48 protein-coding genes, 1 tRNA gene and 1 other RNA gene (1 of these 50 running past the window's edge) are annotated in these 55982 nt (G+C 63.4%); 17 read left to right on the plus strand and 33 right to left on the minus strand.

The annotated features are described in order from the left end of the window. On the minus strand, positions 1-254 hold a 254-nt coding region (locus BLS55_RS04925; protein WP_143339520.1), incomplete at its 3' end, for a transposase. Between the two features lie 151 nt (positions 255-405). On the opposite strand from BLS55_RS04925, the gene BLS55_RS04930 reads away from it, so the two are divergent. Further along, complete coding sequence (locus tag BLS55_RS04930; protein ID WP_092153256.1) at positions 406-1143, plus strand: DUF2207 family protein; 738 nt, start codon at positions 406-408, stop codon at positions 1141-1143. Between the two features lie 60 nt (positions 1144-1203). Beyond that, positions 1204-1965 (plus strand): hypothetical protein, encoded by a 762-nt coding sequence (locus BLS55_RS11865; protein ID WP_143339521.1) that lies wholly within the window; start codon positions 1204-1206, stop codon positions 1963-1965. A 96-nt stretch (positions 1966-2061) separates the two neighbouring features. On the opposite strand, the gene BLS55_RS04940 is transcribed toward BLS55_RS11865, so the two are convergent. Continuing rightward, positions 2062-2715: a hypothetical protein gene (locus BLS55_RS04940; RefSeq protein WP_143339522.1), complete on the minus strand. Its 654-nt coding sequence runs from the start codon at positions 2713-2715 to the stop codon at positions 2062-2064. Between the two features lie 97 nt (positions 2716-2812). On the opposite strand from BLS55_RS04940, the gene BLS55_RS04945 reads away from it, so the two are divergent. Both BLS55_RS04945 and BLS55_RS04950 read left to right on the plus strand, forming a co-directional pair. Then, a complete protein-coding gene (locus BLS55_RS04945) occupies positions 2813-3136 on the plus strand; it encodes a hypothetical protein (RefSeq protein ID WP_092153259.1) in 324 nt (107 codons plus the stop codon). Positions 3137-3156: 20 nt separating this feature from the next. Beyond that, on the plus strand, positions 3157-4146 hold the full coding sequence (locus tag BLS55_RS04950) for a hypothetical protein (RefSeq protein ID WP_092153260.1): 990 nt from the start codon (positions 3157-3159) through the stop codon (positions 4144-4146). Between the two features lie 789 nt (positions 4147-4935). On the opposite strand, the gene BLS55_RS04955 is transcribed toward BLS55_RS04950, so the two are convergent. Then, a tRNA-Lys gene (locus BLS55_RS04955) sits at positions 4936-5011 on the minus strand. Positions 5012-5074: 63 nt separating this feature from the next. On the opposite strand from BLS55_RS04955, the gene BLS55_RS04960 reads away from it, so the two are divergent. The 3 genes from BLS55_RS04960 (at position 5075) to BLS55_RS04970 (ending at position 8689) form a co-directional block, all read left to right on the plus strand. After that, positions 5075-7012: a protein-disulfide reductase DsbD family protein gene (locus BLS55_RS04960; RefSeq protein ID WP_257243135.1), complete on the plus strand. Its 1938-nt coding sequence runs from the start codon at positions 5075-5077 to the stop codon at positions 7010-7012. A 194-nt stretch (positions 7013-7206) separates the two neighbouring features. Beyond that, the gene (locus BLS55_RS04965) at positions 7207-7683 is read left to right on the plus strand and encodes a chemotaxis protein CheW (protein WP_092153262.1); all 477 of its coding nucleotides are present in this window, start codon (positions 7207-7209) and stop codon (positions 7681-7683) included. Positions 7684-7888: 205 nt separating this feature from the next. Beyond that, positions 7889-8689: an SDR family NAD(P)-dependent oxidoreductase gene (locus tag BLS55_RS04970; RefSeq protein WP_092153263.1), complete on the plus strand. Its 801-nt coding sequence runs from the start codon at positions 7889-7891 to the stop codon at positions 8687-8689. A 291-nt stretch (positions 8690-8980) separates the two neighbouring features. On the opposite strand, the gene BLS55_RS04975 is transcribed toward BLS55_RS04970, so the two are convergent. The 4 genes from BLS55_RS04975 to BLS55_RS04990 form a co-directional block, all read right to left on the minus strand. Continuing rightward, positions 8981-9211: a hypothetical protein gene (locus BLS55_RS04975; protein ID WP_092153264.1), complete on the minus strand. Its 231-nt coding sequence runs from the start codon at positions 9209-9211 to the stop codon at positions 8981-8983. 2 nt (positions 9212-9213) lie between these two features. Beyond that, on the minus strand, positions 9214-9834 hold the full coding sequence (locus BLS55_RS04980; protein WP_092153265.1) for a GDSL-type esterase/lipase family protein: 621 nt from the start codon (positions 9832-9834) through the stop codon (positions 9214-9216). 7 nt (positions 9835-9841) lie between these two features. Then, positions 9842-12631 carry a TIGR03960 family B12-binding radical SAM protein gene (locus tag BLS55_RS04985; protein ID WP_092153266.1) on the minus strand — a complete coding sequence of 930 codons (2790 nt, stop codon included), beginning with the start codon at positions 12629-12631 and terminating at the stop codon, positions 9842-9844. Positions 12632-12841: 210 nt separating this feature from the next. Further along, positions 12842-13192, minus strand: coding sequence for a hypothetical protein (locus BLS55_RS04990; RefSeq protein WP_092153267.1), 351 nt, complete (start codon positions 13190-13192; stop codon positions 12842-12844). Positions 13193-13293: 101 nt separating this feature from the next. Between BLS55_RS04990 and rnc the strand changes: the two genes are divergently transcribed. Beyond that, positions 13294-14013, plus strand: coding sequence for a ribonuclease III (rnc, locus tag BLS55_RS04995; protein ID WP_092153268.1), 720 nt, complete (start codon positions 13294-13296; stop codon positions 14011-14013). A gap of 207 nt (positions 14014-14220) precedes the next feature. Here rnc and BLS55_RS05000 read toward each other — a convergent pair whose 3' ends face one another. The 14 genes from BLS55_RS05000 to BLS55_RS05065 all read right to left on the minus strand — a co-directional run bounded on the left by BLS55_RS05000 (position 14221) and on the right by BLS55_RS05065 (position 31493). Beyond that, positions 14221-15114 (minus strand): flagellin N-terminal helical domain-containing protein, encoded by an 894-nt coding sequence (locus BLS55_RS05000; protein WP_092153269.1) that lies wholly within the window; start codon positions 15112-15114, stop codon positions 14221-14223. 404 nt (positions 15115-15518) lie between these two features. Then, complete coding sequence (locus tag BLS55_RS05005) at positions 15519-17333, minus strand: flagellar hook protein FlgE (RefSeq protein ID WP_092153270.1); 1815 nt, start codon at positions 17331-17333, stop codon at positions 15519-15521. Positions 17334-17425: 92 nt separating this feature from the next. Continuing rightward, entirely contained in the window at positions 17426-18175 is a 750-nt protein-coding gene (locus BLS55_RS05010) for a flagellar hook assembly protein FlgD (protein ID WP_092153271.1), read from the minus strand. Between the two features lie 17 nt (positions 18176-18192). Continuing rightward, positions 18193-20013 (minus strand): flagellar hook-length control protein FliK, encoded by a 1821-nt coding sequence (locus tag BLS55_RS05015; protein WP_092153272.1) that lies wholly within the window; start codon positions 20011-20013, stop codon positions 18193-18195. A gap of 128 nt (positions 20014-20141) precedes the next feature. Then, positions 20142-21548 carry a glycosyltransferase family 9 protein gene (locus tag BLS55_RS05020; RefSeq protein WP_092153273.1) on the minus strand — a complete coding sequence of 469 codons (1407 nt, stop codon included), beginning with the start codon at positions 21546-21548 and terminating at the stop codon, positions 20142-20144. Between the two features lies 1 nt (position 21549). Further along, positions 21550-23370 carry a CgeB family protein gene (locus BLS55_RS05025; protein ID WP_092153274.1) on the minus strand — a complete coding sequence of 607 codons (1821 nt, stop codon included), beginning with the start codon at positions 23368-23370 and terminating at the stop codon, positions 21550-21552. Continuing rightward, positions 23367-24500 (minus strand): FapA family protein, encoded by a 1134-nt coding sequence (locus tag BLS55_RS05030; RefSeq protein ID WP_092153275.1) that lies wholly within the window; start codon positions 24498-24500, stop codon positions 23367-23369. The genes BLS55_RS05025 and BLS55_RS05030 overlap by 4 nt, the downstream gene beginning before the upstream one ends. 86 nt (positions 24501-24586) lie before the next feature. After that, a complete protein-coding gene (locus BLS55_RS05035) occupies positions 24587-24940 on the minus strand; it encodes an STAS domain-containing protein (protein ID WP_092153276.1) in 354 nt (117 codons plus the stop codon). A gap of 186 nt (positions 24941-25126) precedes the next feature. After that, positions 25127-26890 (minus strand): long-chain-fatty-acid--CoA ligase, encoded by a 1764-nt coding sequence (locus BLS55_RS05040; RefSeq protein ID WP_092153277.1) that lies wholly within the window; start codon positions 26888-26890, stop codon positions 25127-25129. Further along, entirely contained in the window at positions 26887-28155 is a 1269-nt protein-coding gene (ispD, locus tag BLS55_RS05045; RefSeq protein WP_092153368.1) for a 2-C-methyl-D-erythritol 4-phosphate cytidylyltransferase, read from the minus strand. Before ispD ends, BLS55_RS05040 begins: the two co-directional genes overlap by 4 nt. A 23-nt stretch (positions 28156-28178) precedes the next feature. Further along, an RNA gene (gene rnpB / locus BLS55_RS05050) (RNase P RNA component class A) lies at positions 28179-28539 on the minus strand. Positions 28540-28716: 177 nt separating this feature from the next. Next, positions 28717-29502 (minus strand): zinc ribbon domain-containing protein, encoded by a 786-nt coding sequence (locus BLS55_RS05055; RefSeq protein WP_092153278.1) that lies wholly within the window; start codon positions 29500-29502, stop codon positions 28717-28719. 21 nt (positions 29503-29523) lie between these two features. Then, a complete protein-coding gene (locus BLS55_RS05060) occupies positions 29524-30318 on the minus strand; it encodes a Nif3-like dinuclear metal center hexameric protein (protein ID WP_092153279.1) in 795 nt (264 codons plus the stop codon). Between the two features lie 365 nt (positions 30319-30683). After that, complete coding sequence (locus BLS55_RS05065; protein WP_092153280.1) at positions 30684-31493, minus strand: phosphoribosylformylglycinamidine synthase subunit PurQ; 810 nt, start codon at positions 31491-31493, stop codon at positions 30684-30686. A 256-nt stretch (positions 31494-31749) separates the two neighbouring features. On the opposite strand from BLS55_RS05065, the gene BLS55_RS05070 reads away from it, so the two are divergent. The 7 genes from BLS55_RS05070 to BLS55_RS05100 all read left to right on the plus strand — a co-directional run bounded on the left by BLS55_RS05070 (position 31750) and on the right by BLS55_RS05100 (position 38416). Continuing rightward, the gene (locus tag BLS55_RS05070) at positions 31750-33405 is read left to right on the plus strand and encodes a CTP synthase (RefSeq protein WP_092153281.1); all 1656 of its coding nucleotides are present in this window, start codon (positions 31750-31752) and stop codon (positions 33403-33405) included. A gap of 289 nt (positions 33406-33694) precedes the next feature. Continuing rightward, complete coding sequence (rpoN, locus tag BLS55_RS05075) at positions 33695-35122, plus strand: RNA polymerase factor sigma-54 (protein WP_092153282.1); 1428 nt, start codon at positions 33695-33697, stop codon at positions 35120-35122. Between the two features lie 54 nt (positions 35123-35176). Next, positions 35177-35716 (plus strand): ribosome hibernation-promoting factor, HPF/YfiA family, encoded by a 540-nt coding sequence (hpf, locus tag BLS55_RS05080; RefSeq protein ID WP_092153283.1) that lies wholly within the window; start codon positions 35177-35179, stop codon positions 35714-35716. Positions 35717-35840: 124 nt separating this feature from the next. Then, a complete protein-coding gene (gene rapZ / locus BLS55_RS05085) occupies positions 35841-36761 on the plus strand; it encodes an RNase adapter RapZ (protein ID WP_092153284.1) in 921 nt (306 codons plus the stop codon). Between the two features lie 34 nt (positions 36762-36795). Then, positions 36796-37260 (plus strand): PTS sugar transporter subunit IIA, encoded by a 465-nt coding sequence (locus BLS55_RS05090; protein WP_092153285.1) that lies wholly within the window; start codon positions 36796-36798, stop codon positions 37258-37260. A 1-nt stretch (position 37261) separates the two neighbouring features. Further along, positions 37262-37720, plus strand: coding sequence for a PTS sugar transporter subunit IIB (locus tag BLS55_RS05095; RefSeq protein WP_092153286.1), 459 nt, complete (start codon positions 37262-37264; stop codon positions 37718-37720). Positions 37721-37879: 159 nt separating this feature from the next. Next, complete coding sequence (locus BLS55_RS05100; RefSeq protein ID WP_257243136.1) at positions 37880-38416, plus strand: hypothetical protein; 537 nt, start codon at positions 37880-37882, stop codon at positions 38414-38416. A gap of 301 nt (positions 38417-38717) precedes the next feature. Here BLS55_RS05100 and BLS55_RS05105 read toward each other — a convergent pair whose 3' ends face one another. The 4 genes from BLS55_RS05105 to BLS55_RS05120 all read right to left on the minus strand — a co-directional run bounded on the left by BLS55_RS05105 (position 38718) and on the right by BLS55_RS05120 (position 44887). Then, positions 38718-40091: an aryl-sulfate sulfotransferase gene (locus tag BLS55_RS05105; RefSeq protein WP_092153287.1), complete on the minus strand. Its 1374-nt coding sequence runs from the start codon at positions 40089-40091 to the stop codon at positions 38718-38720. 257 nt (positions 40092-40348) lie between these two features. Further along, the gene (locus BLS55_RS05110; RefSeq protein ID WP_092153288.1) at positions 40349-41935 is read right to left on the minus strand and encodes an outer membrane homotrimeric porin; all 1587 of its coding nucleotides are present in this window, start codon (positions 41933-41935) and stop codon (positions 40349-40351) included. Positions 41936-41965: 30 nt separating this feature from the next. Next, positions 41966-43366, minus strand: coding sequence for an SLC13 family permease (locus BLS55_RS05115; RefSeq protein WP_092153289.1), 1401 nt, complete (start codon positions 43364-43366; stop codon positions 41966-41968). A gap of 72 nt (positions 43367-43438) precedes the next feature. Then, positions 43439-44887 carry an aryl-sulfate sulfotransferase gene (locus tag BLS55_RS05120; RefSeq protein WP_092153290.1) on the minus strand — a complete coding sequence of 483 codons (1449 nt, stop codon included), beginning with the start codon at positions 44885-44887 and terminating at the stop codon, positions 43439-43441. Positions 44888-45097: 210 nt separating this feature from the next. Between BLS55_RS05120 and BLS55_RS05125 the strand changes: the two genes are divergently transcribed. Then, entirely contained in the window at positions 45098-45772 is a 675-nt protein-coding gene (locus BLS55_RS05125) for a Crp/Fnr family transcriptional regulator (protein ID WP_092153291.1), read from the plus strand. A gap of 62 nt (positions 45773-45834) precedes the next feature. On the opposite strand, the gene BLS55_RS05130 is transcribed toward BLS55_RS05125, so the two are convergent. The 5 genes from BLS55_RS05130 to BLS55_RS05150 are packed head-to-tail and all read right to left on the minus strand — an operon-like array spanning position 45835 to position 50457. Further along, the gene (locus tag BLS55_RS05130; protein ID WP_092153292.1) at positions 45835-46905 is read right to left on the minus strand and encodes an HD domain-containing phosphohydrolase; all 1071 of its coding nucleotides are present in this window, start codon (positions 46903-46905) and stop codon (positions 45835-45837) included. Further along, a complete protein-coding gene (locus tag BLS55_RS05135) occupies positions 46905-47513 on the minus strand; it encodes a PqiC family protein (RefSeq protein WP_092153293.1) in 609 nt (202 codons plus the stop codon). Before BLS55_RS05135 ends, BLS55_RS05130 begins: the two co-directional genes overlap by 1 nt. Continuing rightward, positions 47513-48481: an MlaD family protein gene (locus tag BLS55_RS05140; RefSeq protein WP_092153294.1), complete on the minus strand. Its 969-nt coding sequence runs from the start codon at positions 48479-48481 to the stop codon at positions 47513-47515. The genes BLS55_RS05135 and BLS55_RS05140 overlap by 1 nt, the downstream gene beginning before the upstream one ends. Beyond that, positions 48478-49326 (minus strand): ABC transporter ATP-binding protein, encoded by an 849-nt coding sequence (locus BLS55_RS05145; RefSeq protein ID WP_092153295.1) that lies wholly within the window; start codon positions 49324-49326, stop codon positions 48478-48480. The genes BLS55_RS05140 and BLS55_RS05145 overlap by 4 nt, the downstream gene beginning before the upstream one ends. Before the next feature lie 3 nt (positions 49327-49329). Further along, positions 49330-50457 (minus strand): MlaE family ABC transporter permease, encoded by a 1128-nt coding sequence (locus BLS55_RS05150; RefSeq protein ID WP_092153296.1) that lies wholly within the window; start codon positions 50455-50457, stop codon positions 49330-49332. 89 nt (positions 50458-50546) lie between these two features. Between BLS55_RS05150 and polA the strand changes: the two genes are divergently transcribed. Next, a complete protein-coding gene (gene polA / locus BLS55_RS05155; protein WP_092153297.1) occupies positions 50547-53318 on the plus strand; it encodes a DNA polymerase I in 2772 nt (923 codons plus the stop codon). Between the two features lie 269 nt (positions 53319-53587). Here polA and BLS55_RS05160 read toward each other — a convergent pair whose 3' ends face one another. The 3 genes from BLS55_RS05160 to rfbD form a co-directional block, all read right to left on the minus strand. Next, positions 53588-54298 carry an EF-hand domain-containing protein gene (locus tag BLS55_RS05160; RefSeq protein ID WP_092153298.1) on the minus strand — a complete coding sequence of 237 codons (711 nt, stop codon included), beginning with the start codon at positions 54296-54298 and terminating at the stop codon, positions 53588-53590. A gap of 307 nt (positions 54299-54605) precedes the next feature. Next, complete coding sequence (locus BLS55_RS05165) at positions 54606-55754, minus strand: DUF3179 domain-containing protein (protein WP_257243138.1); 1149 nt, start codon at positions 55752-55754, stop codon at positions 54606-54608. After that, positions 55751-55982, minus strand: the final stretch of a protein-coding gene (gene rfbD / locus BLS55_RS05170; RefSeq protein WP_092153299.1) for a dTDP-4-dehydrorhamnose reductase. The gene runs 674 nt beyond the window's last position; only the last 232 of its 906 coding nucleotides appear in the window; its start codon lies off the right edge, out of view; its stop codon occupies positions 55751-55753. The genes BLS55_RS05165 and rfbD overlap by 4 nt, the downstream gene beginning before the upstream one ends.

Here is a 55982-nt window from a genome sequence, read left to right on the forward strand (position 1 = left end):
GTGAGGGCTTCCTGGATAACTTCATATTTGAGTTGCGTTTCGGCATACATCTTTTTCAGGCGGGCATTTTCCTTCTCCAGCTCTTTCATCCGAGCCATGAGCGAAACATCCATGCCGCCATATTTTGCCCGCCATTTATAAAACGTGGCGCTGCTTATGCCGTGTTCGCGGCAAAGCTCGGTCACGGGGATCCCATTCTCGGCCTGCCTCAAAATTCCCAAAATCTGGCTGTCGGAAAATCTGGACGCTTTCATGTAAAATCTCCGTTCGGGTCAGTATCGGAAATTCTACCCATAAACGCTACTTCTTTTTGGGAGGATTACCCTGCGCGATATCTTCACCTCCGCCGCATCTAACCTGCGGAGTAATTACGGGCGTGCATGGTCACAGAACAGTCTTGTTGTCATGCTGGGCTGGTTTGTTGTGCTGCCTCTGGCCCTGTCCATCAGCTTTGCCAGCAGGGACGCCAGTTCTTTCTTTACGGAGTACCCTGACCTGCCATCCTGGCTCATGCTTTTTATTGCCTGCGAACTCTTCTGCGCCCTGGCAGCATTGCCGCAAATTATGCTCCGGTTGACAGGCAGCTGGTTTGCCTGTGCCGCAGGTGTGATTTTCCCCCTGTCACTGGTGGCCGTTGCGTATTCAGAGGATTTTTTTGACGCCCCGGACTGGATACTCCCGACCATAATGCTGATATTGGCCTATGTTTTTAGCCTGATTATGAAAGCGCCTTCCAGACCATGCCGCCAGGCGCTCGACGAAATAGAAGGCTTGGCCCTGTACATGCGCACGGCGGAAAAAGATCGCCTTGAAATATTTAATAAAGAAGACAACTGTCCCCAGGATACCCCAGAGGTTTTCAAACGGCTTCTGCCCTACGCTCTTGTATTGGGACTTGAAAAAACATGGTGCAACCGCTTTGCCAGCCAGATTGCCGCAGGGCTTCTGAGAGACTGCGGCATTGATGAAGAGCTTGTTTCTACTAGCGCTGGATGGAACCTGTTTGCTCAAGGGTTGGCCAGTGCTGCTGTGGCTTCTGCCGCGCAACAGGCAAGCTCATCTTCGTCCACCAGTGCTTTCGGCGATGGAGGCGGCGGCGGTTCTGGAAGCGGCAGTGGCGGCGGAGGTGGTGGCGGGCTCTAGCTCACAAAAACTTTCTTTAATATCTTATTGTTGATAATGCATAAGCTATATGGTGAACAAATGAAAAAAATAGCATTGTTTTTTACTGTCGGAATGGTTTTCATTATGTCTGGTTTTCAGAAGCTACAGGCAGCAACAGACGATGCGGCCAAATATTCAATTAAGGATGGCATGTATCTGGTTCAGGAGGGCGTTACGCAGCCAGAAATAGAAATTTATGAACTTGATTCTACACTGGTATCCCCTGAAACTTCTATAGCTTACTGGGCCGTTATAAAGCAGGACGCAGATGAAGGAAACTTGAAGATTATTTTCTTTTCGAAAGATAAAAAATCTGTGGCATCACTATTGCTGAAGGATGAATTCTATTGCTCAAGCATATTGCCAAGCCCTGATGGGAAAAAAGTATTACTGGATACTGGGAACCCCAGGTGGGCAGAGCGGAATTTTACATTGCTTGATCTTGATACTGGAAAATCAGAAATGTCATTTGCCACCCTGCGCGGCATGGATCCCAGATGGGTTGATGTGCATCGTTTTGTGTACACGCTTGTAGATGTTGCTGAGAATCGTGATTTCATTGCAGGAAAAAATTTTGGCTATACTTTTTCTATTGGGTTTTATGATTCGCTGTCCTCTGGAAATACTATTCTTAAAGCCTCTGATGATACGCATGATTATTCTTTTGAAAGAATAACGGATGACGGCGGCGGAGCCATCATCACTGAAACCTGGGTTGAAAACGTCGCTGACTGGAAATCTGAAGACGAAAATAAAATCAAGAAGCGTGAAGTTGTAATAGAATTTCCGGCAGCAGGATAATTAAACCCCCGGCTTTGCCGGGGGGATTGCCGGCACGGCGAGGTGGGGCGGCTTTCTGTTTTCAATCCCACCCCGCCTGTGCAGCGCGTCAGGGGATTACAGGTCGCCCAATGTTTTCAGTGTGGCGTACACAATCACCAACATGTCATCTTTCTTGTTTATCTGCATTGTGTAAATGATTTCGTCAGACGCTGTGGCCATTGCCGCGTCGGCATCCTTGGTCTTTTTGTATTCGCTGGTCATTGTTTCAAAGTTGTCCTGACCGCAAAACATGATCTGTATGCTGCCCGCATCCTGCCCGGCATATGTGTCCAGTTCGTCAGTTGTTATGTCGTCAAGCGCGCTTTTGTCCTTGCCCGCGGCAGCCTCCTTGGCCAGAAACATTTCGGAAGACTTGGAGCCGTCACTGCGAACGATGACGAAAGGCGCGTACAATCTTTCGTCCATTTCTTTCAAAAACGCAGCAACAAGGGGAATTGTGAGGTCTTTTGTGGTCATGGCCACAGTGACCACCTCGTTATCCTTGAAGGTGAGCAGCGTATTCCACCGGGCATCTTCCCATTTGAACTGGGCAAGCATTTCATTTTTGCCAGTAGGTTTTGCGCCCATTTTTTTGGCATCTGCCGGGCTCATGCCCATGGTAAAGAAATCAAGGCCGCTCTGCTGGTCGCCAGGGTCGCCCTGAGCCAGAGCCACAGAAGCGCCGAGGCAGAGGCAAAGAGCTAAAAATCCGCATAGCAACAGTCTCATGCTTCGCTCCGTTGTAGTTGATTGTTTTGCGAGTACATTCTTCTTCATTCAAGCATGGAACATGCCATAAAGAAGTGCTCCCCCCAATTGGGACGGTATGACAGCTACTCATTCAACAAAGGAGAGCGCCTATGTCCAAGAGAAAAAGCATGCCCCGGCGTTCAAGGCCAGGGTGGCTTTGAACGCCCTTTCCGGCGAGAAAACCGTTGCCAAACGCAGCGCCGGGTTCGGCGTCCATCAGACGCTGATCCATAAGTGGGTGAAGCAGCTCAAGGAGTCGGCAGCGGGCATCTTTGCCGGTGAAATCAAGGCCGAAGAGGCCAGGAGGAAAACCAACTCCAGGTACTTCATGTCCAAGTCGGCCAGCTTACTGTGGAACACGATTTTTCAGGGCATTGCAACTTTGAAATGTTTTAATTAAAGACTGTTATGGAGTAAAAAGTGAAAAAATATTGTGATGTTCGTCTAAAGCCCTGGCTGGCGGCTTTTGTATTTTTTTGTCTGGCGGTGTCGCATACTTCTTTTGCCTGTGCAGAAAAGCAGAGTTTTTATTCTTTCAGCGCCGACGTGCCCAAGGGTTGGAAGGTTGCGGAAGAAGGCAGGCTGGTCATGTTCAGCGATGCCAGGGAGCAATGCACTTTTTCCGTGCTGGAAGTGCCACTGTTCAACGGCGATCTGGCTTTTCTTATGGCAGAGCAGGCCCGGACAACGAATGTTGCTGCAATGAAAGCTGTGGACAAAAATCTGGGAATGATTTTCGCCAGTGAGCAATCCAGAAGTTGGGGCATTGTGCCTGGGGACGTTTTTGTGTTTATTGATGTTGCCAAGGCTTGCAGCAACCTTGAGGCGCAGCTCAAAAGCCTGCACGCCGAGCAAGGCGGGCAGAACCCAAGGGCTCTTGCCAAGGCTTTTGAAGCGCTGGCCCGCCCGGAAGTTATGGGCTGGCTTGCGAAAGGGCGGCTTCCTGCCGGAGCCCTTGCTGTGCCCGTGCCGCCTGACCCGGAAACCATTGGAGCGCCGTTACCCGCCCTTCAAGACCTCGGCGGTGCGGAGCCTCCCTTTATGGCTGTTGAAGCCAAAGGCGCACTGCCGGAAGGATGGTCAAAGTCTGAACAAGGCTTGTGGACCGTATTCAGCCGTGATGGCGGCAAACAGTGGCTGGCAGTGCGCATATACGCTTTTGACAGCAACAAGGTGTCGGACGAAAACATGAAGGCGTATGATGATTTTGCCGTCAGTATAGCCAGGAGCCTGGGCGGCATCAACATCATGACCGGGGGCGGCATGACCTCGTTCGCCTCCGCCAGGGGCTACACAGGCAGTGCGGAACTGGGCGAAAACTGCGTTACTGTGCGGCTTTCCTCCGTAACAGACCCCGACGCCTTCTCTGACCTTGTAACCAGCGTATTTCAGGGGAAGCTGGAAGAATAAACTGGCTTGCATCTGGTGCCGACAAACAGGGCATGCCGCCGCAGAGGTGGTTTCGGAAAACTGGACCGGGGGGTAAGGTCAGTGGTGATTATGGATTGGCACAGCCGGGCAGTACTCGCCTGGCGTTTTGTCAAACGCCATGATGCGGATTTCTGAGTAGCCACCCTGGAGGAGGCAATGGACCGCTACGGCGTGCCGGAGATATGCAACGCTGACCAAGACGCAGTTTACGAGCTATGAGGTTACACGAGCGCTCAGAGAGGCCGGAGTACGCATTTCAACGGATGGTCAGGCCGCTGGGTAGCCAATGTGATGATCGAACGTCTTTGGCGTTCGCTGAAGTACGAATGCGTGTATTTGCAGGAGATCGGGACAGGGGGGAGCTTCGCCGGATATTGTCCTGATGGTTTGAGTTTTACAACAAGCGGCGCCCGCACAAGGCCTTTGACGGCAGAAAGCCGATGGAGATATATCAAACAGGGCAGGTCAGAGGTACCCCCCTCTGGCTTGCCCCAGAACGGCAGCGTAGACCACGGAACTGTCCACCTTAATTTTGCCGCAATTTTGCCGCAATTTTGCCGCTGACTGGTCCGAAGAAGTGAACCCATCTCTGTAATGGACATGGCGCGAGGCAACGGCTATGGTGCGGGGTGCCCGATCAGGGAGGACGTTTGCGCTTCCTGGTGGCCGCGAGGGGAGGGCAAACCCGGAAGACTGGAACCCGATCGTTCTGGTGGTAGCCAACAGAAAAAGCCCTCACAGTGTTTAACCGTAAGGGCTTGATTTCTTTGGTGGGCCATCAGGGACTCGAACCCCGAACCAACTGATTAAGAGTCAGCTGCTCTACCAATTGAGCTAATGACCCGTGCAACGTGAAAAGGGATTTACTCGCATGGGCTGTCTCTGTCAAGCGAAAAGGAAAAAAAATTTGTTGCAACGGTCTGCTGTGCGGCCGTGCGGGCCGGGTTTCACGGCCCGCACGGCGGTCCCCTTTGCGGGGCATGGAAGGGTATGGGCCGCGTGCTGGCTGGCCGCGGCCGTGGTGGCGCTCTGCGTTCTCTGCTGGCCGGGTGCGGCCCGCGCCGCCGCTTTGCGGCATCATCTGGAGGCGGCCCGCGACGGCAGCAATCTGGTGCTGGCCCTGCGCCTGAGCATTCCAGAGGGCTTCCACGCCTACAGCCATGAGCCGGGCGACGCCGGGCGGCCCACGGTGCTGGCGCTGGAACCCGAAGGTGGGCCCGCCGCGCCGGTCTGGTATCCTGCTGGCGCTGTGCAGCGCGATTATTACGACCCCTCGGTCACGGTTTCCGTTTATGAAGGAGAGACCTTCCTTTTTGCGCGGCTGCCGGTGGAGGCGGCGGGCAAGCCCTATTCGGGCAGCCTGAGCATGCTGCTGTGCTCCCCGCGTCAGTGCCTGCCTGTGGACGAAACCCTGCAGGGCGCGCTGCCTGCGGATCCGCCCCTCCTGGAAGCCCAACCCTGGGCCGGCGCGTGGCGGCAAATCAGCGCCCAACCGCCGGAGCCGCAGGGCGCGCCCGGCGAAGCGGCGCACGAGGGCGACGCGGTTTCAGGGCCTGGCGTTGGCGGCGAGAGCGGCGCGGCCGCAGAGGCGGCCCTGCCGCCGCCTGAGGGTTTTGATCTGAGCCTTACGCCGCGCTACCTGGACGCCAGCCTGGAAATTTCAGGCCTGGGCAAGGCCCTGCTCTTCGGCCTGCTGGCGGGGCTGTTGCTCAACATTATGCCCTGCGTGCTGCCCGTGCTGACCTTCAAGGTGAGCGGGCTGCTGCTCATGGGCGGCGGCGGGAAGGAGGGGCTGCGCCGTTTTCGGCAGCACAACATCTGCTTTGCGGCCGGGGTGCTGACCCTGTTCAGCGCGCTGGCCCTGGTGCTGGGGCTGGCGGATCTCATGTGGGGGCAGCTCTACCAGAATCAGACCGTGCTCATGGTCATGCTGCTGCTGGTATTTCTCATGGGGCTTTCCATGCTGGGGGTCTTTACCTTGCCGGTCATCGACCTCAAGGCCGGGGCGCAGGCCAAAAATCCCTGCCTCCAGGCCTATGCCAGCGGGCTGGTCTCCACCTTTCTGGCCACGCCCTGCAGCGGCCCCTTGCTGGGCGGCGTGCTGGGCTGGGCCTTTACCCAGCCGCTCATGGTGGTTGTGGTGGTTTTCTGGTCCGTGGGGCTGGGCATGGCCCTGCCGTATGTACTGTTCAGCATCTGGCCGAATCTGGCCCGCATTCTGCCCAAGCCGGGGGCCTGGATGCGGGTTTTTGAGCGCATGGTGGGCTTTCTGCTGCTGGGCACGGCTCTCTATCTGCTGTCCATCCTGCCGGTGGAGCGGCACATGCAGGTCTTGAGCATGCTCCTGCTGGTGGCGCTCTGCGCCTGGTTGTGGGGGCAGTTTTGCGGCATGGAGGCGCCGCCCCTGCGGCGGCGGCTGGTGGGCGCGTTGGGCGGGGTTTTGTTGGCGACGGCCGTGGTGCTGGTGCTGCGCCCCGTGGCCCCGCTGCCCCAGTGGCGAAACTTCAGCCCGGAGGTGTTCAACGCCGCGCTGGGGCAGAAGCCGCTGCTTCTGGAATTTACGGCGGATTGGTGCCCCAATTGCAAATTCATGGAAGCCACGGTACTTACTGACGAACGCATGCGCGGCCTGCAGGCCCGCTATGGGCTTGAACTGGTGCGCGTGGATCTGACCCGGGCCGACGCCTATGCCGTGCGCCTGCTGGAAGCCCTGGGCAGCAAGAGCATCCCGCTCACCGCGCTGTTTCCCTCCGGAGAAGGCGCTTCGCGCCCGCTGGTGCTGCGCGACGTGTATGGCGCGCGGACGCTGGAATCGGCCTTGAAGCGAGCTTTCGGCGGCGGTTAACGCGCCGCGGCGCGGCGGCTTCGGCGCGGGGGCGGGCCGTTGGGGCAGGGCGTATTTTTTTATGGATTTGAGGCCTATGGTTTTTTACGTCCGGGCCGATACAAACCAGTGTGTGCCACAGGACCTGCACGGCGGCGAACCCGCCGCGACGGCACGTCTGCAACGTGGCTTGGCGTTCTGACAAGGGAGCGGATATGGATTTGAGCCAGAAAAAACAGGAAGACGAGCTTCTGCAGCTGGTGACCTTCAGCATCGGCGAAGAAGAGTTCGGGGTGAATATCCTGAAAGTGCAGGAAATCATCCGCACTATGGAGATCACCAAGGTGCCCCGGGCTCCGGAATTTGTGGAAGGCGTCATTAACCTGCGCGGCAAGGTGATTCCGATCATTGATCTGCGGCGGCGTTTCGGCCTTGCACCCAAGGCGCACGACAAGAATACGCGCATCATCGTGATCGAAATTAACAACATCATTGTGGGATTTGTGGTGGACGCCGTGTCGGAGGTGCTGCGCATACCGGCAAGCACGGTGGAGCCGCCGCCGCCGGTGGTGGCCGGGGTGGATTCGGACTACATCAGCGGCGTGGGAAAGTTGCAGGATCGCCTGCTCATCATGCTGGATCTGGACAAGCTGCTTTCCAACGAAGACATGGAAATGCTGGGCGGCATCTAGCCCGTGTTGCCCTTGCGCAGGCGCCTTCCCCAAGCCTGGCAAGCCGCTCACTTCGGACTTCCCTGCGCACTTTGCTGCGCTGTTGCGCGCCGGAGTGAGCGGCTTTCTTGCCCTTGCGAACGTATGTTCGCAAGGGCATTATGCTTTTGCAGCGCGCTGGACGCCCGCTTGCCGAAGGGGTATTTTTGAAAAAAAGGAGGTTCCTATGGACTGGTTGGGCTTGAAAGACGCCGTCTGCGTCGTGACCGGAGCCGCCGGCGGCATCGGCTACGGCATTGCGGAAGGTTTGGCCGCTGCAGGAGCCAAGGTAGCCGTGCTGGACATGAACGAGCAGGGCGCGAAACAGGCGGCGCAAAACCTGGCGGCGCGCAGCCAGGTTGCCACGCTGGGGCTGGGGGCGGACATTACCCGGCCGGAGCAGCTGCACGCTGTGGCGCAGACCGTGAAGGACACCCTGGGGCCCTGCGATGTGCTGGTGAACAACGCGGGCATTCTCAGCCCCGCCCACCTGCTGGACGTGACCCCGGAACAGTGGAACAAGGTCATGAATGTGGACCTGAACGGCCTTTTGTGGTGCAGTCAGGTTTTCGGGCGGGAAATGGCGGCCCGCAAACGCGGCGCCATTGTCAACATCGCCTCCATCTCCGGGCATTTTCCGCAACCCTGGAGCGGGGCCTACAGCGCAGCCAAAAGCGCCGTCATCATGCTGACCAGACAACTGGCGCAGGAGCTGGGCCCCGAAGGCGTGCGCTGCAACGCTGTCTGCCCCGGCATGATCAAAACGCCGATGACGGAGGCCTTTTACGCCGATCCGGCCGTAGAGCGCGGCCGGGTGAACATGACCGCCAGCCGTCGCATCGGCCTGCCGGAGGACGTGGCCAATGTGGTCGTGTTCCTGGCCAGCCCGCGGGCGGGGTATCTTAACGGCGAAAGCGTGCTGGTGGACGGCGGCCTTTCTTCCATGATTATGGCCCTGACGCCGCGCCCCGGCTTTACGCAGGGCTAGAGCATTCCGACTTTGAAATGCCCTGGCGGCTGCGTGAGCAGACGCCCGCTGTGGAGGCGTAAGCGCAATTTATTTGCGCTGTTAAGCGCCGAAGTGCGGATAGCAAAATCTTTGAGAATGCATATTCTCAAGGTTGCAATGCGCTGACGCCCGCTTCCGCGGCGCATCGGGCAGACGCCTGCCGCAGGCGCGGAAGCGGCCTGACAGCCGCCGGGGGATTGCCGTCTGAGCCAAAAGGGCTGCGCAGCGGCTTTCTCCCCCCCCCCCGGCAGAGCCTTGCCGCAGCGGCGGTCAGCGGCAGGCGCGCTCGCCCTTGGCGCGACGGGTGGAGCGCAGGCGCAGCTCTTCTACGATCAGGCGCTCATAGTCTGGGGCGATGGCGACATCCGTGTGCAGCTCCGCGCTGATCATGCACTCGATCTGCTGGGTTTCTTCCCAGATTTCCAGCAGCTCGTCTTCAGCCAGATTTTTGACGCGCTCGGCAAAGGGTTTTTCGTCGGGAAAGGGCATACAGGATCCCATGGTCATGCTCCTGATAGGCTGAAAAAGCGGCGCACGCAGTCCTGCGCCAGCAGGGTTTGCGCCATGAGCGCGCAGCCCCGGGGGCCGGGGTGCAGGCCGTCGCTCAAATCTTGCAGATAGGTCGCGTCGGCTGCCAGGGCGGGGTAAATGTTCGCAAAGGGCAGGCCCAGGTCGGCGCAGATTTTTTGCTGACCGAGGCCCAGCGCGGCCAGGCGTTGGCGCGCCGCCGCATCGGCCACCGGCGGCGGACTGACCGCCAGTGTGGGGGCCAGGGCCATGGCTGCCGCCAGCATGGGCCGCAGGTCCGCCAGGGCTTCCGCGCAGGCGCGCGGCGTGCCGCCGCCGGGCGCGGCCATATCCACCACCCCCACGCAGAACACCAGGCGCGGCTCCATGCCGGGAATGCGCCTGGCCTCCAGCTCCGCCCGCCAGCGTCGGGCCACATCCGCCGTGCCTTGCCTGCGCGCGCCCAGATTGTAAAAAGTGGCGCGGGGGATGGCGTACAGCCCGGCCTCGCTGCCCAGCACGGCCAGACGACTGACCCAGCCGCCGGGCATCTGGTCGTCGTTCACGCCCAGGGTCAGCGAATCTCCAAAAAAGAACCAGGTCGGCGTAGCGGACATAAACGCCTCACGGACGGGACTGCCCGTCGGCAAAGAGTTGGGCCGTCTTGCGCAGCTGCAGCCGGGGCCGCAGGGCGGTTTCCGCGCCCACGGGCTCCAGAATGGCCAGGCACAGTTTCAAAGGCGACAGGTATGCAGTACCCCAGTCGGCCGTAAATGTCACGGCCTGGCCGTCTTTCGCGGCGCTCCAGCTGGCCAGCAGGGGGCGGAGGTCCGTGGTGCGTGGTCCCTTCTTGGTTTCGCGGCTGCGGGGGCAGGCCGTGAGGGCGGTAAAAGCCGCAAAACAGCGGACGGCCTCGCGGTTTTCCTCGGCTGTGGGCAGACGGCAGACAAAAACTTCGGCCACGGCCTGTGCCGTGCGTTCCTGCTTGGTGGTGCGTTCCACGGCGGCCACGTCCATGCCCTGGGGCAAATGCGGGGCCAGACGGGCGGCCACGGCCTCGGGCGGCAGATTCTGGTGCAGGGTCAGGGCAAACCATTCCGCACTGCTTTCCACGCCCACGGGCAGCGCCCGGCCAAAAGAGACCAGCGGCATGGGGTGGAAGCCCTGGGAAAACGCCAGGGGCAGGCGGGCCCGCCTGAGAGCGCGGTCCAGCACGGCCTGCAGTTCCAGCTGGCTCAGCCAGGCGCTGCCGCCGGTTCTGGAGTGCCAGACGCGGTACTGGGCCGCCTTAACGGTCAGCTCGGGGGCCACGCCGGGGGGGCGGTTGTTCCGTACCCGGCAGACGATGCGGCCTTCCGCGTCGCGCCGGGGCTGGTGGGCAGCCTGGTCGCGCTGGGGAAAGACCAACCGGTTGCGGTGCCGGGCGGCGTCTTCCGGGGCCGTCTTTCCCGTAGCGGGGGCTTCTGTTGCGGGCACAGGGGGCGCATCGGCGGGCGCGCCGTGTTCCGAGGCAGCGGCGGGGAGGGGCGCGCTCTGCCCGATGGCCGCGCTGCGGGGCATTGCGCCTGCCGACGCTGCCGCCCCCCCCGCCGTGGGCGTATGGGGCAGGCGGGAGGGCCCGGCCTTGGTGTCGCAGGCCCCGCACTGCCGGCAGGCCCCGTAGCGGCAGTCTTCGGTGATTTTGCCTTCCAGGGCGCGGCGGTATTCGCGCAGCAGAAAATCTTCGGCAACGCCCGCCTCCAGATGGCTCCAGGGCAGGGGCGCGCCGGGCTCGCGCGGGCCCGTATAGTCTTCGGCCTTGAGGCCGCATTCCTCCAGGGCTTCCAGCCAGGGGGTCAGGTCAAAACCCTCGGCCCAGCTGCAGAAGACGGCCCCCTTGCGGTAGGCCAGCTCCACCACGTCGGCCATGCGTCGGTCCGCGCGGGAGAGGATGCCCTCCAGGTGGCTCATGGCCGGTTCGTGCCAGCGCAGCTTCAGGCACTTCAGGCCGCGAAAGGCGTTGCGCACCAGGTTTACCCGGCGTTTGATCTCCTCCTGCCCAATTTGTTCCACCCACTGGAAGGGGGTGAAGGGCTTGGGCACGAAGGGGGAGAGCGCGGCCGTCACCTGCAGGCGGGGGCCGCCGGGGCCGGCGGCGTCGCGCACTTTGCGGCAAAGCTCTGCGATGGCCAGAAGGTCCGCGTCCGTTTCCGTGGGCAGGCCGATCATGAAGTAGAGCTTGACCTGCCGCCAGCCGTGTTCCAGCAGTTTCTGGACATGGAGGAGCAGACCTTCTTCACTCACGCCCTTATTGATGACGTCGCGCAGGCGCTGGCTGCCTGCCTCCGGGGCCAGGGTGCAGCCTGTGCGGCGCAGTTCGGCCATGCGTTCCATGATGGCATCGTCAATGGACCCCACCCGCAGGGAGGGCAGGGAGAGGCTGATCTGCTCTTCGGCGCAGCGGTCCAGTACGCTCAGGCTCAAGGTTTTCAGGGCGGAGTAGTCCCCGGTGCTCAGGGAGAGGAAGGAAATTTCGTCAAAGCCGGTCTCGTCCAGACAGCGCCGCAGCAGGCTGTGGATATTTTCCGGGGAGCGCTCGCGCACGGGGCGGTAGACCACGCCCGCGTGGCAGAAGCGGCAGCCGCGCGTGCAGCCCCGGGCGATTTCCAGCGAAAGGCGGTTGTGCACGGCCCCTACGGGCACCACCTGGCGCACGGGGTAGGCGGCCTGATTGAGGTCCGCCACGATGCGCCGGGCCGGGCGCGGGCAGCTCGGCAGCAAAGGGCGCAACGGCGCGCCGGGCGCGTCCGAGGCGGGCGCGAACAGGGAGGGCGCATACACGCCGGGGATGCGCGGGGCCGCGCGGAGCAGCTCTTGCCGGGTCCAGCCCTTGGCGCGGGCCGTCTCCAGCAGATCCAGCACGTCGGGCAGGCTTTCTTCGCCGTCGCCCAGGACCATGAGGTCGATAAAGGGCGTCAGGGGTTCGGCGCTGAGCAGGGCCCCGCCGCCGGCTACGACAAGCGGGCAGGCCTCCAGGCTTTCCGGGCGGTCTGCGCTGCGTAAGGGAATGCCGGCCAGGTCCAGCATGTAGAGCACGTTGGTGTAGCACAGCTCGTGGGTGATGGAAAAGCACAGGGCGTGGGTGCGGATGAGGGGCGTATCCGATTCCAGGGTGGCCAGGGGCGCGTTGTGCGCGCGTAATACCGCTGCCGCCTCCCGGTCCGGCGCCATGACCCGCTCGGCCCACCACTGGGGGCGGGCGTTGACCACGCCGTAAAGGATTTTCTGGCCCAGGTAGGACATGCCCACTTCGTATGTATCAGGAAAGGCCAGGGCCACGCGCAGGCGGACGCGGGCGGGATCCTTGCGGCAGACGTTGTCTTCAATGCCCGCGTAGCGGCTGGGGCGTGGCAGCAGGGGCAGCAGCTCGCGCATGTTGTTCCTTGGTTTTGGGGACAAAAAGAGCGGCGCAGGGCCGCCCGGAACAGGAGAAAATTTTTGCGGGGGAGGGGCCTTGCGAAAAAGGCCGCCTCCCCCGCGTCCGCGCGGCGTACCCGCTAAAGCGCGGGAAACGCGCGGAACGGACAAAGCAGGACGCGCAAAAAGGCCGTGCGGGGCGCGCCCCGCCGTGCCCCTGCGCGGGGGCTACTTAATGAGGCCGCTGCCCGCGCCGCCGCCGGCGGCAAAGGGCTCGGAACCGAACTGCAGTTTGCCCAGGCCCCCGGCCACAGTGAGGTTGGTGCAGGCTTCGATGTATTTGTCCTGCAGCTCCTTGGGGGTATTGGCGTACCGGTAGAGGAAATTTTTGCCTTCGAGCACGCCGGTAAAGTCCGCCTCAAAGGGGTAGCCGTAGGGCAGCATCATCATCTGCACGCCCTGCTGGGTGGGGATGCTCTGGATGGCCGCCACATCGGTAAGGCTGTCTTTGGCGGTGTCGTATTTGCCGATGACCAGCTCGCCGGTCACCAGTTTCATCAGGCGGATGTCGTAAGCCATGCGATTCTCCTACAGGTTAATGGGCCATAGGTAGGCGCTGGCGCGGCGCATGTCAAGGCATTTTCTGTTGCCAAGCGGCGTGAAATGGCTACAGTACGGGCATGAACAAGACACATACGGACGTTGTTCCCGCCTCTGTGCCCGGCGCGATCCTGGGGCACGTTTTTGCCCGGCCGGAGCTGCTGGACAGGGCCCTAACCCACAGCTCCTGGGCCAACGAATACGGCGCGGGGCCGGAACACAACGAGCGGCAGGAATTTCTCGGCGATGCGGTGCTGGAGTTGTGCGTTTCGTGGGAGCTGTACCGACGGTTTCCCGACGCGCGCGAAGGGCAGCTGACCCGCCTGCGGGCCCGGCTGGTGAGCACTGCAAGCCTGGCCGAGCGGGCGCGGGCCCTGGGGCTGGACAAGCGCATCAAGCTGGGCAGAGGCGAGGAGAGCCAGGGCGGGCGCGAACGCGACGCCGTGCTGAGCGACGCCCTGGAGGCCGTGCTGGCCGCCGTTTATGAAGATGGCGGCGAGGCGGCGGCCATGGCCGCGGTGGCGGCGTTGTTCGCCCCCTGCTGGCCGGAAGCGCCGCAGGCCACAGTGATCAAGGACTACAAGACGCGCCTGCAGGAGGCCGCGCAGCAGCGCTTCGGCGCGGCGCCGCTGTATACGCGCCTGGGAAGCAACGGGCCGGAACACGCCAAAATTTTTGAAGTGGGCTTGCGCCTGCCGGACGGGCGGGAGTTTCGGGCTACGGGCACGAGCTGCAAGAAAGCGGAACAGACCGCGGCGCGCCAGGCGCTTGCGGCTTTGCAGGCGAAAAAAGAGGACTGAGCGGCGGGCCGTACGCGCGGCCGGACGTTTTTTGGCCTTGCGGCTGCAAGGGGGCGTTGCGTGTGCCCATAACGCGCCGGAATGCGCTGCAAAAGGCGCGCCCGCAACGGTGCGGCGCCCCACGACGGGCTTTTGGACCGACCCGGGGGCGTGAACCCCCGGGCCTCCCGTCTTTGGTCTGCCTCAGCCGCTTGCCTCCGCGACGGACTAACCGCCGATGAGCTGCATGGCCATCTGGGGCAGAGAATTGGCCTGAGAGAGCATGGCCACGGCCGACTGGCTCAGGATCTGGTTGCGCACAAATTCCGTCATTTCCGTGGCCACGTCCACGTCCGAAATGCGCGATTCGGCCGACTGCAGATTTTCCGCCTGGGTGTTCAGGTTGGTAATGGTGTTCTCCAGCCGGTTCTGGATGGCGCCCAGGTGCGCGCGGATATTATCCTTGGAGACGATGGCGTTGGTGATGCCCACCAGGGCGCTCTGGGCGGCCTGCTGGGTGGACACCGTGTAGGCCATGGCGCTGGTGTCGGCGCTGTTGCCCACGCCCAGGGCCGAGGCCGTGCTGTTGCCGATTTTGATGTAGTAGTAGTCCTCGGCGGAATCGTTGCCCGTACCGAAGTGGATCTTCATCTTGCCCGTGGCGGTGAGGCCCGAACCGTCGTGGGTGTCGTCGGAGAGGGTGCCGTCGAGCAGGTGGATGCCGTTGAAGTCCGTGGCGTTGGCGATACGGGTGATTTCCGAGGCCATGGCCTGGTACTCGGAGTCGATCATCAGCCGCTGGGTGGAATCGTAGGTGCCGGTGGCCGCCTGTTCCGCCAGTTCCTTCATGCGGGTCAGCTTTTCGTCAATGACGCCCAGCGCGCCGTCGGCGGTCTGGATCATGGAAATGGCGTCGTTGGCGTTGCGTGCGCCCTGCTGCAGGGTGGCGATGTCAGCCCGCTGCAGCTCGCGGATGGCCAGGCCCGCGGCGTCGTCCGCCGCGGAGTTGACCCGCAGGCCCGTGGAAAGGCGCTGGGTGGACTTGCTCAGAGCTGAGTAGTGGGTATTCAGATTCCTGGCCGTGTTGGCGGCCATCATATTGTGGTTAATGACCAAAGACATGGGACACCTCCTGGTGGGTTATGCTGCTCACCAAAATGCAATCCATGTGCCAAAAATTTTTACTCAATAATTTTAGCATATTGTTCTGACAGGTTGGCTGCGGGGAAAAATTTTCCCCGTGCGGCGCGGGCATTTTTGACGCCGGTTGCGGCGGCTGCCGGGCGGCAATGTCCACCCGGCGCGGCGGCAAAGAGCGCCCTTGTCTGCCCTGTGCGGTTCCCTGCGGGCCAGAACCGCAAGGGGCAGCGTGTGGGCAGGCGCCTTCCCCGGCGAGCGCAAAAAAAAACGCCGGTTCCGGAGCGATCCGGAACCGGCGCGACACGGAGCCAAAAGACGCGGCGCTATCCCCAACGCCGTGGGGGCGGGGCAGAGCCCCGGCCCCCGGCCTTTCGGCCTTGTTATGCTTACCGCTTCATGCCGATGACGGTTTCCAGCATGGTGTCCACAGTGGTGATGCCCTTGGAGTTGGCCTGGAAGCCGCGCTGGGTGGCGATCATCTGCACAAATTCGGTGGTCATGTCCACGTTGGACTGCTCAATATTGTAGGCGTTGGTGGTTCCGAAGCCGTTGTCGCCGGGCACGCCCACGCGGGGTTCGCCCGAATCCTGGGTGGCGGAAAAGAGGTTGCCGCCCTCCCGGTAGAGGCCCTGGGTGCACTGGAAGTCGTAGAGGGCTATCTGGTAGAGCGGGATGGTCTTGCCGTTGGAATAGATGCCGTAGATTACGCCGGATTCGTCAATATCCACGTTGCTCAGGGTGCCGGAGGCATAGCCGTCCTGGCTGCTGGACTGCACGGTATAGGAAGTGGTGTTGGCCGCGCTGGCGTAATCCTGCCGCTCCACGGCGGCCATAACGGGCACGTCGGAGTAGTTAATAACGGGATTGGTGGGGTCTGTCGTGTCAACAGCAAGGGAATCCAGCGAGCCCGTGGTGGTCCAGGCGGGGTTGCCCATGTCCTTAAGGCCGAAGTCCAGCTCAATGATGTAGTTCTGCGCCTGGCTTACGGGCGTGGCGGTGGCGCTGGTGCTCATGGTTTCGCTCACGCTGTTGGCCAGGGGCTGGCCGGAAAAGTTGGCCGTGAACACGGGCAGACCGTTGCTGGAAGTCTTGGTGGGCTGCCAGGAAGTTTTGAGCGAAGGATCCACGGCCACCTGATCGTTGGCGTCGGGTGTTTCCGTAGCGCCGTAGCTGTAGGCCGTCTGGTTGACCAGCTGGCCGCTGGCGTTGAAGATCATGACGCCGCTCATGAGCACGCCGGCTTGTTTATTAGTGCCTTCCACGGAGTCATTGTAGAATTTGGTGGGATCCGTGCCCCAGGTGTTGGTGCTGGGGTCGTAGTCCTCGCCGCCGTAGCTGCGCATATCTTCGGAGGGCGGGATGGTCACCAGGTATTCGTACATGGTGTAGCCTGAGGGCAAACCCTCCATGGTATAGATGAGATTGCCGTCGGAATCCGTTTTGCTGGTGTCCACCTGATCGTAATATACGGTGAGGGTATGGGTGCCGCCGCCTTCGTCGTAGACATCGATGCTGGACTGGGTGGCGTAGGCCGTGTCCGCCAGGGGCGGCTCGTTGGCGCCGTTCCAGAGGTCGAAAAGGGCCGTCATGGGGCTGGTGTTGCTGGTGGTGCTGTCGCCCGTGCCGTCGTTGGTCAGGCCCATGGTAAAGGTGACGTTGGTGGTCTGCTGCGGCAGAATGTTCCAGCTGTCCAGCACAATATCTGTGGGCGTGCCGGAACCTACATAAGCGGATTCGCTGGCTTGGGACGTGCCCAGGTTGGTGGAGCCGCTGTTGAAGGTGAGCTTGGTATCATTGTTCACCTTCCAGCCCTGCAGCAGGTAGCCTTCAGGATTCTGCAGCTCGCGGTCGTCGTTGAAATAGAAGTCGCCCGCGCGGGTGTAGTACTTTTCCTTGCTGTTGGGCTTGCGCACCTGGAAAAAGCCGTTGCCGTCGATGGCAATATCCGTCACCGAATTGGTGGTTTCAAAAGAGCCTGCGGAATAGTCGCCCAGGATGGCGTAAACGCTGGAACCCGCGCCGATCTGCGAAGTGCCGCTGGCCGTGCCGGTGCTGCGGTACAGGTAGTCGTTGAAGTCCATGCGCTGGCTTTTGAAGCCGATGGTGCTCACGTTGGCGATGTTGTTGCCCACCACGTTCATTTTTTGCCCGTGGGAAAGCAAGCCTGAAACGCTGGCCCACATGCTGGCTGAAAGACCCATAATTTCCTCCGTGTCTGCTTGGGGATAGGGGGATATGTCTGTCGGCCGGGCGCGCCGCGGGCGCGGCCTTCAGGCCGGACGTTCCTCTCTGGTTAACTGCTGCTGGATGCGGTGTCCGTGCTGCTCTCCGTCGTGCTGGTGGTATTGGGCAGCATGACCTGGCGCACGTCGGAAAGGGCCATGAGCTGGCCGCCCTCCAGGCCCAGGTATACGGTGCCGCTGTCTGTAACCACGCCGGTGACTGTGGCGTCCACCACCTGATCGGAGAGCACTGCCTCGCCCGAGGAATTGAGCAGGGAGAGGCTCACCGTGTACACGCCGTCGGCCGCCGTAGCGCCGGAGCTGGTCTTGCCGTTCCAGTTGAATTCGTAAGTGCTGCCGGAGCTGAGCGCCCCCAGAGTTTCCGTATAGACGGCGTTGTTGTCGCCGTCGCGCACGGTGATGGTGCCGCTGGCCACTGTGTCCGCCGGCGCGTAGCGGAAGCGGGTGATAGTAGTGGTGCCGCTGGTGCTGTCCGTCACCTTGCCGATGGCGTTGCCCGACACCGTGACGTTTTTGCCGATGTAGGACGTGGCGTTGATCATCTGCTGGTTGTTGGTGGCGGTGGTCAGGTCTTCCATGCTGTCGTTGAGGTTCATGAGCTGCTCAAGACTGGAGAACTGGGCCATCTGGGAGATGAACTCCTTATCCTCCATGGGGTTGAGCGGATCCTGATACTTGAACTGGGTGACCAGCAGCAGCATGAACGAATCCTTGTCCAGGCTGGAGCTGCTGGTCTGGCTGCTCAGGGCCTGGCTGAACTCGTTGTTGGTCTGGGTGATGGATTGCGTAATGCTGGACATGGCTTTCTCCCGGCTGTTCAGGCCACCACATTAAGGGCCCCGGCGGCATATACTGCCGTCCGGCTTAGAGAATGCACAGGCTGTTCCAATGCCGCTGCTTCGCTGTTTTCGTCGTTATTTCGAAATGTTGCCAGATTTTTCAGGCGGGCAAGTTCTTCCCGGCGGGCATCTTCTTCCTGCCAGGAATTGTGCTGCTCCAGGTCCTGCCAGGAAGCGGCGTCCTGCTGGCTCGAATCCAGCTGCACTTCCACCTTGTCCACCTTGAGGCCCTGTTGTTCCAGGTTCAGACGGATGTGCTCCACCTGGCGGTTGACCATATCGGCGGTTTCGCTTTTTTCCGGGCGGATGAGCGCCGTGACCTCGCCGTTGCGCACGGTAAGGCTCAGGGTAATGGCCCCCAGCTCCTGCGGGTGCAGCTGCAGGTCCAGGCGGGTGCCTCCGTTCTGGAGGGAGGAGAGCAGCCCCCGCTCCACCTGCCCCGCCACCTGGCGCGCCAGTTGCGGCTGCGCGTTGGCGGACGCGGTGCTCACAGGCTCGCCCGCCGTATTCTGGGCAGCATAAAGGGCCGCCTGGGCGGCAGCGTCGGCACGGGCCGTGGTGGCGGTGGGGGCGGTTTTGACGGCGACAGTCTCAAGCAGGTCGTCCCAGGCGCTTTCCTTGTTCGACTTTTTGTCTGAGGCGGCATGACCATCTTCGCCCGTGGCCGCTTCCTGCCCTTTTTGGCTGGCAGCGCCCTGCGCTTGCGCCGCGTGGTTCCGCAAGGCGGCGTTGTCGGCACTCTGGGGCACGGCGTCCGCTTGCCGGGCGTTTTGGGTAAGCGGCTGGGCGGCAGTCTGGGCCGTCGCCGCATTCTGGCGCGTGGCCGTGCTGTCTGCGTCCGTTCCCGCCAGTGTCCGGCTCAGGACGTCCCGGCTCTTCTGCTGCACGGTATCGTCAATGACGGTCTTGCTCTGCTGGGCCTTCTTGTTCTGCAGGGCGTGGGCCTGCTTTTCTTTTTCCGTGCGGGCGCGAGCTTTGGCCAGCATGGGCTGCAGGGTATCCTTGAGGGCCGCGTCCAGGGTTTTTTGCGCGGACTTGGCGGCGGTAAAGTAGTCCGTGGCCGGGGCCAGCAGGTTGGCAAGTTGCGTGGGGGTGGACAACAGGGCCGTGGCTCCGCCGAACTGATTCCCCAGGCTTTGCAGGGCAGTGGAAGAAAGGCCCAGCCCCTTGCCCAGGGCCAGAACCTCTTCCTGTGTTACCTGCAGGGCCGTGGTCTGGTCCATTTTGCCGATAAAATCCTGGATCAGGGCCAGGGCTTCCGTGCCTTTACCCTGCAGCATAAGGGCCTGGGCGCTCTCATCCAGAACGCCTGTGGGGTCGAGCTTTTTCAGCAGGGAGGTAATGGCGGATTTTTCGTCGTCGCCCAGCTGCGGCGTGGTTGCGCCGGTTTTCAGGCTGGCCAGCACCATGGCCAGGCTTGCGCCGTCAGGCTGCTCGGCCAGTGAATCCAGGCGTTCCAGCCCTTCGGCCGGGACGCCCGCCTTGGCCAGCTGCTGGCGCAGGCTTTGCAACTCTTGCTTGGTGAAGCAGACTTCTTCCAGCGTATAGGTGACGCCGTTGGAAGTGGTGCGGGTATAGGGGCTCTGCACCTGCGTTGTCGCAGCTGTGGCGCTGGCGGCAGTCTCCTGGGCCAGCGCCGCGTCCGCGGAGACGTTTTCGTCGCTGGCGGCGCTGTCTATGGCCGTGTGCATGGCCGAGAGGTAATCGGCGAAGCCGCTTTCACTCCGGGCCGTGTTCTGGGCGGTCCAGAGGGCCTCGGTGGCGGTGGCGGCGTCGGCGGCGGTGGGAAGAATCTGCATGGTCCACTCCTTGCGCCCCAGGACAATTCAAGGAGTGTTCCAAAAATTTTTATCTTTTTATTTTAGGTTGATAGTAAATTGTCCAGGCCAGGACAGGGCAAGTCTTGCCGCGGCGGCCGCCTGGTTTTCTAGCCCAGGCGGTGGGCCAGGTCGGCCAGGCGCTCCAGGGCCGCGTTCCAGGCCCGGCGGCTGTAGTCGGCATTTTGCAGGTACATCTGCAGAAAACCGTTGCCCAGGCGCGCCAGAGGCGGCTGGGCGCTCCAGAACCCTGGGGGCAGGCTGCGGACGGGATTTTTCAGGGCTGCCGCGCACCGGCCGCAGACGGCGGCGACGGCAGCGGCCAGGCGGGCCTGCAGCGCGGGAAAGCGCGCGCCCAGCGTTGCCAGGCGGGTTTCCAGCAGGGGAGCCAGGTCCGGCTGATAAAGGTGCAGGAAGACTGCCTGCCAGAAGTCTTCCAGCACGGGCCTGCAGGATGCCGCAGGCGGCCCCAGGCGGGCAAGGCTGTGCAGGCCCAGGGCGTCGCGCCCCGTGCGCCAGAGGCTCAGACCGGAGAGGGGGGGCAGGGGCGCGGGCGCGGCGGCGCAGGGGGGCTCCAGCAGGGCCAGCGCCGTTTGCGCCACAACGGCGGGGCTGAAGGCCGCCTTGCAGTACAGGCGGCCCCGGCGGCACTGCCAACAGCCCACGCAGCTCATGGCCGCGCGCAGCACCCACTGCCCCGGCGCGCGGGGGCCTGTTTCCCGCGCGTGCACCGGGCCCATGGAGAGGTTGAGCACGGGCACGCCCAGGTAGTCCGCCAGGTGCATGGGCCCTGTATCCGGGGTGATGCAGAGGTCCAGGGTGCGCATCAGGGCCGCCAGCTGGTCCAGGCTCAGTCTGCCGCAGGCGTCGGCGGTTCGGGGTAGGCCCGCCTTGCGGGCCACGGCCGCCCCCAGCTCGGCTTCAGCCGGCCCGCCCAGCAGCAGCGGGGGCGCGCCTGCCGCTGCCAGCCGCCGCGCCAGCCGCGCCCAGAAGTCCGCATCGGGACGCTTGGCCGGGGTGCTTGCGCCCAGCACCAGGCCCACGCGCCGCGCGCCGCCGCGCCGCAGGGCCGCGCAGGGCACGTTGCGCAGGTCCGGGTAGGGGGCCAGATCCAGCAGGTGCAGGTCTGCCCAATGGAAGGGATTGTTATGGTTGTTCTGGGTCAGGGCTGTCCGGTACAGCTGCCAGAAGCCGCGCACATGCAGCCCCTTTTTGTCGGACACGGGGCCGATTTTGCGTTCGGCCCGCAGGGCCGCCATGCAGCGGGCCGCCGCGGGCGCGCTGCAGAGGTTGAAGGCGGCCGCGTAGCGCCCGCGCGCCAGAACCGTGCAGTGGGCGGGCGGGAAAAAGACCGCCTCCGGCGCTACTGCCATAAGAGGCTTAAAAAACTGCGGTTCCGCCACAACCCAGAGCGGATGCCCTGGGTAGAGACGCCGCAGCCGCAGCAGCAGGGGGAAGGTGAGCAGCAGATCCCCCATGCGGTGGAGCTGAAAAACAAGAACGGGATCCGCGCTCACGTCACATTCCGTCGGCGCGCGCCGCGGCAGAGCCCCGCATGCCGGGGATGCCGTAAACTGCGCGCATCTGGTCGAGCAGGGTCTGGAGCCTGTGCCGCCAGGTGTGGCAGGCCAGCACCCGCCGCCGCCCGGCCGCCGCATAGGCGCGGCGTTGCGCCGGATGGGCGAGAAAGTGGCGGGTCAGGTCCGCAATTTCTTCCGGATCCCGGTAGACGGCCATTTCGTCCGGGGCAAAGAGCTGTTCCATCTGCGGCCGCCAGTCGGTCAGCACAAAGCCGCCGGCGGCGGGGATATCAAAAATGCGCTGGTTTACAGCCCCTTTCATCTGCTTGCTGGTGCAGTTGAAGTTGAGGTCTGAGCAGCCGTAAAACGCGGGCAGCTCCTGGTAGTAGTTCAGGGCGTCCAGGTAGCGAGGCTGCGCGGGCTCGCGGCGGAATTCCGTTTTCCAGCCTGCGTCGCCCACGATGAGCGGGCGGAAGGGCAGCAGGCGGCGCACGCAGCCGTTGCGGTACAGGCGGGTGGCCTGCCAGGTGACGGCCGTTTCGTAAGCCAGTCTGGCCTCGTTGTCCGGCAGGGCCAGGTAGTGGGCGTGGACCTCGGGAAAATCCCGCTCCAGCAGGGCAGGCACCGAGCGCAGCTCGCTTTCCGTAAAGGCCTGGGCCACGGCTTTGAAAGGCAGCAGCAGGGCGCGGGGGAAGCGCCCGTTTTTGAGCCTGCCGCCCACCTTGTAGAGCATGGAATTGCCCACAAAGGAGACCGCCGCCCGCCAGACCGCCGGGGCATTGCGCTCCTTGCCGGGGCAGAAGCGCTCCGGATCCGTGCCCAGGGGCAGATAAAAGACGTGCGTAAAGCCCGCGGCGCGCAGGCTGGGGATATTGTCGCTGTCCCAGGTGAAGAGGGTTGTCCAGGGGCTGACGCAGCGCGTGTAGAGGTGGATGATAAGGTGGGGGTTGTCCACAAACCAGGAGGCCAGCGGCAGTTGCAGCCGGGCCAGCAGGTCCATGAGCACGCCCTCCACGTCCACCCCCATGTGGTTGAGGGTCAGGCAGCAATCGGGGCGAAATTCCACCACGGCCTGGAGCAGGCGACGCACAAAGTCTTCCTGGGCCACATCGCCGTCGCCCACGGCCAGCAGGCGGTGTTCCAGGCCCAGTTGGCGGCAGGCGGCCTCCACTTCGCCCATGAGGAAGTAACGGCTGGTGAGCAGCAAAACGCGGGGTTTGGCCTCGGCAAAGCGCGGGGCCACGGCGCGGCTCCAGAAATCGAAGCGGCGGCTGGCTTCAAGCTCCCGGCGCAGAAAACCGTAATAGGTTGCGTCCAGCCGCTGATAGAAGGGCAGGGCTATGGGCAGCAAAGGGCGACCGCCGTGGCTGATCTGCCAGCGGGTCAGCGCGGTCAGGGCGCTTTTTGCTTCCGGTGCGTCAACTAGAAAGACGCGCGCCCGCTCGTGCGGGCGCAGGGCGCTGCACGCGCCGCAGAGCTTCTGCAGCTCCGTCTCTTTGTCCACCACGGCCACGGGGCCTTCAATTTCGTCCAGCAGGCGGCGCAGGGCGTGCCCCAGGCCGCAGCCCAGAAGCACGGGCAGGAAGGCCTGCGGGGCCCCCGCCGGGGCAGAGGCCACTGCGGCCACGGGAGGAGAAAGGGGCGCGGCGTCGGAAAGTCGGCGCAGCGCCGCGCGCACGGCGGCGATTTCGCGTTCCGGGCCGCCCGGGCCCAGCATGCGCAGCAGGCGGCCGTCGGGCAGGCGGGCTTCCACATCGGCGGGCCCGGCGGCCGTGGCCGCCGTCAGGGCGCGGAAGCGCGGCCCAGGGGCCTGGCTCATGAATGTCCGCCCCGCAACGCGGCGGGCAGGTTTTCCACCACGATCTCATCGTCCTTCAGACGGAAGAGTACGGCTTCGCGGGCGCGCTCCACCGCCATAAAGGTGCGGCCGATGGAGATTTCCACCCCTGGGTAGACCTTGCCGGGGACCAGCAGACGGCAGCCTTCCATGGCCTGCTCGTCTTGCGTCAGGCGGCTCCAGAGCTGTTCGCGCTTTTTGAGCAGGTCGGCGTACTGACGGCGGCGGGCCCGGAGCTTGCGGGTGATTTCATTGGTTTCCGGCGGCAGATGCCCGGCCACGGCATTAAGGTGCGTCACGGCCTGGGAAAGGTCTTTGAGGATTTTATCCAGTTTTTCCAGCTGGCGGATGCTGACGGGATCGTAGCCCAGGAAGACCTGGGTGGGCACGGCGGCCTTGTTGCCCAGCTGCCGCCCCACATAGACGCTGCCGTAGGCGTTGATCACCCCACCGTAAACCTGCTGGCGCACCACCAGGTTGCTGCCGGCGTAGATGGTGCAATAGAGGCAGTATTTGTCCACCACGATGCTCTCGCGGGCGCGGGCTTCCACCCGTTCCATAAAGGGGGTCAGCAGTTTGCCGCCGGCGTCCAGCTTGCTGTGGCTGCCCGCGCCGCCGCGCACGCCGCCTTCGATAAGCAGGTTGCGCCGGGCGCGCACCACGCCGCCTTCCACCATGCCCATGACGCGCACGTTGTTGCCCTGGACAGAAAAACCCGCCCGCACGGAACCGTGCACGGCCATATCGCCCACAAAAAAGATGTTGCCGGTCTGAAAGCTGATGTCCTGGCGCACGTTGAGCAGCTTTTTGACCGTAATGCGGCCGTGGAGATAAAAAACGTAGCCGTTGGCCGCGGCAAGCAGGTATTCGGGGTGCTCCGGGTCCACCCGGGTATTGGGGCCGGCGGGGAAGGTGGGGGCGTCCAGAATGAAGCGCTGGTCCGGGCGCGCCCCGGCCGCCCCCAGAGGGATAAACCGGGCCAGCACCTGTCCGTTGATGACGTTTTGCACATAGCCCAGGCTGTAGACGTCGGACGCGCCGCCGGACCCCCCCGGCTTGAGATTGAGGTGGTTGAAATCGGGATTGAAGTAATGCTGCAGATAGTATGGCACCGTGCACCTTCCGCTGGAGCCTTTCGCCCTGGCGACGCCGTGTGCGCCGCAGCTTTGAAAGGATCTCCGGAACAGCCGCCGCGCGGCTATTCCGCTGTGTCGGGGATGTAACCCTTCAGTTCCTCTTCGCTGTAGAAGGTGGGGAAAAAGCCCTCTATTTCTGAGCGGCGCAGGAGCTCTTCCACGGGGGGCGCGGGCGTCAGCAGAACCAGCCTGCGGCCCTGGCTGCGGCCCTTGGTGCTGGCGCTCACCAGCACGCCCAGGCCGGAGGCGTCTACCTTCTCCACCTGGCTCAGATCCAGCACCACCTGGCGGATGCCCGGCGCAAGGATATAGGCCTCCAGCTGGCGGTTCAGATCGGGCACATCCGGCAGGAGCATGTCGCCGGTCAGGCGCAGCACTGTGACGTTGTTGTGGGATTCCGCCAGCAGGGTAAACATGGGGCCTCCGTCAGAGCGCGGCCGACGCGGGGGGACCGACGCAGGGCTTCGGCGCGACGGCAAAGCCGGAAGCCGCCCCCGCCGGGCTTGTTGCCGAATGTGCCGTATACTATGCCGATCTGGCGAGATGCGTCAACCATGCCGCGGGGAAAGGCGAACAAAGTCTGCGTCTGCGGGGCCGGGGCCTCAGGCGTGGCCCAGGGGCTCTTCCGCCGCTGCGGCGGCCTGTGCGGCGGCGTTCGCGCCGTTGCGGCGCTTTTTGCGCTGGGCGCGTTTTTGTTCTTCTTCTTCGCGCAGGGCGCGGCGCAGCACCTTGCCCACAATGGTTTTAGGCAGGCTTTCGCGAAATTCCACCAGGCGCGGCACCTTATAATTGGCCAGCTTTTGCCGGCACCAGGCAATGACGTCCGCCTTGGTGAGGGTTTCGCCCTGGCGGGGCACCACATAGGCCTTGAGCACCTCGCCGCGCAGCTCGTCGCCGATGCCCACGCTCACGGCTTCCAGCACCTTGGGATGTTCCAGCAGCACTTCGTCCACCTCGCGGGGGTAGACGTTATAGCCGCCCACCAGGACCATATCCTTTTTGCGGTCCAGGATGTAGAAGTAGCCGTCCTCATCCATGGTAGCCAGGTCGCCTGTGTAGAGCCAGCCGTTGCGCAGGGCGCTGGCCGTTTCGTCCGGCCGCCGCCAGTAGCCGTGCATGACCTGCGGCCCCTGCACCACGAGCTCGCCCATTTTGCCGGGCGGCAGGGTCAGGGAGCCGCCCTCCATATCCACTATGCGGGCGTCCGTGCCCGGTACGGGCATGCCGATGGAGTTGGCCCGCTGGCCCTGTTTGCCCAACGGGTTGATGTGGGTGATGGGCGAGGCTTCGGTAAGGCCGTAGCCCTCCAGGATAGCCGCGCCCGTGGCTTCCTGAAAGCGGCGGAAGATCTCGCGCGGCAGGGGGGCGGAGCCGGAAACGCAGATTTTGATGCTGCTGAGGTCGAAGCTGGCCAGGTTTTTTTGCTGTAACAGCGAAATGTAGACCGAAGGCGCGCCGGGAAAGATGGTAGGCCTGCGTTTGTCTATCAGGCGCAGCACGTCCTGCGGCACATAGCGCGGCAGGGGCAGGGTGGTGGCGGCCAGGGCCATGGGGATGATGAGCCCAGTGGTGAGGCCGTAGACGTGGAAAAAAGGCAGCAGAGAAATAAAAGTGTGGTGGGTCTCCGGGCGGACGTTGATGATGTCCAGCACCTGGCGGCAGTTGGTGCCCAGGTTGGCGTGGGTGAGCATGACGCCCTTGGGCAGCCCGGTGGTGCCCCCTGTGTACTGCAGCATGATGGGGTCGCGCAGGGGATCGGCAATGGGGGCCGCATAGCGCTGTGCGCCTTTGCAGAAATCCTGCCAGGCAAAGACGTTTTTGTTGTCGTAGGGGATGGGGGCTTTTTTGCTGCGGCGTTTTTTCAGCCTGTAGAGCACGTTAAGAGGAAAGGAGAGGGCGTCGGCCGCGCCCGTGACGATGAAATTGCGCAGGGGCAGGCGGTCCCGCAGGGCGGCCACGCGCGGCCAGAGCATATCCAGCAGCACCATGTGCTCCGCGCCGGAATCCTGCATATTGGCCACGATTTCTTTTTCCATATACAGGGGGTTGGTCAGAACCACCACGGCCCCGGCCTTGATGACGCCCCAGAAGGCGATCACGGTCTGCGGCAGGTTGGGCAGCATGATGGCCACCCGCTGCCCGGCGCGCACGCCCATGCGCCGCAGGGCGCCGGCAAAAAGCTCGGCCCGTTCCCGCAGTTTTTTGTAGGTGATGCGCGTGTTCTGAAAAATAAGCGCGTAGCGGTTGGGGTATTTTTCCGCCGCCTCGTCCAGCATGGCGTAGAGGGGCTTGTTCCACACGCTGGCGGTGTGGGGCACAAAGGCATCGTAGTGGTCGAACCAGGGGCGCGTAAGTTCAGTGCTCATAACCGTTCAGCAGGGGGGTTCAGGGGGTAAGAAAGATCCGCAGAATCCAGAGAGGCTGCCTGCGCGCTGACCACGGCGCAGGCTTTGATGCCCTCAAGCCGGCCTGTGAAGCCCAGGCCTTCTTCCGTGGTGGCCTTGACGTTGACGCAGGTCAGGGGCAGGCCCAGCAGCCTGGCCACGTTTTTGCGGATGGCCGCGCCGTGGGGAGAAAGGCGCGGCTTTTGGGCCACTACGGTAAGGTCTGCGTGGCAGGGCGTGACGCCCGCCTCGCGCACCATGGTCAGAACCTGATCCAGCAGCAGGGCGGAGGAGACACCCTCCAGCGCGGGGTCACTGTCGGGGAAGTGCCGGCCGATGTCGCCCAGCCCGGCGCAGCCCAGCAGGGCGTCGGCCAGGGCGTGCAGCAGCACGTCGCCGTCCGAGTGGGCCACCACCTGCGGCCCCTCTGCAATGGGCACGCCGCCCAGGCGCATGGGGCGTCCGGGGCCGTAGCGGTGCACATCGTAGCCGAAGCCGGTGCAGAAGCGCGGTGCGGGCGCGGCGGGGCGCAGCAGGCTCAGGTCTTCGGGCCTGGTCAGTTTGACATTGGCGGCTTCGCCTGGCACCACGCGCACCTCCTCGCCCAAGGCTTCCAGCAGGGCGGCGTCGTCCGTGGCGGGGCCGTTCCCGGCGGCCAGGGCCGCCTGGTGGGCGCGGTGCAGCACGTCGCAGCGAAAGCCCTGCGGGGTCTGCACGGCGGCCAGGCTGTGGCGGGGCAGGGTGGCCAGCACCCGGTCGCCTTCCACGGTTTTGATGGTATCTGTTACGGGCAGGGCCGGAACCACGCCCGCGGCCCCTTGCTGCAGCGCCGCGCACACGCGGGCCACCAGGGCCGGGCTTGCAAAGGGCCGGGCCGCGTCGTGCACCAGCGCAAAGCGCGTGCGCGGGGGCAGAGCCTCCAGGCCCAGACGCACGGAATCCTGCCGGGCCGGGCCGCCTGCGGCGCAGCGCCAGGGCAGGCCGAAATCATGGCTGCGGCAGAGGGCGCGGAGGCGTTCTTCCTCCACGGCGCGGCGTTCGGGCGGAAAAACAAAAACCAGCCCGGCCACCAGGCCGCTGCGGCTCATGGCCTGGGCCGCGTGCCAATAGAGGGGCAGGCCGCGCCAGGAAAGAAACTGCTTGGCTTCGCCGCCCGTGGCGGCGGCCATGCGGCTGCCGCGCCCGGCGGCCAGCACGATGGCCCAGGGCGCGTCTGCGGCTTCGGGCGTGGCAAAGGGGTGGGGCATGGGCGTGCTCACAGTATAACAATAAAGGGAGTGGGACGATAAGCCGGGTTCTGTCCGCGCGGCAAGCGCGCGTGACCGTCATTCCTCTAGGAGCGCGGTTGCCCGCGCCCTCAAGCAACCTACCCGGAAGGCATGGGTCGGGCCGACCGCCTTCCCTATTTGGTCTTGCTCCAGACGGGGTATGCCGAGCATGCCGCGTCGCCGCGGCATCTGGTGGGCTCTTGCCCCACCGTTTCACCCTTACCCCGCGCGCGGCGGGGCGGTTTGCTTTCTGTGGCGCTGTCCGAGGGTCGCCCCTCCTGGGTGTTACCCAGCGTCCTGCCCTGCGGAGCCCGGACTTTCCTCCCCGGGCACGCGGCCCGCGGCGACGGTCTGTCCCACTCCCATCATTATTAACGCAGATTACCTTTGAGAATATGCATTCTCAGAGCTTACGGCACGCCCGTTTCGGCGCTTACCAGCGCAAATAAACTGCGCTTACGCCTGCACGGCGGGCGTCTGCTCACGCAGCCGCACGCACGGCACAGCAACGTTGCAATGCCGTACATAGTTGCCGGGGCGTCAGGCTTTTTCGTCCTGAGCCGGGGCCTGCTGGGGCGCGCACTGGGCCGGGGCTGCGTCCTGGAAGTGCTCGCACCAGAAGATAAGGCGCTGGCAGTTGGGGCAGCTCAAGATCTGCTGGCCGCGCTGCAGCTCAATGAAGGTCTGCGGCGGCACGGCGATGTGGCAGCCGGAGCAGACCCCTTCGCGAACGGCCACAATGACCGGGTGTTCCAGCCGCTCGCGGATAAACTCGTAACGCAGAAAGACCGGATGGGGGATGGCCGTGCCCACATGCGCGCGCTTGGCGTCCAGCTCCACCAAGGCGGCCTGGGCCTTTTTCAGGCGGTCGTCCAGGCTGCTGCGTTTTTCTTCCAGCTCGCCTTTGAGGGCGTTGTAGGTCACGTCCAGCGCCGCCAGGGCTTCGTTCTGGCTCTGGATTTCGTCCAGCAGGGTTGTTTTTTCTTCTTCGCGGGAGCGGTTGACCTTTTCCATGCTGTCCATTTCGCGCAGCACGGCGTGGTATTCCCGGGTATTGCCCACCTGGGTGAGCTTGTTTTTGCTTTTTTTGATGCGGGCCGCATCGTCGTCGATTTCCAGGGAAAGACGTTTTTGCTGGTCCTGCAGATGGGAGAGCTTGTCCAGCACATAGTTGCGCTGGTTTTCCACCTCGGCGAAGCGTTCCTCCAGGGCTTTCAGGTCGCCGGGGGCGCGGTCCAGTTCCTGCCGGACTTCGTGGATGGCGTCGTCAACTTTTTGCAGTTCGACAAGCTGACGGATTTGTTCAAAATAGACGTCACTGCTCATGGAAGAGGTCCTCCTAGCGAATCAAGAAAACACAACAGGGCGGAACGGCGAACGCGACGGCACAAAACGGACCGTGACCCCCGCCAGGGCTTGTTGCAGCAAAAGACTCATGCGGCGCATCATTTCTTCCTCCAGGCTGTGGTGGCCCACATCCAGAAGGCAGACGGCGGCTTCAAGCGCCGCGTGGTATTTGACGTCGCCGGTAATATAGAGCTGCGCGCCGGCCTGGGCGGCCGCGTCCATCAGGGAAGCGCCCGAACCCGTGCAGTAGGCCACCCGGCGGACGCTTCGGGGTTGCGGGCCGCAGCAGACGGCCGTGGCAAGGTCCAGCCCCTGCCGGGCCAGCCTGGCCGCCAGGGCCGCTACGGAGCAGGCCTCAGGCAGGTCGCCCGCCAGGCCGTAGCCTGGGGGCAGCTCCGCGCCCTGGGCCGGGGCCGCGGGCTCCAGCACGCTCAGGTTGCGAAGGTCCAGATCCCGCGCCAGCCAGCCCGCCGGGCCGTAAGGATTAACGTCCAGCGAGGTGTGCGCTGCATACAGGGGCACGTCCGCGCAGAGAAGCAGGCGCAGGGCCTCGCGATAGTTGTCGCAGCGGTTGGGCAGGGCGGGCTTAAGGTGCAGCGGGTGGTGGCTGAGGACCATTTCCGCTCCTTGCGCCAGGGCGGCGGCCAGGGAGGCGGGGGTGGGGTCCAGGCAGACGGCCAGCGCCGTGACTTCCGTGCGCCGGGCAGCCACCTGCAGGCCGGAAAGATCCCACGCGGCGGCGTGCCCCAGGGGGGCGATTTTTTCTATGGCGGCAATTATTTCAGTGAGTTGCATATAAATCACCGGGAATAAAAAAGGCACTTTCGCGCGGAGTGCAACGGAAGTGCCCAAGGTGCGGCGGCAAGAAAAAGTTGTGCGACGCTTGCGGCAAGGGAATGACACACCTCTGTGAACGAGCGGGAAACGCACCCTGCCCGTATGCTTTGAATCCGATTCAGATAGATGGAAACGCCCGCCTTGTCAAGCGGCTGCGCCGGAAAGACGGGCAGCCTTGGGGCCCGCAGCGCGGGACGGCGTGGCGCAGTGGCCCGCAGCGCGGGACGGCGTGGCGCAGTGGCCCGCGCGGCCTTAACGGCGGACCGGAGCCCGCCACAGAGGCCGGCCTTTGCGCCGTCAGGGCATATTCTCCGCGTTCTGCCCTAAAGCCCGCGCAGGTAGCGCACCGCGTTGACAAAAAGCAGGGTGCCCGGCGGGTCCAGCTCGCCCCTGGTCCAGCCGGGGTGGTTGGTGACGTGGTGGAAGGCTTCCGGATGGGGCATGAGGCCCAGCACGCGGCCGGTAGGATCCGTAAGGCCCGCGATGGCCAGGGCCGAACCGTTGGGATTATAAGGATACTCCTGCGTGGGCAGGTTTGTGGTCGGGTCCGCGTACTGGAGGGCGATGAGGTTTTCCGCCTCCAGGCGGCGCAGGCATGCCGCGTCGCGGGGCACGAGCTTGCCTTCGCCGTGGCGCACGGGCATGGCCAGGGGCGGCAGGCCGCTGGTGAAGACGCAGGGGCTGTGGGGGTTGGGCGCAAGGCGCACCCAGCGGTCCTCAAAGCGGGCGGAGTCGTTGTGACCCAGGGAGACCTGCCGCTCAAAGCGATGGCCGTCCAGGGCGGGCAGCACGCCCAGTTTGACGAGAAGCTGGAAGCCGTTGCAGATGCCCAGCACCAGTTTGCCCGCGTCCAGAAAGCTGGCCAGCTGCTCCCGCAAGGGCACGCCCGCGGCGTCCTTCAGGTAGCGCCAGCGCATGACGGCCGTCTGAGCTGCGCCCAGGTCGTCGCCGTCCAGAAACCCGCCGGGAAAGATAAGGAAGTGGTAGTCGTCCAGGTGAACCTTGGCGGCCACCAAGTCGGAAAAGTGCACCACGTCGGCCCGGTCGGCCCCGGCCAGCCGGGCGGTGTGCGCGGTTTCGAGATGCGAGTTGGTGCCGTAGCCGGTGATGACCAGCGTATTGACCGTGCCCATGCGGGGAAAGCCTCCTTGGCGAACTGCGCCGCGCCCGGCCCGTGCCGGCGGCGGCATACGGCAGCGGGGGTCCGGCGGCCGCCAGGCCGCAGGGGCTGGAGCGGCCCCGTGCGGGACGCCCGTCTGCATGGGGAATACCACACTACGTACCTTGCTTTGGATAGTCAATGCTGGCAAAAAAAATCGTCCTGGTGTATGTAAGCGAAGATGTGCTTGGGGATGTGCCTTGGCACGCCACAATCAAGGTTGAGAGGCCATGAAAACAAAGTATATTTTTGTGACGGGCGGTGTGCTTTCGTCACTGGGCAAAGGCCTGGCGGCCGCTTCCCTGGGCGCGTTGCTGCAGACGCGCGGGCTGACGGTCACCATCCAGAAGCTGGACCCGTACATCAACGTGGACCCCGGCACCATGAACCCCTTTCAGCACGGCGAAGTCTTCGTCACCGACGACGGCGCCGAGACCGACCTGGACCTGGGCCACTACGAGCGCTACCTCAACGTGCCCATGTCCCGCAAGAACAACACCACCTCCGGGGCCATTTACAACCATGTCATCGCCAAGGAGCGCCACGGCGACTACCTGGGCGCCACGGTGCAGGTGATTCCCCACATCACCGACGAGATCAAGAGCGTGGTGCTTTCGCTGGCCGAGGGCGACGACGCGCCCGATGTGGCCATCATCGAGATTGGCGGCACCGTGGGCGATATTGAAGGCCTGCCGTTTCTGGAAGCCATCCGCCAGTTGCGGTCGGAGCTTGGGCGCGACAACTGCCTGAACATCCACCTTACTCTGGTGCCCTATCTGCGCACGGCGGGCGAGCACAAGACCAAGCCCACCCAGCACAGCGTCAAGGAGCTGCTCTCCATCGGCATCCAGCCGGACATCATCCTCTGCCGCTGCGAGCAGAGCATCCCCGAAGAGCTGCGGCGCAAGATCGCCCTGTTCTGCAACGTGGACCAGGACGCCGTGTTCTCCTCTGTGGATGTGAACAACATCTATGAAGTGCCCCTCAAGTTTTACGAAGAAGGCTTTGACCAGAAGGTGGCCATTATGCTGCGCCTGCCCGCGCGCAACGCCCACCTGGAAGCCTGGGAAAAGCTGGTCAGCGACTGCGCCAACCCCAAGGGCAAGGTGACCATTGCCATTGTGGGCAAGTATGTGGATTTGAAAGAAGCCTACAAGAGCCTGCACGAGGCCCTCATCCACGGCGGCGTGGCCAACCGGGTGGAGGTGGAGCTGCGCTACGTCAATTCCGAAAATGTGACCGAGGCCAACGCCGCCGGGCACTTTGCGGGCTGCGACGGCATTCTGGTGCCCGGCGGCTTCGGCTACCGCGGCGTGGAAGGCAAGATTGCGGCCATCCGCTACGCGCGGGAAAAGGGCGTGCCCTTCTTCGGCATCTGCCTCGGCATGCAGTGCGCGGTCATTGAATTTGCCCGGCATGTGGCCGGCCTGGAGGACGCCAACTCCGAGGAATTTAACCCCCTTTCGGATCACAAGGTCATTTACCTTATGACCGAGTGGTACGACTTCCGCACCAAGAACGTGGAGCGGCGCGACGCGGGCAGCGACAAAGGCGGCACCATGCGCCTGGGCGCATACCCCTGCAAACTTTTGCCCGGCACCAAGGCGCACGACGCCTATAAAAAGGACCTGGTGGAAGAGCGCCACCGCCACCGCTACGAATTCAACAACGCCTTCCGCGAGCTGTTCGGCCAGAAGGGCATGGTCTTCAGCGGCACGGCCCCGGACGACTCCCTGGTGGAGATCATTGAGCTGCCGGACCACCCCTGGTTTCTGGGCTGTCAGTTCCACCCGGAGTTCAAATCCCGGCCCATGAACGCGCATCCTCTGTTCCGCGAGTTTATCGGCGCGGCCAAGAAGTATGCCAAGGGGCAGGGCAAAAACTGAGCGTTGTCTCTTTCCCGGTTTTGTTCTGGAGCCGTTTCGGTTCGGAGGCGCAGGCTTCCGGCGCCGGAACGGCTTTTTTGTTGCGCTGCGCCCGCCGGGGGCGCATTTGCCGCGTCCGCCTGCCGCGCCGCGGGGCCGCAGGGCAGGGCTGCGGCGGCAGGCAACGGGCGGGGCGTTTTGGCAGCGCCTTTTACAACCGTTGGCTATTGCATAATTTTTATAGTTGTGGCACACTCCTTGTAAACAAAAAATCTGTTATCTTTTTTGTCGCTTGGGGGCGGAAGGGCGCATGGCACTGGAACTTCGGCAGCAATTAAAGCTGGCACAGCAATTGGTGATGACGCCGCAGCTGCAGCAGGCCATCAAGCTGTTGCAGCTTTCCCGCGTGGAACTTCTGGAAACGGTCCAGCAGGAGCTGGTGGAAAACCCGTTTCTTGAAGAGAACAGCGGCGAAGACGCGACGCCGGAGACCGTTGCCGAGGATGGGCGCGAGCCCGTGGCTGAAGAGGTCTATGACCGGGAGCTGGCCAAGGACGCCGACTGGGAAGACTACCTGGGCGAATTTGCCAGCACGCCGCGCCTTTCGCAGGCGCGCGAATACGAATCCGCTGAAGAGATCGCGCCCCTGGAGGCCCGCTACGCCGCCAAGCCCACGCTGGAGGGGCATCTGCTCTGGCAGTTGCGCCTTTCGCAGATGACCGACGCGCAGAAGGCCATCGGCGAGGTGATCATCGGCAATCTTTCCTCTTCCGGCTATCTGCAGGCCAGTGTGGAGGAAGTGGCGGATATGGCCCACGCCGCGCCCGACGCAGTGCGCGACGTGCTGGAGCGGGTGCAGCATTTCGATCCCGTGGGCGTGGCCGCCAGGGACGCGCGGGAGTGTCTGCTGGTGCAGATCCGCAATCTGCACTACGACCGCGACCCCATTCTGCTGGAGCTGGTGCAGTCCCATCTGGAAGATCTGGAGGCCAAGCGTTATAAGCCCCTGCTGCGCAAGTTCAAGCTGGATATGGAGGGCCTGCGCGAATACCTGGACATTATTCAGAGTCTGGACCCGCTGCCCGGCGCGAGCTTCGGCGGGGGGGAGCCCACCTATGTGAGCCCGGACGTCTTCGTCTATAAGGTAGGGGATGACTTTGTCATCCTGCTCAACGAGGACGGCTTGCCCCAGCTGCAGCTTTCTTCCATGAGCGAAATGGACCTGACCGCCGCCTCAGAAAAGGAAAAGGAATACTGCTCGGAAAAAATCCGCTCCGCTTCCTGGCTGATCAAAAGCCTTTACCAACGCCAACGGACCTTGTACAAAGTGATGGAGAGCATTGTGCGGCACCAGCGGCCCTTTTTTGAAGAGGGCGTCACCAGGCTGGCCCCGCTCATCCTTAAGGACATTGCTGACGATATCGGCATGCACGAATCCACAGTAAGCCGCATCACCACGAACAAGTATGTGGCCACGCCCCACGGCATTTTTGAACTGAAATTTTTCTTCAACAGCGGGCTGGAGCTGGACGACGGCAGCCAGGTGGGTTCGGAAAGCGTCAAGGCGCTGATCAAAAAATTCATTGCCGCGGAAGATCCCCACGCCCCCCTCAGCGACGAACGCATCGGCGAGCTGCTCAAGGAGCGCCTCAAGGTCAACATCGCCCGGCGCACGGTGGCCAAATACCGCACCGCTCTTGACATTCCTTCTTCATCACGGCGCAAGGAGCACTTTTAGGCCCCGCTTGTCCGGCCTTGAGCGCGCCGGCGCCCCACACCAGGAGGATCCTCTATGAACATCTCCTTCGCCTTCAAGAACTTCGACGCCTCCGACCATCTGAAGAAGTACGCCCGCCGCCGCATGGAAAAGCTGGGGCGGTTTTTCGGCAAGGCCGCCGGCCTGGACGTGGCCGTGGTGCTGACCGTGGATAAGTTTCGTCATCGCTGCGAGGTTACCGTCACCGGCGAGGGGCTGCACATCAACGCTTCGGAGCAGACTTCGGACATGTACGCCGCCATTGACCTGGTGACGGACAAGGTGGAAGCTCAGATCAAGCGTCAGGTTTCGCGGGTTAAGGAGCAGCGCCGCAAGGCCCGCAACGCCGAGGTGGACGTCTTCACCTACACCATGGACGCCGAAGGCGAGGCCCCGCAGCCCGTGGAAGGCACGGATCGCCTGGCCACCAAGCCCCTGCATCTGGACGAGGCCCTTATGCAGCTGGATTCCATCGGCAGCGATTTCCTGGTCTTTTTCAATGCGGAAAACGGCCGCATTAACGTGGTCTACCGCACGCGCGTCAGCGGGTATGCGCTGATCGACCCGGTGCTGTAGGCGCGGCGTTTCCGGGCGGCTATTCCCGCCGCCCCGCGCAACGCTTTTTGCGGGGCCGCCTTTCCGGGGCGGCCCCCGTGCGCCGGAGCCGGGAGCGCAGCCCCGCAAGCTGCAAGGGGGCGTCATGACAAAAGCCGTCGCAACGGCGTCCGGGGCCGCGGCAGTGCCCGCGCCGGTACGGGTCTGCGTGGTTACCGGGCTTTCCGGGGCGGGCAAAAGCACCGCCCTGAAGGTCTTTGAAGACATGGGGCATTTTGTGGTGGACGGCCTGCCCGCCACCCTGGCGCCGGAAATGGCGGCCATGATGTCCCGGCCCTCCATGAGCCATTTTAAGGGCATCGCCCTGGGCATGGACCTGCGGCAGAGCAACTTTCTGGACGAACTGAGCGCCTCGCTGGAGGCCCTGGCCGCCGCAAGCATCCGCCCCACACTGCTGTTCCTGGAGGCTTCGGCGCAGGAACTTATGCGGCGGTACGCCACCACCAGGCGGCCCCATCCGCTGGAGCGGGAGGGCATGGGCCTGGAGGCGGCCCTGAAGGCGGAGCGCGAAAAGCTGCGCCCCCTGCGGGAAATGGCGGACCTGGTGGTGGACACCACCAGCTTTTCCATCCACGACCTGCGCCGGGCTATCCAGAAGCGCTGGGGCAGCAACGGGCGGGGCAAGCTCAGGGCCATCCGCGTCAACGTCATTTCCTTTGGCTTCAAATACGGCGTGCCGCGCGAGGCGGACCTGGTCTTTGACCTGCGCTTTCTGCCCAATCCGTATTTTCTGGAGGATCTGCGGCCCCTTTGCGGCAGGGACAAGCCCGTGGCGGACTACGTTTTCGCCACGCCGCAGGCCAGGGAATTTCGGGCCAAATTGCTGGACCTCTTATTTTTTATGCTGCCGCTCATGGAGGCTGAAGGGCGCTACAGGGTGACCATTGCCGTGGGCTGCACCGGGGGGCGGCACCGCTCCGTGGCCATGGCCGAGGCCCTGTGGCAGGCGCTGCGGCAAGCGGACTATCCGGCCTCCCTTGAGCACAGGCACCTTGAACTCGGTTAAAAAAGCTGGCACGGTCAGACCTGCGAGGTTTGTCATGACGGATGAAAGCACCGAAAGCGGCGGGCAGAGCGCCGAGGCCCAGGTGGGCGTTATTGTCGTTTCCCACGCAGACTACGGCTCGGCCATGCTCCGCACGGCGGAATTTATCCTGGGCCCGCAGAGCGATTGCAGCTCCATCAGCGTGGACGTGGCCCACGAGGTCTCCGAAACCGTGCGCCGCCTGGACGACGCGGCCCAGCGCCTGGACAAAGGCGCGGGCGTCATCATCCTTACGGATATGTTCGGCGGCACGCCCACCAACCTGGCTCTTTCCCTGCTGGCCACCCACAAGGTGGAAGTGGTCACGGGCGTAAACCTGCCCATGCTGCTCAAAGTTTTCACTTCGCGGGACAAAGAGCTGGAGGAGCTGGCCCGCCTGGCCGGCGAGGCCGGGGCCAAGGGCATTGTGGTGGCGGGCAGCATGCTGCGCAATAAACCTCGCGACAAGAACGCCGGTTAGTATGTGGTTCAGGGTGGACAACCGGCTGGTGCACGGGCAGGTTATTGAGGCCTGGCTGCCCTATACCGGGGCGCGCCACCTGGTGGTGGCCAACGACGAGCTGGCGGCGGATTTTCTGCGCCAGCAGATTGTGGCCCTGGCCGTGCCCCAGCGGGTGGCCGTGCATTTCATTCCGGTCAGGGAGCTGGCGGCCACGCTCAATGCCTGCGGCGACGAGAGCTTCGTGCTTTTTGCCACCTGTCAGGACGCGCGCCGCGCCTGCGACGCCGGGATCGTCATGGAGGTGCTCAATATGGGCAACCTGCACTATGGCCCGGAAAAGTTGCAGATTCTGCCCAATGTGGCCCTTTCCGCCCAGGACAGGGAAGACCTGCGCGTGTTGCGGCAGCACCTGGTGCAGTTTGACTTCCGCTCCGTACCTTCGGAAACCGTGCGAGGCCCCCATGAGCAACTTTTCTGACCCGTCCGTGCTGACGACGCTGCTCTCGGTGGGGACGCCCTACGCTTTTTTTTTGCCCTGGCCGGTGCGGCCCGGTTCACCTGTATAGCCGGCCTGCTGGACAGGCCCCTGTGCCTGGCCCTGATCGCGGGCTGGAGCACGGGGGAGTGGGGTCTGGCCTTGCCGTTGGGCATTGTTTTTGAGCTGCTCTGGCTGGATACGCTGGAGCTGGGCGGGGTAGTGCCGCCCTACGGCGGGCTGAGCTTTCTGCTGGCCTTTCCTCTGTGCCGCCATTTTGGGCTGACCCAGGCGGGCGCAGCCTTGGTGCCCCTCTTTTTTTCCATGCTGGCGGCCTATGCGGCAAGCTGGCTTGAGCTGCGCCAGCGGGCGGCGCAGAATGTTCTGGCTCCGGCCCTGGAGGCATGGTGCGTCGGCGGCCGCGGGGGCATCCCCCCTTCCCGGGCCGTGCTGGGGGCCGCCCTGCGGCGGGCGGGCTGGCAACTGGGCTTTTACGCCCTGTGGTTCTGCGTGTTGTATCTGCTGCTGGCGGCGCTGACGGCGGGGGGGCACTGGCCCCGGCTGGCCCTGGTGACCTGGCCCGCCATCTATGCGGCGGCGTTGCTGGGTGCGGTGCTTTCGCTGCGCACGCGGCAGGCTTACCTGGTGCTGGCTGCCTCGCTGGGCTGCCTGGCCCTGCTGTTCTGGCTGGGGGCGTAGCGTTTTTTCGTGTGCCGGGAAGCAGGCGTGCGGCAATTGCCCGTGGTGCGCCTACCGTGCCGCACCTTTCGTGCGGCCAGGGCCCGCGCCTGCGCCGCACAAAAAAGGGCATCGCCTGCGCGGCGGATTGGTCCGCGCGGGCGATGCCCAAGGGCTGTGGGGCGTTGCAAGCGAGAGCAGTTCGGGGCTGCCCGTGCGGCTGCCCGCCGTGTAGGCGTAAGCGCAAGTTACTCGTGTCGTTAAGCGCCGAAACGGGCGTGTCTTAAACGTTGCGCATGCCTGTTCTCAACGTTCCTCTGCTCTATCGGGCCGCCGCGGGCTTCCAGATTTCAAAGAACCGGGGGTAGCCCGGCAGCAGGGGCTGCTTCCGGCTCAGGTCCTTGCCTTTGAGGCCGGGGTAATCCGGCGCGTATCTGTAGGCGCGGTGGATCATATTGGTGAAGGTCTGGTGCGCGTTGGGCACGGCGTCCTCCCTGTCGGAAAAGATCGGTTTGGCCTTGCCCGCCATGATGGGGTTGACGAATTCCCAGACCACTTCGCCCGCCGGGGTTACTTCAAAAAGATGCCCCTGGTGCGTGGAGGTGACCAGCACGTTGCCGTTAGGCAGGCGCTGGGCTGCGCCCTGGCGGTAGCTGAAGAAGCTGTTGGAGCCGTTGGCCGCATACTGCCAGACGATCTTGCCGGTCTTGAGGTCCACTTCAATAACGCGCGAGCGGTTGCCTTCGGGGCGTTCCGAGCCGTTGTCAAAGATCTGCACGTTGCCGTTGGGCAGCATGGTGGCGTTGTGTTCGCCGAAAACCTGCTGTGAACCGTCGTCGTACCAACCGGGACGCGCCCCCTGACCGTGCGTGGAGGGGTTGCCCCAGCGCTTGACGATTTTCCCGCTTTTTTTGTCCACAATAAACACTTCACTGAAGTTGCGGGAATTGAGCAGAACCTGATCGGTTTTCGGCAGGTACTGCACGGTATTGAAGTGCGACCAGTCGAAGCTGTCGTAGCCGGGCCCCACGGGCGTGGGCAGGGCGTAGTTGATGTCCAGCTGATCCGGCCCTGTGCCGATGTGATCCCAGGCGTGCCATTCCCAAACAGTTTTGCCGTTTGGGTCCACTTCGCGCACAAAATCCACCCAGAAATCGCGCACGACCTGGCCTTTGATCTTCACTTCTTCGGGCCAGGTGCCGGGTTTGCGCCCCTTGGCCTGGAATTCCGCCGGGGTTTTGCGTTCCCAGCCAAGCACCATGGTGTTGCCGTTGGGCAGGCGGTCGAAGCAATGGTGCTGGATCTCGTTCTCTGAGAGCATGCGGTAGGACCAGACCACATTGCTGTTCCAGTCCAGCTCTTCAATGATGCCGCCTGCGCCGCCGATTTTGGTCGGCTGCTCTTTGGGGGCCGCCGCCCGCAGCAGATTGCCGTTGGGCAGCAGGATGGCGTAGAGCCCAGGGGGGTACTTGCTCTGCCAGGTGTGGACAACATCGCCATTCATATCAATAAGATATGTTGTTGTGCATTTTACCGTGGGCGCAAACAGCGTGTAGCCCTTAAAGGTTTTTTCCGGGGTATATTTGATGACGCCGGTGGGGCCGTCGTGGACCTCGTAGGCCGAGGCCCCCTGGGCAAAACCCAGCGCCAGCAGCGCCACTGTTCCTGCCAAAAGCGAACGGAGCGTCGTGTTCATGATGCACCCTCCAGGAGGAATTTTTTTAGAGCAGATTCATTTTGAGAATATGCCCGCTCAAAGTTTACGGCACGCCAGTTTCGGCGCTTAACAGCGCAAATAACTTGCGCTTACGCTACACGGCGGGCGTCTTGCAACGTTGAGAAGGCATATTCTCAACGTTGCAAGACGCGCACTTTGATGTTTTCCAGCCCAATGCAGGCTTTATTCTGGCGTCTGCTCACGCAGTTTCCAGGGCAATTTCAAAGCGAAATTGCCTAAAAGGCGTAGATAACGTTCAGGGAGGCCTTCCAGGCGTCCTTCATGTTCAGGCTGGTGCCGGCGATGTTCTGGTATTTGCCCCAGACGTCCTTATCCAGCCAAAGGTGGATATAGCCCAGCTCGCCCACAAAGGTCAGGTTTTCCGTGGCCTTGAACTTGTTGTCCAGGTTCACTTCAATGCCCGTATCCGACGTGGTGAGGTAGGTGCCGAAGGAATTGAAGTCCGTATTGTTGCGGTAGATCTGGCGGCCGTCGTTATCCACGGCCTGGCGTCCCGTGATGTAGGAGGCCATCTTGGTGTTGTTGGTGCCGCCGAAGTAGTTGACGCGCAGGGTGTGGGTAAGGTTCTCCAGCGAGGGGATATCTTTGACGCGCGCGCCCACGCCCCAGGTGCCCGTGGGGTTTGTGCCCAGAATGCCTTTGCCGCCGCCGATGATGGGGTTGCCCCGGTAGCCGAAGGTGGACAGGGAATTGGTCAGGTTGTTGGTGGTGGTAAGGTAGGGCATGCGTTCCGAGCCGTTGCGGGGGTTGTCGTCATCGCCGCTGAAGTACCAGCCGTAAAGGCCGGGCAGGCCCCATTCCGTGGCATATTCGGCCACCAGCATGCCGTACCAGCCCTGGCGGTTGAGGTAGTCCCGACCGTGGTTCACGCTGCCGTACACAAAATCCCAGCTCAGGCGGAAGGGATCCAGCATGGTCCACTGGCCGGTCAGGCCGCCCCAGCCCATGGTGCTGTACTGGTCGCTCCAGAGGGTGGATTGCGGCCGCACGCTGCTGAAAGCCGCCGGGTAGAGACCATCGCGCAGCTGCAGGCCGTCGATGCGCTGGTTGGCGTTGTGGTTGGCCAGGGTAAAGGTTTTGCTGCCGCCGGGGGCGTCAGTGATCATGTTGCTTGTGAGCAGTGTGTTGGGGCCCATAGCCCCGCCCATGCCCCAGGGCGTGATTTTGAGCCCTTCAAAGGTCAACGGCACGGAGAGGACAAACAGATCAAAATTGTCCATGTAGTTTTGCGGCTGCGCGGCATTGCCCGTCCAGTTGTCGTTGTAGAGGCGCATCCACACGCCCGTGATGCTCACATAGGGGTTGAACTTCCAGGAGGCGGTGATGCCCGCCACATCGTCCTGGAAGACGGGGCTGTCCAGGGCGAAGCCGGGCAGCTTGACGCCCTGCAGGCCCATGCGCAGCTTAAGGGCGGTGTGGGGGACCATCCAGTCGATATAGGACTGTTTGACCTTGACCAGCGTGCCGTCCGCGCCCAGCGCCCCGCCCTGGGAGGCCGTGCCCCAGCGCTGTTCGCCGATTTCAAAAAACACGGTTCCGGAAAGGCTTTCTGAAGCCACGGCGTGCAGTTGCAGGTGCAGGCGCTGCATGGCTTCAAATTCGTCGCGCTGCTGGCGTACCGCAGCCCACTGCTGGCCCACGGTGTGGTTGCCCCGGCGGTCTTTCCCCATGAAGTTGCCGCCGTTGATGTAGTCAAAGGCAAACTGCCAGCTTCCCTTGACCTGAAAATCCACCGCCCGGCCTTGTCCGGCTGCGCCCAGCACCAGGCCCGCAGCCAGCAGCAATGTAGCCAACCTTTTCATCTTCGCCTCCTTCCTTGTTTAGTACGATCTTCAGCCCAGCATGCGCCAGTAGGGCATGGCAATAAAGGCCACAAAGGCTCCTGCCAGAAAAATGCGCAGCGCCATTACCAGAACCATATCTTTGAAATTGATGTAGCCGGAGCTGAAGAAGTAGAGGTACAATGCGTACTCATAGGGGAAGATGAGATTATCCAGGCCATACTGGAACGAAAAGTACAGAAGGCGCGGATCAATGCCCATCTGCATGCCCAGCTCGGTGATGGGCGTGGAAAGGGTGGATGTGGCCGCCAGCGGCATCAGCAGAAAGTTGACGGCCACGCCCACGGCGTAGGAGCAAAGCCCGGCCAGGGTGGTGCCCGTTTCGCTGAACAGCGGCAGCACCAGCCCGGCCAGCCAGTGGGTTACTTTGAGGTAGCCCCCGGCCGCGCCGATGGCCATGCAGCCCATAACGAAGAAAAGCGGCGCAAAGTTGACGGAGGCCAGGCGCTTGCCGTCCATAAGGCTGACGCCGGGCAGGAAGGCGGCGGACATGATGAGCACCAGCACCGTGCCGGCGCTGAGGTGGTGCAGCTTGTCCGTGGCGAGCAGGATCAGGGTGACGCAGAGCAGGATCAGCGCGCGCTTCTGCTCGTCTGTCATAACGCCCAGCGCCTGGTGCTGCTGGCAGACAATGGCGTGCAGTTTTTCCTTATTCACCGAGGTGCGCAGCACCAGCAGCACGATGCCCAGGGACATGGCCGTGTAGAGCATGGCCGGCGGGAAATTGAATTTGGCGTATTCCATCCAGCTGGTGTGGGTGCCCATCACCTTGTCCGCCAGGCCCATGCCCATGACCAGGTCGCCCGCGCCGGTGAGGTAGGCCAGCTTGGTGGAGCCCACGGCCAGGCAGGTGCCCAGCACAATGGCCGTGGCTTCCCGGCTTTTGGGCTTGAAGTCCAGGGCGTCGCACAGGGCCAGGGCCACGGCGCAGAAAATGGCGGCCTTGCCCATAATGGAGGGCACCAGCGGGGCTACGATGACCGCGCCCAGGGTAATGCCCGCCAGCGCCCCGGCAAAGCTGCCGCCGGTGAGCTTGACGCAGGTCAGGGCGATGCGCTTGCCAAGGTTCGTGGCCTGAATGATTTTGCCAAGGGTAAAGCCGCCGATGACGATAATGGCCACATCCGAAAGCCAGGGGGCGAAGACCACCTTCTGGGGCACGCCGCAGAGCAGGACGTAGAGGATGGGCAGCAAGATGCCCACGGCCACGTCATTCAGCGTATCCAGCGCCCAGGCGCAGACAGCCCAGAGGGTTACGGCCAGAAAGGCCAGCATGGGCGGCGTCAGGCTGCCATCGTGCGGCAGCAAATAATACGCCGCCAGGGGCAGAACCAGAGAAAACGCCCACTTGGCCAGCAGCCCGGGGGTCAGGTCCGAAGTTTTGAGCAGCATAGGGCAGATCTCCTGCGGAGGTGTGGGGGGACGACCCCGCCCGCGTCGGGCGGGCGGGGTCGTCCGGAGGGTTTAGTCCTTGGGGTCTTCCACGGAGGCCACGCACAAGGCGTTGCTGCCCTCGTAGGGCTGGCAGCCTTCCACGCTGACTTCCTTGGCCCTGTCGCCGGCGGCAGCGGCGCCGGGCACGCGGAAGGTGGTCACATCCAGGGGCGCAATGGGGGTTTCAGCCGGTTTTTGCGCCTGGGGCACCCATTCGTAGGGCACGCGGTAGGCGCGGTAGGTCATGTTCATGGGCACATGCTTGCCCCAGTAAGGCGAAATGAATTCCCAGACGATTTCGTGATCCGCCGTCACCTCAAACACGCGGCCGTCGGAGCCTTCGGTGATCAGCGTATTGCCGTTGGGCAGGCGCTGCATGCCACTGATAAAGGGGCTGTAGAAGCGGCTGCTGTCCATGGGTTCCAGGAAGCCGGCTTCTTTGGGCGTGTACTGCCACACGATTTTGAGGCTGACGGGGTCTATCTCCAGCACGCGGGAGTGGTCGCGCAGGGCGGCTTTGACGCCGGTAGGCGCGCCGGGGTTGGGCACGTCGTAGCCGCCCCAGCCGCCGTTGTCGAACACAAGGATGTTGCCCGCGCCGGGCAGGCCGTGGGGCACCATGTGGGCGTGGTGCTGGCCGATGATCCAGCCGATGGCCTTAAGCTCCGGCGTGGTGTCGTAGTCCGGCCCGATCTTCCAGGTGATCTTGCCGGTCTTTTTGCTGATGATGAAGATGATGTTGGTTTCCCGGCCGTCCACAATGATGTTGTCGGGGTGGAAGCGCTCGTCCCCGGCGTCGTACCATTTGTTGGGGCCAAGCACGGACATGGAGTTGATGTGCATCCAGTCGCCCATGCCTTCGGGCTGGGTGGGGCGGTAGTTGGGGTTGCGGCAGAGGGTGTTTTTGGGGCCTTCGCGGAAGCCCATTTCGTTAAAGTGCTCGTTGCACGACCACTCCCAGAGGATGTCGCCGTTCCAGTCCACTTCCAGGATCAGATCGTCCAGGAGCTGCTTGTCGCTGATTGCGCTATTGCGCACATTGCGGTGGGCAAGGACCAGGGTTTTGCCTTCCAGCGCCTTGGGCTCCATGCCGGGCGCGTAGTAGCCCACGGGGTTGCCTTCACGCTGAAAATCGTGGTGATAGCGGGCCATCCAGCGGCCGGGGATGCCGGGATCCTCAATAAATTCGTTTTGGTCGAATTTCCAGACAATATTGCCGTCCCAATCCACCTGGACAACGTCAAGGCCATCCTGCACACTGTATTTGCCGCTGCGGCGGCCGCGGCTCGTGACAAGATAGCCGCCGGGAAGGATTTTATTGGGCATGCCGTGCACGCCCTTCCAGACGTTTACTTCACGGCCGTTCATATCCATAAGTACAGCGCCGATCTCCTGCGCCTGAAATATGGTGTAGCCGCCCCAGCACTTTTCCGGTTTGAAAAGTGTAACACCAGTAGGATAGATTGTCGGATGGCCCATACTGAACTCCTTATGTTTTTTGTTTGCGTAACCTTGGGGATGCCGCCCCAAAAATTTTTTTGGAATGGTAACAGCAAATAATACTTTGATTTCCATTCCATGGTCAGAGCATATGTCCGTTTGTTGATTTTGCGTGTTCCAATTGCAACATTTTTCACATTCTGTTTCATTTAGCATTGAGCCTACCCGGCAAGCATGGAGGATTCTACGATGCGAAAAAAATCTGAACACGGCTGTTCGCGCGGTATGGCCTTCAAAGAAATGGACAATATGAACACCCCCTGGCGTGCGGTGCTGCACCTGGGCAAGCGGGTGGCCTGGCCCAAGGGGCACCGCGTGCAGTTCGGGCGCGCGCTGTATTTTCTGGAATGTGGAAAAGTGCGCTTAACGCACCAGAATCTGGAGGGGGTGGAAAAAATCCTCTGGTATATTCAGGGCGGCTGCCTGTTCGGTGAAACGCCTTTTTTTGATCCCATGCCGGCGGAAAGCTATTTCTCCTGCGTTACGGACTGTATTGCCTATGAATTTACGCAGGACGCCCTGAAAGAAATCAGCAAAAACAGGCCGGATCTGATTATCAATCTACTGGAATCCATGTCGCGGAAGCTGCGGATACTGTCCAATCAGGCGTCTTCGCTGTATCTGGACAATGTGCTGGTGCGCACATGCAAGTTCCTGGCCCAGCGGCTGCAGCCGGGGTCGGACCCGCTTAAGGCGGAGCTGGGCATGTCGCGGCAGGAGATGGCCTCGTTGCTCGGCGTGCACCGCATTTCACTTTATAAGGTGCTGCGGCAACAGGAAGAAAGCGGGATGTTCGGTCCCTTTACCCGGGACAGCATCATTATTCTGCAGCCGGAGGCTTTTTTTAAACTTGTGGAGAGCTGAGGCAGAGCGGAAAGGGGAAGAAAGGCGGTAAAAGCGGCCTGCCGCCGGGGGCGCGGGCCGCGTCAGGCATCGTTGAACTGCGTGGCAATTTTTTCAAACCTGTCCTGAATGGCCAGAAAGGCGTCCACCACATCGGGGTCGAACTGGCTGCCCTTGCCGTCCCCGATGATGGCCGCCGCGGTCGCGTGGGGCATGGGCGCTTTGTACACGCGCCGGCTGCGCAGGGCGTCGTAAACGTCCGCAAGGCTCATGAGGCGGGCGGCAAGGGGGATTTCCTCCCCTTTGAGCCCGCGCGGATAGCCTTTGCCGTCCCAGCGTTCGTGGTGGCAGTAGGCGATGTCGCTGGCCACGCGCAGAAAGGAATTTTCCCCCAGCATCTGGTCCGCGGCGGAGAGCACGGCCCAGCCGTGTACGGTATGGGTCTTCATGGCCTCATACTCTTCGTCGGTGAGGGGGCCGGGCTTGTGCAGCACCGTGTCCGCAATGGCCACCTTGCCCACGTCGTGCAGCGGCGCGGAAAGGTAGAGCCAGAAAATGGCGTCGGCGTCGAGCTGGTCCGCATACCGGGGCAGGCTGGCCAGTTGTTCCGCCAGGGCTTTGACGTAGCTCTGCGTGCGGCGGATGTGCGCGCCCGTCTCCGTGTCGCGCCATTCGGCCAGGCTTGCCATGGCGATGATGGTGGCTTCCTGGGTCAGGGAAAGCTGCCGGGTGCGTTCGCGCACCAGCTCGTTAAGGTGGTCGCGGTAGCGTTTGTACCTGAGCTGGTTGGCCACCCGGTTGCGCACCAGCGAGGCCCGGAAGGGCTTGATGACGTAGTCCTGCGCGCCCAGGGAGAGCCCCGTGGCCTCGTCGGTTTCTTCGTTCTGGGCGGTGATGAACATGATGGGGATGTCGCGGGTGGCGGCGTCCCCCTTAAGACGGCGGCAGACTTCATAACCGTCCATGCCGGGCATGATCACGTCCAGCAGGATAAGGTCCGGCGGCTGACGACGGGCCAGGCGCAGGGCGTCCGGCCCGTTTTTGGCGAACATGATGGTGTAGTCGTCGCGCAGGCTCTCGCTGAGGATGCGCAGGTTTTCCGGCGCGTCGTCCACCAGCAGCACGCGAAAGCGCTTGTTGTCCGGGAAGGGCATTACGGCCGGCCCCGCAACAGCGGCGGCAGCCGCTCGGCCAGATGCGCCCCCAGGCCGCGCACCAGGCGGCTTTCGGCGGCGGTTAGGGCCGCGTAGTCCGCGCCCGTCTCGCCGCTGCCGGGCACGGCTTCTTCCGCCGTATACACGCCCCGGTCCAGCACAGCGTCGTGCCGGTCGCGCAGGGTCCAGCGCGCCTCCAGCGCGGCCGTGCCCGCAAGACTGCCGTCCAGGCGCTGGAGATCCAGCTGCAGGAGGTAGTCGCTTTTGTCCTCGTCGGAAGGGGCCAGTACGGCGACACCCGTCGGCAGCAGGGCCGGGGCCAGCGCGCCCTGCACGCTGCGGCGCACGCCCGCCTGCAGCGATTCGGCCCAGATGTGGAATTGGGCCACGGTAACCTGCGTGCCGGGGCCGCGGGTAACGATGCCGTTGCGGTCCAGGTATTCCGGCAGGGCCACAGGGGCCAGGCGCAAGGTGCGGGCGGGCAGGGCGGCCGTGCTGGCCGGGGGCGTGGCCGCTTCCAGCAGATAATAGCGGGTGGGCGCGCTGCGCCCGCAGGCGCAGAGCAAAAGCGCCAGTGCGGCAAGCGCAAGGGGCAGAAGGCGTGGCATCAGTGTCTTCCTTGCCTGCCTTTGAGCAGGGCTTCAGGGTTGCGTTCCAGCATTTCGGCCAGGGCGCGCAGAGCGCGCGCGGCGTCCGAACCTTCCTTGAGCATGCGGCGCAGGTCGGCCATGGCGGGCGAATCCCGCCCCAGCACGCCCTGGGCCGAAGCCGTGGCCGCGCGCAGCTGCTGGGCCGCCACGGCCATGTTCTCCATGGCCTGGCGGAAGGAGAGCAGGGTGGCCGGCAGCTCGCGCTCCATAGCGCCGCTGGCCGTATCCATGCTTTGCAGAATCTGCTCCGCGTGCGCGCGCATGGGGCTTTTGCGCAGCAGGTCGCGCAGCTCTTCAAAGGTATCGGCAAAGGCGGTCAGACCCCGTTCCAGGCGGTTCTGGTCCAAGGCGCGGGCCAGGTTCTGCAGAATGGTGTCCAGCGAGGCGGTCATCTGCTCCAGGGGCAGACGCTGGATGGTGCTCTGGAGCGTATCCATGGGCGAGGGAATGGTGGGAATTTCCATCTCCGGCGTGGAGGATCTGAAGTTGGCCGGGCTGCCGGGGTAAAAATCCAGCTCAATGCGGTACTGCCCGGTGATCAGGCTCTGCAGCTGCAGCCGCGCCCGCATGCCCCGCTGGACCATGCGGCGGATGATTTCCTCATGAAAGCCGTCCGCGGGCGCGCCGGCGTTTTTGGCCAGCACGAAGCTGCGTTCGTCGATGCGGATGTAGACCGGGATGGTGACGTTGGAATCGCGCGCGTTGGCCACCAGGTTGATGCGCGTGACGCTGCCCATGGGCACGCCGCGGAAGACCACGGGAGCGCCGGTAGAAAGGCCGCTCACCGAGCCGTCAAAATAGAGCACATATTCCATGTCGTTGCTGAACAGACGGCTGCCGCCCAGCCAGAGGACGCTCAGCACAAATAGGGCCAGCGCGCAGAGCACGAAGGCCCCCACGGCGGTTTTGGAAACAGGTTTGCTCATGGGGCGGAATCCTTGTCCTTGGCCGCAGGGGCCTTGGCGTCTTCCGGGTCGGCGGCGCGGGCCGCGCCCCGGGTCAGAAACAGGCGGGCGCTCTCCGGGGTGGCCGGGTCCTGCGCCAGCAGGTCAGGACGCCCCTGAGCGGCCACCAGCCGGGTTTGGGCGTCCAGAAAAATGCTGTTGCTGGCAATGGCGAAAATGCTGGCCAGCTCGTGCGAAACAATGACAAACGTGGCTCCCAGGCTGTCCCGCAGCTCCAGGATGAGGTCGTCCAGCAGGCGGGAGCTCACCGGGTCCAGCCCGGCCGAGGGTTCGTCCAGAAACAGAATGGCCGGGTCCAGAGCCAGGGCGCGGGCAAGGCCTGCCCGCTTGCGCATGCCGCCGCTGATCTCCGAGGGGTAATAGTCCTCAAAGCCGGCCAGCCCGGTCAGGGCCAGCTTGAGCGCGGCCTGTTCCCGGATTTCCGCCGGGCCGAGGCTGGTGTACTGCTGCAGGGGCAGGCCCACGTTTTCCGCCAGCGTCATGGAGCTCCACAGCGCGCCGCCCTGAAACAGCACGCCAGTGTGGCGCATGATGCCGCGGCGCTCAACCTCCGTACCGTTCCAGAAATCCGCGCCGCTGTACAGCACCTGTCCGGTCTGGGGGCGCTTCAGGCCCATAAGGGCCCGCAGCAGGGTGCTTTTGCCGCAGCCGGAACCGCCCATGATGAAAAAAATGTCCCCGGCGCGCACGTCAAAGCTCACGTCGCGCATAAGCACAAAGGAGCCGTAGCCTACAGTAAGATTGTGCACCCGGATGGGGATGTCCTGCGGGGCGGCGGCAGCGGCGGAAGCAAGAGGCGCGTGCATGGTTCAGACCTGAAGGACGTTGCAGATGACGGTAATGATGGATGTGGCCACGATAATGCCCACAATGGCGTGAACCACGGCCGTGGTGGTGGCCCGGCCCACGGCCTGGGCGCTGCGGCCGCAGCGCAGCCCCTGATAGCAGCCCGCCAGGGCCACAATGATCCCGAACACCGTGCCGTAGACCAGACCGATGAGCACATGCTTGAAAGGCACCATCTGCACTGTGGCGTTGGCGTATTCCATGGGGTTCAGATCCAGCATGAGTGTGCCCACGGCAAAGCCGCCCAGCACGCCCATAAGGTCGGCGTAGAGGGTCAGCAGGGGAATCATGAGGGTCAGGGCCAGCACCCTGGGCAGCACCAGAAAATCTACCGGAGAAAAGCCCAGGGCGGCAAGGGCGTCCACTTCTTCGTTAACCTGCATGGTGCCGATAAGGGCCGCGTAGGCCGCGCCCACCCGGCCGGACATGACCACCCCCACCATGATCGCGCCCATAACCCGCAGCATGCCTATGCCCACCAGCCCGGCCACATAGATCTGCGCGCCGAACTGGGTAAGCTGCACAGCGCCCACAAAGGCCAGGATCAGGCCGAACAGCAGGCTGGTCAGGGAGATGATGGGCAGGGCCAGCACCCCGCATTCGTACATGGCCGTCAGCAGATCCTGCGGCCGCATGTTGGCCCGGCCCACAAAAAGCCGCCCCACTGCCAGGGTAACGTCGCCAAGAAAATCAAGGAAATCTTCAATTTTTGGCGGCAGCGCCAGCACACTGTCGCCCAAAGCGGCCAAGAGGCCCCGGCGTTGGGTGGTTTTGCCCGCGCCTTCTTTGGCCGGCACGGCAAAAGCCAGGTGCAGCAGCCGCTCCAGACCTTCTGGCAGCTCCGTGCGCACGGTCAGCCCACGGGTGTGGGCCGTCCTGAGCAGCTGCACCAGAAAGACCAGCAGGCTGCTGTCCCACTGGCCCAGGGCCGCATTCGCCACCTCCAGCCGGGCCACGCGCTGGTCCGCGGCCTGGCGCAGGGCGTCCTGGGCCGCCTGGGGCCAGGGGGCTTCCATGTTCCAGCGGCCGCCCACGCTCACGCGGAGCAGCGGCCCCTGCACGGCGACGGTCACTTGCGCACTTGTTTCCATCTCTATAGTATATGCGCCGGACCACATCTCCGCAAGGGGCACGCCCCGTGCGCCGCCGGCCCCCGCCACCCTCAGCACCGCGAGTCGTCATGTCGCTCAAAAGCCGCCTTCATCTTGCCGCGGATCCCGTTTTTCTTATGGACGGCACCGCCTTTATCTACCGGGGATTTTTCGCCAACCGCAATATGCAGCGCTCCGACGGCTTTCCCACCAATGCGCTGGTGGTGGTTGCCCGCGTGCTGCTGCGCATCCTGCGGGAGGAACGCCCCCGGCACTTTCTTTTTGTGCAGGACGGCAAGGGCAAAAATTTTCGTCACGATCTTTACCCGCTCTATAAGGCCAACCGCGAGGCCACGCCCGAAGACCTGGTCCGCCAGCTGGAGCCCATTGCCCGCATGGTGCGCGCGCTCGGCATTCCCCGCGAAGTCTCCGACGGCTGCGAGGCCGACGACTGCATCGCCTCCCTGGCGGCGCGCCTCTCCGCGGAGCGGCCCGTGATCATCGTGAGCGGCGATAAGGATCTGAAGCAGTGCCTGGGCCCCAACGTCTATATGTGGGATCCTGCTTCCCGGGAGGAAAAACTGCTCTCCGCCGCAGCCTTCACCGCCGAAACGGGCTTTACGCCCGGTCAGTGGGCCGACGTGCAGGCCCTGGTGGGCGACACAAGCGACAATATCCCCGGCGTGCCCGGCATCGGGCCCAAGACGGCGCAGAAAATCTTTGAAATATGCCCCAGTCTGGAAGACATCCGCGACCACTTTGCCCTGCTGTCCCCCAAGCTGCAGGACAAGCTGCGCGATCATCTGGAAACCATGTTTCTCTGGCGGGATCTGACCGCCCTTTCCCACGCGGCCTGCGGCCATGTGCGCCTGGAGGACATGCGGGTGCGCCCCCTGGACGCCGCGGCCTGCGCCTCCCTGGCTGAGGAATTTGAACTCCACGCCCTCCGGCGGGAGATGGCCGCCCTGGAGCGCCTGCAGTTGCAGGAGGCCGCCGCGCCAGCAACGACCGCCCCCGCGTCGGCCTCCCCGCAGGCAAACGCGCCCGCCGTAGAGCCTGCCCCCGGCCCGCCGTCGTCTGCGCCGCGGAAGGCCGCCGCGCCAGCCGCCCCCCCACAGGGCGCGGGCCCGCAGATGAGCCTGCTGGAGGTGCTGGAGGAACCGGATCTGCCGTTGGTTTCCGCCGTGGAGGCCCTGCCCCCCTGCGCCGGGCTGGAGGTGGCCTGCATCTGGCCTGGCGGGCCGGACAAGCCCCCGCATGTGGCCGTGGCGTCCGCCGTGGCGGCCTCCGCGGACGCTGCCGCGCCTGACAGCGCCGAAGTGCGCTGGGGCGGTGCGCCGGAGGCCCTCTGCGCCTGGCTGCGTAAGGCGCGCCGCCTGGTGACCGCCGACCTGAAAAGCCAGCTCACAGGCGCGGCCTGCCGGCTCGATCCGCCCCAGGACCGACAGCCGCCTTTCTGCTTTGATCTGGGCCTGGCCGCCTATCTCATCAACCCTGAGGAGAGCGACTACGCCTGGCCCCGCCTGGCCGCGCACTGGGGCGCGCCCCTGCGCCGCAGCGGCATGGGGCCTGCGGCCCTGGCCCTGCGCATGGCCGCCGTGCTGGAAGAGCGCCTTGACGCGGACGGCCTGCTGCCCCTCTATCGTCATCTGGAGTTGCCCCTTATCCCCGTGCTGGCGGCCATGGAAAGCCGCGGCGTGGCCATTGACGCGGCGGCCTTCCAGTCCTTCCTGGCCGACGTGCAGGCCGAGCTGGACCGGCTTACGGCGGCGGTCTACGCGGCGGCGGGCGTCACTTTCAACATCCGCTCCGCCCAGCAGATGGGCGAGGTGCTCTTTACTACCCTCAAGCTGCCCGCGCCGCGCAAAACCCGCGGAGGCCAGGCCTCCACCAGCCAGGAAACGCTGGAAAAACTTGCCGGCAGCCATCCGGTGGTGGAAAGCATCCTCCAGTTCCGCAAGCTGGAAAAAATGCGTTCCACCTACCTGGACCCCTTGCCGCGCCTGATGGACGCCCAAGGCCGTATCCACACCACCTTCAACCAGAAGGCCACGGCCACCGGCCGTCTTTCCTCCAGCAATCCCAATCTGCAGAACATCCCCGTGCGCGGCCCCCTGGGCAAGCGCATGCGCGCCTGCTTCATCGCCGGTCCCGGCCGGGCGCTGGTCTCCGCCGATTACTCCCAGGTGGAGCTGCGCGTGCTGGCCCACATGTCCCAGGATGCGGCCCTGCTGGAGGCCTTCCGCCAGGGCGAGGACATCCACGCCAGGACGGCCGCCCTCATCTACGACCTGCCGCCGGATCAGATCAGCCCGGACCAGCGCCGCAACGCCAAGACCATCAACTTCGGCCTCATCTACGGCATGGGCGCGCAGAAGCTGGGGCAGGAGCTGAAAATCGGCACGGCCAAGGCCAAGGAATTCATTGCCCGTTACTTTGCCCGTCTTACTGGTCTGAAGGCTTTTTACGAAGAAGTGGAGGCTACGGCCAAACGCCAGGGCTATGTCACCACCCTGGGCGGCCGCCGCCGTCTCCTGCCCGACATCCATTCCCCCAACGGCCAGGCCTACGCCCTGGCCCGCCGCCAGGCCATCAACACCGTCATCCAGGGCTCCGCCGCAGACATCATCAAGCTGGCCATGCTGGCCGTGGCCCACGATCCGGATTTGAGCCGTCTGGAGGCCAGCCTTCTCCTTCAGGTGCACGACGAACTTCTTCTGGAAGCGCCGGAGCAGACCGCCAGAGACGTGGGCGCGCGCGTGGCCGCCCTTATGAGCGGCGTCGCGCCCGGCGGCGCGGCCCTTTCCGTGCCGTTGGTTGTGGACTGGGGGGTGGGGCGTGATTGGGGCGCCGCCCACTAGGTCGGGTGCGGACAAAGGTCTTTTTGCCCTCCGGCGGCGTCAGCGCGTTTTTTTGCTCCGGTCGAGTACCATAAGAGTACACTCCCTGCGCAATGCCCTTTCAGGGGCGCTGCGCGTCTGTATCCTGCCCTGGGGGGATCGCCCGCCGCTGTTGGAGACGTTTTACTACCATAACGTTGCGCTGCATCGTTGCGGCAGCGCATAGTGCAAGGAGCCTGGGCGGCATTGCCCGCCCAGGCTCCTCAGTAACCGGCAATTGGGTAGAGAAATCAGGCCGTGATCTCCACGCTCTGCGTGGCAGCCGCACCAGCGGTCTGACTGGCTGTCTGGTAGGCATTGTTGGCCAGAGCGGTAAGGAAGCCCTGGGCCAGTGAAGCGCTGGTCAGCGAAGAGCTGGAATCGGTAAAGCCGCCCAAGGTCTGGCGTTGTTTTTCCAGGGCTGCGAACAGCTCATCGGAAGAGACGGTCCCGTCCTGGTCCGTATCCATGGAGTCGAAAACGGATTGGTTGAGGCCGGACTCCGCCACGCTGATGCTATCGCTGCCGTCTGAATCCAACTCCGAGAAGAAGGATGCGAACATGTCGTCTGAAGTCGACTCGGCGGCAGTCTGGGACTCGCTGGCGGCTGGCGGCGGCGGAGGCGTTTGGCCGCTCATGATGGCCGACAGCATTTCCTGGGCGCTGGGCTGCTCACTAGCGGTTGTTTGTTCCACATTTTTGCTTTGTGCCGTTGATAAATTCTGTTCACTCAACTGCATATTTGTGAACATTGCTGTCTGTTGTAGCTCAATAGCCTGCTGCAGTTCAGTTTGTGAAATAGAGCCATCTCCATCAGTATCTATTGAGCTGTAAAGATCCTGATCAAGACCGCTTTCCTCCAGGCTCAATGCTCCATTTCCATCGGAATCAAGATCTCCAAAGAGTTGACTTGCAAGGTCATTCTGCTGAGTAGAACTTGATTCCTTTGTTCGATTGAGCATCTCCTCCCAATATGCGGAGGAAGAAGATGATACCGCACACTGACGCTCATACTTTCTCCCTGTCCGTAAGGACGCTTTTTAACCTCGCCCACCATCCAAGGCAGACGATGCTGCCGTAGATATGCGCACCTCCGTGTGTCGCCTCCTTGCCACGAGGGAGAATCCCTTGGCGACAAAACTGCAAGAATTGTTCCGAGAAGTAAGAGGAAAAAAATGCCGTTTGCCCGGATTCGGGTGCAGAGCAGCCCTTCGTCACGAGCTTATGCGCGGGGGGGCGCTATGGGCAAAAAGGAGACAGGGAGCGGGCTTATGGTGGGCTGCCGTTGTCCTGCCCTGGGGGATGGGGGGAGAGCAGATCCCGGGGAACTTCGCCGGGCCCTGGAATAACCAGGGTTTCCGGATTCATGCTGTACCAGGCAAACCACATGGAGTAGACGCCGTAGATCTGGGTCAGGCCCGCGCCCTTCATATTGCCGTCCAGGGCCTTGCCCGTGGCCGGGCTCCACAGGCTGCGGGTGGTCAGATCCTGCAGCTTGCCGTAGCGGGCAATGAACAGGAAGGGGTCGTTCCAGACGCGGCGGTTGAACACCCGCACCACGCCGAGTTGGCCGTCGTAGGCGGCCAGCAGGGCGTGGGGCCCCACAAAAAAGTTTACCGCACCCTGCTTTTTCACATATTTGATATCGATGGCCGCCAGGTAGCCCTCATATTCCAGGCAGAGCATGGGGGTTTTGTGCGGAAAGCGCCGGTCCAGCCGCAGGACGGGGTAGATAAGCCGGTCGTTCTGGTAGTAGGTGTCCGTGCGCGCGTAGCTGCCGTAAGGATCTCGCCCGTAGGGCCGGTTGCCGGGAGGGGGGGCCAGTACCCTGGCCTTGGGGTAGACGCTTTTGGCTGCGCCCCAGGTGGTCCAGAATACGGGCAGCTGCGGCAGGCCCCGGCCCAGCAGGGGGCCTTCAAAGGCCATGCCCGTTTCCTGCAGCCACAGGCTGCCGGAATTGCGGTCTATAAGCACACTGTTGCCGTCGTAAAGGCGGCCTTCGGGATCAAAAATCAGGTTCAGCCCGCCCATGGAGGCGTCGTAGGCCATGAGCGTGCCCGTGATGGGGCAGTAGGTGATGGCGTAGGCATTGTCGTCCACCACCTCGTTGACCACCTGATGCCAGGCCATGATGTTCTGCGGATAGATGCGCGGTCCGTCGGGCAGCTGGACCACAAAGACCACGTCGTCGCTGCTCAGGCTCAGGTCCGCATCGGCCGTGCGGTCGTAGCGGGGGCGGTACAGAGAAGGGATTTCACCGTATTTGATGCCCGTTTTCACCAGTTTGCCGGTGATGGCGGCCAGGTCCTGCAGGCTGCGCGGCCGCGCCGCCGCCGTGGACGGCGCAAAAGCGGCCAGCAGCACGGTCAGCAGCAGAAGAATCTGCGGCCGCCGGTGTGCCCGCGGGCCGGGGTTCACCGTGCGCCTCCGCACGGCGAGGGCTTTTTGCCCCCGGTCATGGCGGGCAGGTATTCGCAGAAGATGTAGTCCCGCAGGGCCTGGGGCCAGGGGCGGGGCTTTTTGCCGAGCAGGGCGGCCAGCTTGCCCGTATCCAGCACGGAAAATTCCGGCCGCCGCGCTTTTTGCGGATATTGCGAAGAATCAATGGGCATGACCCGGCAGGGAGCGGCCGCCAGGGAAACGGCC

The sequence above is a fragment of the Desulfovibrio legallii genome (assembly GCF_900102485.1).
Classification (GTDB): domain Bacteria; phylum Desulfobacterota; class Desulfovibrionia; order Desulfovibrionales; family Desulfovibrionaceae; genus Desulfovibrio; species Desulfovibrio legallii_A.

Excerpts from the sequence above, each read along its gene's own strand:
- BLS55_RS04975 (WP_092153264.1), bottom strand. The coding sequence starts at position 9,211 with ATGGGATCCTGTATGCCCTTTCCCGACGAAAAACCCTTTGCCGAGCGC.
- BLS55_RS04985 (WP_092153266.1), bottom strand. The coding sequence starts at position 12,631 with ATGCGCGAGCTGCTGCCCCTGCTGCCACGCCCCAGCCGCTACGCGGGC.
- BLS55_RS05035 (WP_092153276.1), bottom strand. The coding sequence starts at position 24,940 with ATGTTTACCCTGCTGGCGGAATCCCACAACAACGTCACAGTGCTGCGC.
- BLS55_RS05095 (WP_092153286.1), top strand. The coding sequence starts at position 37,262 with ATGTGGTTCAGGGTGGACAACCGGCTGGTGCACGGGCAGGTTATTGAG.
- BLS55_RS04980 (WP_092153265.1), bottom strand. The coding sequence starts at position 9,834 with ATGTCCGCTACGCCGACCTGGTTCTTTTTTGGAGATTCGCTGACCCTG.
- ispD (WP_092153368.1), bottom strand. The coding sequence starts at position 28,155 with ATGCCCCACCCCTTTGCCACGCCCGAAGCCGCAGACGCGCCCTGGGCC.
- BLS55_RS05000 (WP_092153269.1), bottom strand. The coding sequence starts at position 15,114 with ATGTCTTTGGTCATTAACCACAATATGATGGCCGCCAACACGGCCAGG.
- rpoN (WP_092153282.1), top strand. The coding sequence starts at position 33,695 with ATGGCACTGGAACTTCGGCAGCAATTAAAGCTGGCACAGCAATTGGTG.
- BLS55_RS05150 (WP_092153296.1), bottom strand. The coding sequence starts at position 50,457 with ATGGAAACAAGTGCGCAAGTGACCGTCGCCGTGCAGGGGCCGCTGCTC.
- BLS55_RS05145 (WP_092153295.1), bottom strand. The coding sequence starts at position 49,326 with ATGCACGCGCCTCTTGCTTCCGCCGCTGCCGCCGCCCCGCAGGACATC.
- BLS55_RS05120 (WP_092153290.1), bottom strand. The coding sequence starts at position 44,887 with ATGGGCCATCCGACAATCTATCCTACTGGTGTTACACTTTTCAAACCG.
- hpf (WP_092153283.1), top strand. The coding sequence starts at position 35,177 with ATGAACATCTCCTTCGCCTTCAAGAACTTCGACGCCTCCGACCATCTG.
- BLS55_RS05130 (WP_092153292.1), bottom strand. The coding sequence starts at position 46,905 with ATGCCCTTCCCGGACAACAAGCGCTTTCGCGTGCTGCTGGTGGACGAC.
- BLS55_RS05025 (WP_092153274.1), bottom strand. The coding sequence starts at position 23,370 with ATGAGCCAGGCCCCTGGGCCGCGCTTCCGCGCCCTGACGGCGGCCACG.
- BLS55_RS04970 (WP_092153263.1), top strand. The coding sequence starts at position 7,889 with ATGGACTGGTTGGGCTTGAAAGACGCCGTCTGCGTCGTGACCGGAGCC.
- BLS55_RS05010 (WP_092153271.1), bottom strand. The coding sequence starts at position 18,175 with ATGTCCAGCATTACGCAATCCATCACCCAGACCAACAACGAGTTCAGC.
- BLS55_RS05070 (WP_092153281.1), top strand. The coding sequence starts at position 31,750 with ATGAAAACAAAGTATATTTTTGTGACGGGCGGTGTGCTTTCGTCACTG.
- BLS55_RS05115 (WP_092153289.1), bottom strand. The coding sequence starts at position 43,366 with ATGCTGCTCAAAACTTCGGACCTGACCCCCGGGCTGCTGGCCAAGTGG.
- BLS55_RS04945 (WP_092153259.1), top strand. The coding sequence starts at position 2,813 with ATGACAGCTACTCATTCAACAAAGGAGAGCGCCTATGTCCAAGAGAAA.
- BLS55_RS04990 (WP_092153267.1), bottom strand. The coding sequence starts at position 13,192 with ATGGCTTACGACATCCGCCTGATGAAACTGGTGACCGGCGAGCTGGTC.
- BLS55_RS05040 (WP_092153277.1), bottom strand. The coding sequence starts at position 26,890 with ATGAGCACTGAACTTACGCGCCCCTGGTTCGACCACTACGATGCCTTT.
- rapZ (WP_092153284.1), top strand. The coding sequence starts at position 35,841 with ATGACAAAAGCCGTCGCAACGGCGTCCGGGGCCGCGGCAGTGCCCGCG.
- BLS55_RS05005 (WP_092153270.1), bottom strand. The coding sequence starts at position 17,333 with ATGGGTCTTTCAGCCAGCATGTGGGCCAGCGTTTCAGGCTTGCTTTCC.
- rnc (WP_092153268.1), top strand. The coding sequence starts at position 13,294 with ATGAACAAGACACATACGGACGTTGTTCCCGCCTCTGTGCCCGGCGCG.
- BLS55_RS11865 (WP_143339521.1), top strand. The coding sequence starts at position 1,204 with ATGAAAAAAATAGCATTGTTTTTTACTGTCGGAATGGTTTTCATTATG.
- BLS55_RS05135 (WP_092153293.1), bottom strand. The coding sequence starts at position 47,513 with ATGCCACGCCTTCTGCCCCTTGCGCTTGCCGCACTGGCGCTTTTGCTC.
- BLS55_RS05140 (WP_092153294.1), bottom strand. The coding sequence starts at position 48,481 with ATGAGCAAACCTGTTTCCAAAACCGCCGTGGGGGCCTTCGTGCTCTGC.
- BLS55_RS05090 (WP_092153285.1), top strand. The coding sequence starts at position 36,796 with ATGACGGATGAAAGCACCGAAAGCGGCGGGCAGAGCGCCGAGGCCCAG.
- BLS55_RS05110 (WP_092153288.1), bottom strand. The coding sequence starts at position 41,935 with ATGAAAAGGTTGGCTACATTGCTGCTGGCTGCGGGCCTGGTGCTGGGC.
- BLS55_RS05055 (WP_092153278.1), bottom strand. The coding sequence starts at position 29,502 with ATGAGCAGTGACGTCTATTTTGAACAAATCCGTCAGCTTGTCGAACTG.
- BLS55_RS04940 (WP_143339522.1), bottom strand. The coding sequence starts at position 2,715 with ATGAGACTGTTGCTATGCGGATTTTTAGCTCTTTGCCTCTGCCTCGGC.
- BLS55_RS05065 (WP_092153280.1), bottom strand. The coding sequence starts at position 31,493 with ATGGGCACGGTCAATACGCTGGTCATCACCGGCTACGGCACCAACTCG.
- BLS55_RS05060 (WP_092153279.1), bottom strand. The coding sequence starts at position 30,318 with ATGCAACTCACTGAAATAATTGCCGCCATAGAAAAAATCGCCCCCCTG.
- BLS55_RS05160 (WP_092153298.1), bottom strand. The coding sequence starts at position 54,298 with ATGCTCAATCGAACAAAGGAATCAAGTTCTACTCAGCAGAATGACCTT.
- BLS55_RS05015 (WP_092153272.1), bottom strand. The coding sequence starts at position 20,013 with ATGCAGATTCTTCCCACCGCCGCCGACGCCGCCACCGCCACCGAGGCC.
- BLS55_RS05125 (WP_092153291.1), top strand. The coding sequence starts at position 45,098 with ATGCGAAAAAAATCTGAACACGGCTGTTCGCGCGGTATGGCCTTCAAA.
- BLS55_RS05105 (WP_092153287.1), bottom strand. The coding sequence starts at position 40,091 with ATGAACACGACGCTCCGTTCGCTTTTGGCAGGAACAGTGGCGCTGCTG.
- polA (WP_092153297.1), top strand. The coding sequence starts at position 50,547 with ATGTCGCTCAAAAGCCGCCTTCATCTTGCCGCGGATCCCGTTTTTCTT.
- BLS55_RS04930 (WP_092153256.1), top strand. The coding sequence starts at position 406 with ATGCTGGGCTGGTTTGTTGTGCTGCCTCTGGCCCTGTCCATCAGCTTT.
- BLS55_RS04965 (WP_092153262.1), top strand. The coding sequence starts at position 7,207 with ATGGATTTGAGCCAGAAAAAACAGGAAGACGAGCTTCTGCAGCTGGTG.